This window comes from Ancylobacter koreensis (genome assembly GCF_023016525.1).
Taxonomy (GTDB): Bacteria; Pseudomonadota; Alphaproteobacteria; order Rhizobiales; family Xanthobacteraceae; genus Ancylobacter; species Ancylobacter koreensis.
Window position 1 is genome coordinate 112,952 of sequence record NZ_JALKCG010000007.1, and the last position, 54,218, is coordinate 167,169.

General features: G+C 68.8%; 54 protein-coding genes, 2 pseudogenes and 1 riboswitch (2 of these 57 running past the window's edge). Of the genes and pseudogenes, 24 read left to right on the plus strand and 32 right to left on the minus strand.

All coding sequences use genetic code 11. The annotated features are described in order from the left end of the window. Positions 1–37 carry the end of a cyclic nucleotide-gated ion channel gene (locus MWN33_RS15700; RefSeq protein WP_247201985.1) on the plus strand. The gene continues 1,220 nt to the left of window position 1, outside the view, so only the last 37 of its 1,257 coding nucleotides appear in the window; its start codon lies off the left edge, out of view; the stop codon is at positions 35–37. Positions 38–120: 83 nt separating this feature from the next. On the opposite strand, the gene MWN33_RS15705 is transcribed toward MWN33_RS15700, so the two are convergent. Beyond that, entirely contained in the window at positions 121–1,332 is a 1,212-nt protein-coding gene (locus tag MWN33_RS15705) for an NADP-dependent isocitrate dehydrogenase (protein ID WP_247201986.1), read from the minus strand. Positions 1,333–1,620: 288 nt separating this feature from the next. Here MWN33_RS15705 and MWN33_RS15710 point away from each other — a divergent pair, with 288 nt between their 5' ends. The 6 genes from MWN33_RS15710 (at position 1,621) to MWN33_RS15735 (ending at position 7,025) form a co-directional block, all read left to right on the plus strand. Beyond that, the gene (locus tag MWN33_RS15710; RefSeq protein WP_247201987.1) at positions 1,621–2,466 is read left to right on the plus strand and encodes an RNA methyltransferase; all 846 of its coding nucleotides are present in this window, start codon (positions 1,621–1,623) and stop codon (positions 2,464–2,466) included. Positions 2,467–2,635: 169 nt separating this feature from the next. Then, entirely contained in the window at positions 2,636–3,484 is an 849-nt protein-coding gene (gene murI / locus MWN33_RS15715) for a glutamate racemase (protein WP_247202089.1), read from the plus strand. A gap of 81 nt (positions 3,485–3,565) precedes the next feature. Next, entirely contained in the window at positions 3,566–4,846 is a 1,281-nt protein-coding gene (locus MWN33_RS15720) for a lytic murein transglycosylase (protein ID WP_247201988.1), read from the plus strand. 41 nt (positions 4,847–4,887) lie between these two features. Then, positions 4,888–5,121 carry a hypothetical protein gene (locus MWN33_RS15725; RefSeq protein WP_247201989.1) on the plus strand — a complete coding sequence of 78 codons (234 nt, stop codon included), beginning with the start codon at positions 4,888–4,890 and terminating at the stop codon, positions 5,119–5,121. 190 nt (positions 5,122–5,311) lie between these two features. Next, positions 5,312–5,929: a 30S ribosomal protein S4 gene (rpsD, locus tag MWN33_RS15730; protein ID WP_247201990.1), complete on the plus strand. Its 618-nt coding sequence runs from the start codon at positions 5,312–5,314 to the stop codon at positions 5,927–5,929. Between the two features lie 580 nt (positions 5,930–6,509). Next, a complete protein-coding gene (locus MWN33_RS15735; protein WP_281493816.1) occupies positions 6,510–7,025 on the plus strand; it encodes a class I SAM-dependent methyltransferase in 516 nt (171 codons plus the stop codon). An 87-nt stretch (positions 7,026–7,112) separates the two neighbouring features. On the opposite strand, the gene grxD is transcribed toward MWN33_RS15735, so the two are convergent. From grxD to purC, 6 genes are all read right to left on the minus strand, one after another. Further along, on the minus strand, positions 7,113–7,451 hold the full coding sequence (grxD, locus tag MWN33_RS15740; protein ID WP_247201992.1) for a Grx4 family monothiol glutaredoxin: 339 nt from the start codon (positions 7,449–7,451) through the stop codon (positions 7,113–7,115). 78 nt (positions 7,452–7,529) lie between these two features. Next, on the minus strand, positions 7,530–7,763 hold the full coding sequence (locus MWN33_RS15745; RefSeq protein ID WP_247201993.1) for a BolA family protein: 234 nt from the start codon (positions 7,761–7,763) through the stop codon (positions 7,530–7,532). A gap of 13 nt (positions 7,764–7,776) precedes the next feature. Further along, positions 7,777–9,990, minus strand: coding sequence for a phosphoribosylformylglycinamidine synthase subunit PurL (gene purL, locus MWN33_RS15750; RefSeq protein ID WP_247201994.1), 2,214 nt, complete (start codon positions 9,988–9,990; stop codon positions 7,777–7,779). A gap of 49 nt (positions 9,991–10,039) precedes the next feature. Further along, the gene (purQ, locus tag MWN33_RS15755; RefSeq protein ID WP_247201995.1) at positions 10,040–10,738 is read right to left on the minus strand and encodes a phosphoribosylformylglycinamidine synthase subunit PurQ; all 699 of its coding nucleotides are present in this window, start codon (positions 10,736–10,738) and stop codon (positions 10,040–10,042) included. A 5-nt stretch (positions 10,739–10,743) separates the two neighbouring features. After that, on the minus strand, positions 10,744–10,986 hold the full coding sequence (gene purS, locus MWN33_RS15760; RefSeq protein ID WP_247201996.1) for a phosphoribosylformylglycinamidine synthase subunit PurS: 243 nt from the start codon (positions 10,984–10,986) through the stop codon (positions 10,744–10,746). Positions 10,987–11,132: 146 nt separating this feature from the next. Further along, on the minus strand, positions 11,133–11,939 hold the full coding sequence (gene purC / locus MWN33_RS15765) for a phosphoribosylaminoimidazolesuccinocarboxamide synthase (RefSeq protein ID WP_247201997.1): 807 nt from the start codon (positions 11,937–11,939) through the stop codon (positions 11,133–11,135). Positions 11,940–12,249: 310 nt separating this feature from the next. On the opposite strand from purC, the gene MWN33_RS15770 reads away from it, so the two are divergent. The 3 genes from MWN33_RS15770 to MWN33_RS15790 all read left to right on the plus strand — a co-directional run bounded on the left by MWN33_RS15770 (position 12,250) and on the right by MWN33_RS15790 (position 16,328). Then, positions 12,250–12,573 carry a DUF1476 domain-containing protein gene (locus tag MWN33_RS15770; protein ID WP_247201998.1) on the plus strand — a complete coding sequence of 108 codons (324 nt, stop codon included), beginning with the start codon at positions 12,250–12,252 and terminating at the stop codon, positions 12,571–12,573. A 199-nt stretch (positions 12,574–12,772) separates the two neighbouring features. Next, positions 12,773–15,499 (plus strand): SH3 domain-containing protein, encoded by a 2,727-nt coding sequence (locus MWN33_RS15785; protein WP_281493806.1) that lies wholly within the window; start codon positions 12,773–12,775, stop codon positions 15,497–15,499. A 193-nt stretch (positions 15,500–15,692) separates the two neighbouring features. After that, complete coding sequence (locus MWN33_RS15790) at positions 15,693–16,328, plus strand: SH3 domain-containing protein (protein WP_247201999.1); 636 nt, start codon at positions 15,693–15,695, stop codon at positions 16,326–16,328. Between the two features lie 26 nt (positions 16,329–16,354). On the opposite strand, the gene purB is transcribed toward MWN33_RS15790, so the two are convergent. After that, entirely contained in the window at positions 16,355–17,662 is a 1,308-nt protein-coding gene (gene purB, locus MWN33_RS15795; protein ID WP_247202000.1) for an adenylosuccinate lyase, read from the minus strand. 145 nt (positions 17,663–17,807) lie between these two features. Here purB and MWN33_RS15800 point away from each other — a divergent pair, with 145 nt between their 5' ends. Next, the gene (locus MWN33_RS15800) at positions 17,808–18,419 is read left to right on the plus strand and encodes an RAD23 family protein (protein ID WP_247202001.1); all 612 of its coding nucleotides are present in this window, start codon (positions 17,808–17,810) and stop codon (positions 18,417–18,419) included. Between the two features lie 3 nt (positions 18,420–18,422). Here MWN33_RS15800 and rpe read toward each other — a convergent pair whose 3' ends face one another. Then, positions 18,423–19,109: a ribulose-phosphate 3-epimerase gene (gene rpe, locus MWN33_RS15805; RefSeq protein WP_247202002.1), complete on the minus strand. Its 687-nt coding sequence runs from the start codon at positions 19,107–19,109 to the stop codon at positions 18,423–18,425. A 205-nt stretch (positions 19,110–19,314) separates the two neighbouring features. On the opposite strand from rpe, the gene MWN33_RS15810 reads away from it, so the two are divergent. Further along, on the plus strand, positions 19,315–19,698 hold the full coding sequence (locus MWN33_RS15810) for a hypothetical protein (protein WP_247202003.1): 384 nt from the start codon (positions 19,315–19,317) through the stop codon (positions 19,696–19,698). 328 nt (positions 19,699–20,026) lie between these two features. Here MWN33_RS15810 and MWN33_RS15815 read toward each other — a convergent pair whose 3' ends face one another. The 4 genes from MWN33_RS15815 to MWN33_RS15830 all read right to left on the minus strand — a co-directional run bounded on the left by MWN33_RS15815 (position 20,027) and on the right by MWN33_RS15830 (position 24,195). Continuing rightward, on the minus strand, positions 20,027–20,881 hold the full coding sequence (locus MWN33_RS15815; RefSeq protein ID WP_247202004.1) for a glycine betaine ABC transporter substrate-binding protein: 855 nt from the start codon (positions 20,879–20,881) through the stop codon (positions 20,027–20,029). Between the two features lie 68 nt (positions 20,882–20,949). Continuing rightward, positions 20,950–21,810: an ABC transporter permease gene (locus tag MWN33_RS15820; protein ID WP_247202005.1), complete on the minus strand. Its 861-nt coding sequence runs from the start codon at positions 21,808–21,810 to the stop codon at positions 20,950–20,952. Between the two features lie 11 nt (positions 21,811–21,821). Beyond that, positions 21,822–23,021, minus strand: coding sequence for a quaternary amine ABC transporter ATP-binding protein (locus tag MWN33_RS15825; protein WP_247202006.1), 1,200 nt, complete (start codon positions 23,019–23,021; stop codon positions 21,822–21,824). Positions 23,022–23,190: 169 nt separating this feature from the next. Further along, the gene (locus tag MWN33_RS15830) at positions 23,191–24,195 is read right to left on the minus strand and encodes a P1 family peptidase (RefSeq protein WP_247202007.1); all 1,005 of its coding nucleotides are present in this window, start codon (positions 24,193–24,195) and stop codon (positions 23,191–23,193) included. Positions 24,196–24,309: 114 nt separating this feature from the next. Between MWN33_RS15830 and MWN33_RS15835 the strand changes: the two genes are divergently transcribed. Continuing rightward, positions 24,310–25,041 (plus strand): cytochrome c biogenesis CcdA family protein, encoded by a 732-nt coding sequence (locus MWN33_RS15835; RefSeq protein WP_247202008.1) that lies wholly within the window; start codon positions 24,310–24,312, stop codon positions 25,039–25,041. 202 nt (positions 25,042–25,243) lie between these two features. Here the strand turns inward: MWN33_RS15835 and MWN33_RS15840 are convergent, their stop codons facing one another. The 6 genes from MWN33_RS15840 to MWN33_RS15865 all read right to left on the minus strand — a co-directional run bounded on the left by MWN33_RS15840 (position 25,244) and on the right by MWN33_RS15865 (position 31,055). Further along, positions 25,244–26,344, minus strand: a complete 1,101-nt coding sequence (locus MWN33_RS15840) for a branched-chain amino acid ABC transporter substrate-binding protein (protein WP_247202009.1) — start codon at positions 26,342–26,344, stop codon at positions 25,244–25,246. Positions 26,345–26,472: 128 nt separating this feature from the next. Then, positions 26,473–26,847: a DUF6867 family protein gene (locus tag MWN33_RS15845; protein WP_247202091.1), complete on the minus strand. Its 375-nt coding sequence runs from the start codon at positions 26,845–26,847 to the stop codon at positions 26,473–26,475. Positions 26,848–26,948: 101 nt separating this feature from the next. Then, entirely contained in the window at positions 26,949–27,662 is a 714-nt protein-coding gene (locus MWN33_RS15850; protein ID WP_247202092.1) for an ABC transporter ATP-binding protein, read from the minus strand. Between the two features lie 59 nt (positions 27,663–27,721). Then, positions 27,722–28,681 carry an ABC transporter ATP-binding protein gene (locus MWN33_RS15855; RefSeq protein ID WP_247202010.1) on the minus strand — a complete coding sequence of 320 codons (960 nt, stop codon included), beginning with the start codon at positions 28,679–28,681 and terminating at the stop codon, positions 27,722–27,724. After that, positions 28,681–30,126 carry a high-affinity branched-chain amino acid ABC transporter permease LivM gene (gene livM, locus MWN33_RS15860; protein ID WP_247202011.1) on the minus strand — a complete coding sequence of 482 codons (1,446 nt, stop codon included), beginning with the start codon at positions 30,124–30,126 and terminating at the stop codon, positions 28,681–28,683. The genes MWN33_RS15855 and livM overlap by 1 nt, the downstream gene beginning before the upstream one ends. 11 nt (positions 30,127–30,137) lie before the next feature. Further along, on the minus strand, positions 30,138–31,055 hold the full coding sequence (locus MWN33_RS15865) for a branched-chain amino acid ABC transporter permease (RefSeq protein WP_247202012.1): 918 nt from the start codon (positions 31,053–31,055) through the stop codon (positions 30,138–30,140). A 431-nt stretch (positions 31,056–31,486) separates the two neighbouring features. On the opposite strand from MWN33_RS15865, the gene MWN33_RS15870 reads away from it, so the two are divergent. Next, the gene (locus MWN33_RS15870) at positions 31,487–31,999 is read left to right on the plus strand and encodes a flavin reductase (RefSeq protein WP_247202013.1); all 513 of its coding nucleotides are present in this window, start codon (positions 31,487–31,489) and stop codon (positions 31,997–31,999) included. A 4-nt stretch (positions 32,000–32,003) separates the two neighbouring features. Here the strand turns inward: MWN33_RS15870 and MWN33_RS15875 are convergent, their stop codons facing one another. Both MWN33_RS15875 and MWN33_RS15880 read right to left on the minus strand, forming a co-directional pair. Continuing rightward, positions 32,004–33,191, minus strand: coding sequence for a BaiN/RdsA family NAD(P)/FAD-dependent oxidoreductase (locus MWN33_RS15875; RefSeq protein WP_343313386.1), 1,188 nt, complete (start codon positions 33,189–33,191; stop codon positions 32,004–32,006). Beyond that, on the minus strand, positions 33,188–34,273 hold the full coding sequence (locus MWN33_RS15880; RefSeq protein WP_247202014.1) for a lysine-2,3-aminomutase-like protein: 1,086 nt from the start codon (positions 34,271–34,273) through the stop codon (positions 33,188–33,190). Before MWN33_RS15880 ends, MWN33_RS15875 begins: the two co-directional genes overlap by 4 nt. 89 nt (positions 34,274–34,362) lie before the next feature. Here MWN33_RS15880 and MWN33_RS15885 point away from each other — a divergent pair, with 89 nt between their 5' ends. From MWN33_RS15885 to MWN33_RS15895, 3 genes and pseudogenes are all read left to right on the plus strand, one after another. Next, a complete protein-coding gene (locus MWN33_RS15885; protein WP_247202015.1) occupies positions 34,363–34,680 on the plus strand; it encodes an XdhC family protein in 318 nt (105 codons plus the stop codon). After that, positions 34,680–35,351 (plus strand): annotated as a pseudogene (locus MWN33_RS15890) (XdhC family protein); the annotation flags it as partial. The gene MWN33_RS15885 and the pseudogene MWN33_RS15890, both read left to right, overlap by 1 nt. A 105-nt stretch (positions 35,352–35,456) precedes the next feature. Beyond that, positions 35,457–36,083, plus strand: a pseudogene (locus tag MWN33_RS15895) (nucleotidyltransferase family protein); the annotation flags it as partial. 8 nt (positions 36,084–36,091) lie between these two features. Here MWN33_RS15895 and bcsS read toward each other — a convergent pair. Further along, on the minus strand, positions 36,092–36,859 hold the full coding sequence (gene bcsS / locus MWN33_RS15900) for a cellulose biosynthesis protein BcsS (RefSeq protein ID WP_247202016.1): 768 nt from the start codon (positions 36,857–36,859) through the stop codon (positions 36,092–36,094). Between the two features lie 136 nt (positions 36,860–36,995). Beyond that, positions 36,996–37,451, minus strand: coding sequence for a DUF488 domain-containing protein (locus tag MWN33_RS15905; protein ID WP_247202017.1), 456 nt, complete (start codon positions 37,449–37,451; stop codon positions 36,996–36,998). Between the two features lie 182 nt (positions 37,452–37,633). Here MWN33_RS15905 and MWN33_RS15910 point away from each other — a divergent pair, with 182 nt between their 5' ends. Next, a complete protein-coding gene (locus tag MWN33_RS15910; protein WP_247202018.1) occupies positions 37,634–39,109 on the plus strand; it encodes a helicase HerA domain-containing protein in 1,476 nt (491 codons plus the stop codon). An 86-nt stretch (positions 39,110–39,195) separates the two neighbouring features. On the opposite strand, the gene MWN33_RS15915 is transcribed toward MWN33_RS15910, so the two are convergent. The 3 genes from MWN33_RS15915 to MWN33_RS15925 form a co-directional block, all read right to left on the minus strand. Further along, the gene (locus MWN33_RS15915) at positions 39,196–40,524 is read right to left on the minus strand and encodes a TRAP transporter large permease (protein ID WP_247202019.1); all 1,329 of its coding nucleotides are present in this window, start codon (positions 40,522–40,524) and stop codon (positions 39,196–39,198) included. Next, the gene (locus MWN33_RS15920) at positions 40,524–41,153 is read right to left on the minus strand and encodes a TRAP transporter small permease subunit (protein WP_247202020.1); all 630 of its coding nucleotides are present in this window, start codon (positions 41,151–41,153) and stop codon (positions 40,524–40,526) included. The genes MWN33_RS15915 and MWN33_RS15920 overlap by 1 nt, the downstream gene beginning before the upstream one ends. 181 nt (positions 41,154–41,334) lie before the next feature. Further along, positions 41,335–42,474 carry a TRAP transporter substrate-binding protein gene (locus MWN33_RS15925; protein WP_247202021.1) on the minus strand — a complete coding sequence of 380 codons (1,140 nt, stop codon included), beginning with the start codon at positions 42,472–42,474 and terminating at the stop codon, positions 41,335–41,337. A 367-nt stretch (positions 42,475–42,841) separates the two neighbouring features. Here MWN33_RS15925 and MWN33_RS15930 point away from each other — a divergent pair, with 367 nt between their 5' ends. Next, entirely contained in the window at positions 42,842–45,055 is a 2,214-nt protein-coding gene (locus MWN33_RS15930) for an esterase-like activity of phytase family protein (protein WP_247202022.1), read from the plus strand. A gap of 196 nt (positions 45,056–45,251) precedes the next feature. Here MWN33_RS15930 and MWN33_RS15935 read toward each other — a convergent pair whose 3' ends face one another. Then, entirely contained in the window at positions 45,252–45,872 is a 621-nt protein-coding gene (locus MWN33_RS15935; RefSeq protein ID WP_152302361.1) for a helix-turn-helix domain-containing protein, read from the minus strand. 123 nt (positions 45,873–45,995) lie between these two features. Between MWN33_RS15935 and MWN33_RS15940 the strand changes: the two genes are divergently transcribed. Continuing rightward, the gene (locus tag MWN33_RS15940; protein WP_247202023.1) at positions 45,996–46,985 is read left to right on the plus strand and encodes a threonine ammonia-lyase; all 990 of its coding nucleotides are present in this window, start codon (positions 45,996–45,998) and stop codon (positions 46,983–46,985) included. A 16-nt stretch (positions 46,986–47,001) separates the two neighbouring features. Here the strand turns inward: MWN33_RS15940 and MWN33_RS15945 are convergent, their stop codons facing one another. The 4 genes from MWN33_RS15945 to MWN33_RS15960 all read right to left on the minus strand — a co-directional run bounded on the left by MWN33_RS15945 (position 47,002) and on the right by MWN33_RS15960 (position 50,584). Then, positions 47,002–48,054: a glycosyltransferase family 4 protein gene (locus tag MWN33_RS15945; RefSeq protein WP_281493807.1), complete on the minus strand. Its 1,053-nt coding sequence runs from the start codon at positions 48,052–48,054 to the stop codon at positions 47,002–47,004. Further along, positions 48,054–48,881 carry a UDP-2,3-diacylglucosamine diphosphatase gene (locus tag MWN33_RS15950; RefSeq protein WP_247202096.1) on the minus strand — a complete coding sequence of 276 codons (828 nt, stop codon included), beginning with the start codon at positions 48,879–48,881 and terminating at the stop codon, positions 48,054–48,056. The genes MWN33_RS15945 and MWN33_RS15950 overlap by 1 nt, the downstream gene beginning before the upstream one ends. A gap of 87 nt (positions 48,882–48,968) precedes the next feature. Then, a complete protein-coding gene (locus MWN33_RS15955) occupies positions 48,969–49,571 on the minus strand; it encodes a LysE family translocator (RefSeq protein WP_247202024.1) in 603 nt (200 codons plus the stop codon). Positions 49,572–49,768: 197 nt separating this feature from the next. Next, positions 49,769–50,584, minus strand: coding sequence for a universal stress protein (locus MWN33_RS15960; RefSeq protein ID WP_247202025.1), 816 nt, complete (start codon positions 50,582–50,584; stop codon positions 49,769–49,771). A gap of 224 nt (positions 50,585–50,808) precedes the next feature. Between MWN33_RS15960 and MWN33_RS15965 the strand changes: the two genes are divergently transcribed. The 3 genes from MWN33_RS15965 (at position 50,809) to MWN33_RS15975 (ending at position 53,026) form a co-directional block, all read left to right on the plus strand. After that, on the plus strand, positions 50,809–51,255 hold the full coding sequence (locus MWN33_RS15965; protein WP_247202026.1) for a c-type cytochrome: 447 nt from the start codon (positions 50,809–50,811) through the stop codon (positions 51,253–51,255). 1 nt (position 51,256) lies between these two features. After that, entirely contained in the window at positions 51,257–52,021 is a 765-nt protein-coding gene (locus MWN33_RS15970; protein ID WP_247202027.1) for a cytochrome b/b6 domain-containing protein, read from the plus strand. A gap of 66 nt (positions 52,022–52,087) precedes the next feature. Further along, a complete protein-coding gene (locus MWN33_RS15975) occupies positions 52,088–53,026 on the plus strand; it encodes a DMT family transporter (protein WP_247202028.1) in 939 nt (312 codons plus the stop codon). A 6-nt stretch (positions 53,027–53,032) separates the two neighbouring features. Here the strand turns inward: MWN33_RS15975 and MWN33_RS15980 are convergent, their stop codons facing one another. Then, the gene (locus tag MWN33_RS15980; RefSeq protein WP_247202029.1) at positions 53,033–53,269 is read right to left on the minus strand and encodes an Lrp/AsnC ligand binding domain-containing protein; all 237 of its coding nucleotides are present in this window, start codon (positions 53,267–53,269) and stop codon (positions 53,033–53,035) included. 147 nt (positions 53,270–53,416) lie between these two features. Continuing rightward, a riboswitch (TPP riboswitch) is annotated at positions 53,417–53,543 on the plus strand. Between the two features lie 53 nt (positions 53,544–53,596). Here MWN33_RS15980 and thiD point away from each other — a divergent pair. Next, positions 53,597–54,218, plus strand: partial view of a bifunctional hydroxymethylpyrimidine kinase/phosphomethylpyrimidine kinase gene (gene thiD / locus MWN33_RS15985; protein WP_247202030.1) — the 5' portion only. Its footprint extends 185 nt past the window's final position; only the first 622 of its 807 coding nucleotides appear in the window; it begins with the start codon at positions 53,597–53,599; its stop codon lies off the right edge, out of view.

Here is a 54,218-nt window from a genome sequence, read left to right on the forward strand (position 1 = left end):
CGAGCTTCACGCCGAGGAGGGCTCGCCCCGGTCCTGAGCCGGAGGCCGGCACCGGCCCGGCAGTGTCCCGGGACGCCGTGGCGCCCCGGGATCGTTCTGGCGTTCTTTAGCCGGCGGAGATCAGGCGAGCGCCTTGGAGAGGTTCTCGGAGATCTTGTCGAGGAAGCCGGTGGTGGACAGCCACTTCTGGTCGGCGCCGACCAGCAGGGCGAGGTCCTTGGTCATGTAGCCGCTCTCCACCGTGTCGACGCACACCTTCTCCAGCGTGGCGGCAAATGCGGCGAGGTCGGCGTTGTCGTCCAGCTTGGCGCGATGGGCGAGGCCGCGCGACCAGGCGAAGATCGAGGCGATGGAGTTGGTCGAGGTCTCCTTGCCCTTCTGGTGCTCGCGGTAGTGGCGCGTCACCGTGCCGTGGGCCGCCTCGGCCTCGACAGTCTGCCCGTCCGGCGTCATCAGCACCGAGGTCATCAGGCCGAGCGAGCCGAAGCCCTGCGCCACGATGTCGGACTGCACGTCGCCGTCATAGTTCTTGCAGGCCCAGACATAGCCGCCCGACCACTTGAGCGCCGAGGCGACCATGTCGTCGATCAGACGGTGCTCATAGGTGATCTTGCGCTTGTCGAACTCGGCCTTGAACTCGGCGTCGAACACCTCCTGGAAGATGTCCTTGAAGCGCCCGTCATAGGCCTTGAGGATGGTGTTCTTGGTCGAGAGATAGACCGGGTAGTTGCGCGCCAGGCCGTAGTTGAGCGAGGCGCGGGCGAATTCCTTGATCGACTCGTCGAGATTGTACATCGCCATGGCGACGCCGGCCCCGGGGGCCTTGTAGACCTCGTGCTCGATCACCGCCCCGTCCTCGCCGACGAACTTGATCGACAGCGTGCCCTTGCCGGGGAACAGGAAATCGGTGGCGCGATACTGGTCGCCGAAGGCGTGGCGGCCGACGATGATCGGCTGGGTCCAGCCCGGCACGAGGCGCGGCACGTTCTTGCAGATGATCGGCTCGCGGAAGATCACGCCGCCGAGGATGTTGCGGATGGTGCCGTTGGGCGAGCGCCACATCTTCTTCAGGCCGAACTCCTGAACGCGGCCTTCGTCCGGGGTAATGGTGGCGCACTTCACGCCGACGCCCACGCGCTTGATCGCATTGGCCGCGTCGATGGTGACCTGGTCGCCGGTCGCGTCACGGTTCTCGACGCCGAGGTCGTAATACTCCAGCGGCACATCGAGATAGGGGTGGATCAGCTTGTCCTTGATGTACTGCCAGATGATCCGGGTCATCTCGTCGCCGTCGAGCTCGACGACCGGATTCGCCACCTTGATCTTCGCCATGAAAATTCACCTCGCACGGAAATTGTCGGAGGGGTCGCGGCGCATGTCCGCGCGGGCAGACGCCGGATGCGCGGGTGATACCGCGCCGGGCACCTCAGGGAAAGCAGTTACCGGGCCAATTTCGGCGGAAAGGACCCGCTACGGCGCCTTCTCCACCCAAGCTTTTTTGGCATTTGGTATGCGGTATGGCGATCGCGCCTCAAGGTCCGGCGGCGGGACGCTTCGCAAGCGCGGCGCGCGCGGCTATATCAGCGCCCTTGCGCGACCTACCGAGAGCGAGGAAAGCCCATGTCCGGCGCCGGCACCGACAGCACCAAGGCATGGCCGGAAGGCGGACCGGTGGTCATTCTCGTCGAACCGCAGCTCGGCGAGAATATCGGCTCGGCCGTGCGCGCAATGGGCAATTTCGGCCTGTCGCGGCTGCGCCTTGTCAATCCGCGCGAGGGCTGGCCGAACCCCAAGGCGGTGACCTTCGCCTCCGGCGCCGACCGCATATTGGAGACTGCCGAGGTCTTTCCGGACCTGCGCGCGGCGCTGGCGGGAATCAACTTCGTCGCCGCCGCGACGGCGCGCGAGCGCGGCATGCAGAAATCCGTGCTCGGCGCGGACGCCGTGGCGGCGGAGACGGCCGGCCGCATCGCCGGCGGCGAAGACGTGGCGCTGGTGTTCGGCCGCGAGCGGACGGGGCTCTATACGGAAGAGGTCTCGCTCGCCGACGTGATCCTCACCCTGCCGGTGAACCCGGCCTTTGCCTCGCTCAACCTCGCCATGGCGGTCGCGGTCGTCGGCTATGAATGGTTCAAGCTGGCCTCGAACGGCGCGCTGCCGTTCCAGCAGCCCGACCGCTACCCGATCGCCGACAAGGCGGACCTGCTCGCCTTCTTCGACCATGTGGAACGCGAGCTCGACGAGGCGCTGTTCTTCCGCTCGCCGGAGAAGAAGCCGGTGACGATCCGCAATATCCGCAACATCTTCCACCGCGTCGGGCTGACCCGGCAGGACATCGCCACGCTGCATGGCATGGTCACGGCGCTGGTGGAAGGGCGCGGCACCCGCGAGGCGCGCACCGCCGCCCGGCTCGCCGGCGGGAAGAAGCCGCTGGCCGGCCCGGAAAGTTCGGAACCGACGGACTGATCGCATCTGGAGGAGAGAAGGGGCGTTCCGCAACGTTCCGTTCACCAGGATGCGCCACAATGATGCCCGGGATGGAGGACATCAGATGCGTATCGAGGCTTCTCCCGCTGCCGGCGTGACCGGCGCGCACGGCGTCTCGCCTCTCGCTTCGCCAACGGGGCTTTCCGCCGTGTCGTCGCTGCCGATCCGATCCGCACCCGCGGCGCTGCGCGCGCCGACCATCATCGTGTTCGATTCCGGGCTGGGCGGCCTCTCGGTGTTCCGCGAGCTCGCCCGCACGCGGCCCGACGCGCGCTTCGTATATGCCGCCGACGACGCCGGCTTTCCCTATGGACCGCGCGGCGAGGCCGACCTTATGGCGCGGGTGAGTGCGGTGATGGACGCGCTCATCGGCCGGCTGGCGCCCGATGCCGTCGTCATCGCCTGCAACACCGCCTCCACGTTGGTGCTGCCGGCGCTGAGGGCGCGTTACGCCATTCCCTTTGTCGGCACGGTGCCGGCGATCAAGCCGGCCTGCGAGGGCTCGCTCACCAAGCAGGTCAGCGTGCTGGCGACGCCCGGCACGGTGAAGCGCGACTACACGCAGGCGCTGATCCGCGATTTCGCCGGAGACTGCCGGGTGACGCTGGTCGGCAGCACCGGGCTCGCCCGGCTCGCCGAGGAGGCCATGGCGGGCGCGGAGGTGGCGGACGAGGCGTTCGCCGCCGAGATCGCGCCGGCCTTCATCCGCGAGGCGCGCGCCCGCACCGACACGGTGGTGCTCGCCTGCACGCATTATCCGCTCGTGCTCGACCGGCTGCAGAAGGTGGCGCCCTGGCCGGTGCGCTGGGTCGATCCGGCCCCGGCGATCGCGCGCCGGCTGTCCTCGCTGCTCGGCCCGGTCGCCTTCGCCGCGAGCCCGTCGCCGCTGCGCCTGTTCTCGACCGGCGCGCCGCTCGACGCGGCGCTGGTGGAGCGCATCGCCGGCCGGCGTGCACGGGCCGGCGAACTGGTGCCGCTGGTGCCCGCGCCGGTCTGACGGCTTTCGCTGCCGCATCCCGATACGCCTTGCCAGCGCCGCGATCCCTGCCCAGCATGCCGGAACGGCAGGAGAAGTGATGTGAGCGACGATTCCCTCCACGGCGCGGCGTTCCCGGTTCGTCCGGGTCTGGCGGCCACGCGGCGCGGCTTCCTCGCGGGCGCCGGCGCGAGCCTGCTGGCCGGCGCGCTGGGAACGGGGCGCGCCGTCGCGCAGAGCACGCGCCAGCCCTTCGACGCCTGGCTCGACGAGTTCCGGGCCCGCGCCCGTGCCCGCGGCATCTCCGATTCCGTCTATGACCGGGTAACGGCGGGACTGAAGCCGGACACCTCGGTCTATGCCAAGGACGGCGCGCAGCCGGAATTCCGCGAGCAGCTCTGGCAATATCTCAACCGGCGCATCTCGGAATGGCGGCTGAATACCGGCCGCGCTGCGGCCAAGCAGAACGCCGCGCTGCTGAAGCGGCTGGAGAAGGATTACGGCGTCGCGCCCGACGTGCTGCTAGGGCTATGGGGCATGGAGAGCGCGTTCGGCGAGCTTGTCACCGATCCCGACCACATGAAGCCGGTGTTTCCCTCTTTGGCGGCGCTCGCCTGGGGCGAGCCGCGTCGCCGCACATACTGGGAGACCGAGTTCCTCAACGGCCTTGCCGTGGTCCAGCGCGGCTGGGGCGAGCCGGACGAGATGCTCGGCTCCTGGGCCGGCGCCATGGGTCATACGCAGTGGATGCCGGAAGTCTGGCTCAATCTCGGCGTCGATTACGACGGCGACGGCCATCCCTCGCCCTACAGCGTCGCCGACGCGCTGGCCGGCTCCTCGCGCTACCTGATCCAGCGCGGCAAGTACCAGCGCGGCCTGCCCTGGGGCTTCGAGGTGACGATGGAGGGCGTGCCCGACAAATATGCCGATGCCCGCGCCTGGCGCGCCGTGGAGGACTGGGGCAAGCTCGGCATCAAGCCGGCGGGCGGCGGCAGGTTCGCGCTGCCCAAGGCGAAGGCGCGGCTCTGGGCGCCGGTTGGCACGGACGGGCCGTGCTTCCTGCTGACACAGAACTTCTATGCGGTGCGCAGCTACAACCCCTCCATGAACTACGCGCTCGCCGTCTGCCATCTCGGCGACCGGGTTCTCGGCGGCGAGGATTTCGTTACGCCCTTCCCGGGCGGCGAGCGGGCGCTGACGCTGGCGGAGATCCAGGAGGTGCAGAAGCGGCTGACGCGCGCGGGATTCGACACCGGCGGCGTCGACGGGCGGGTCGGAAACATGACGATGCGCGCGGTGGCCGGCTTCCAGCGCCGGATGGGTGTGGAGCCGGACGGCTATGCCGGCCTCGACGTGCTGGCAGCGTTGCGTCAGGGGCGGTGAAACATATGGCGCCGGCCCATGCGTCGACCTATATTTGAGCCATGGGCGCCATTCCGTTCGACACGCTGAAGCTCGCGCGAACGCTGCGCGAAAAGGCTCACTTCACCGCCGAGCAGGCGGAGGGAGTGGCTGACGCGTTGGCGGACGCCTTTCAGGACCGTGTTGCGACCAAGGACGATCTCGCCCTGCTTGAGCAGAGGCTGACGATCAAGATCGGCGGCATGCTGGTCGTCGCGGTAGGTGTTCTGACGGCCCTTCTCAAGCTGATCGGCTGACCGCCGCCCTTGACCTTCAGCCCTTTTTCTCCTAACACCCGCCCACTCGCGGGGCTGGCAACGGCCCCGCTTGGTGTTTCACGCACCCGTGGGTCGGTCCGGCGCGTTCGGAAAGACCCTGTCGGCCCCTGCAAGGGGACAGAGGAGGGGGCGCGATCCAAACCGCAACGATATGCGAGAGGACCAGCGCATGAGCAAGCGCGTTTCGGCCAAGCACAAGCTTGACCGCCGTATGGGCGAGAACATCTGGGGCCGCCCGAAGAGCCCCATCAACAAGCGTGAATACGGCCCCGGCCAGCATGGCCAGCGCCGCAAGGGCAAGCTCTCCGACTTTGGCGTGCAGCTGCGCGCCAAGCAGAAGCTCAAGGGCTATTACGGCTCGATCGGCGAGAAGCAGTTCTACGCCGTCTATGTCGAAGCCTCGCGCCTCAAGGGCGACACCGGCGCCAACCTGATCGGCCTGCTCGAGCGCCGTCTCGACGCGGTCGTCTACCGCGCCAAGTTCGTCCCCACCGTGTTCGCCGCCCGCCAGTTCGTGAGCCACGGCCACGTCAAGGTGAACGGCCGCCGCGTCAACATCCCGTCCTACCAGGTGAAGGTCGGCGATGTGGTCGAGGTGAAGGACGCTTCCAAGCAGCTCGCTCTGGTGATCGAGGCCGCCGCCTCGGGCGAGCGCGACGTGCCGGACTATCTCGAGGTCGACGCCCACAAGCTGACCGCGAAGCTGGCCCGCGTGCCCGAGCTCAACGAGGTGCCCTATCCGGTCGTGATGGAGCCGAACCTCGTGGTCGAGTATTATTCGCGCTGATCTCTCGGGGGTCCCTGCGATCCCCGGAAACGCCGATACGGAAAGCCGCCCGCGAGGGCGGCTTTTTGTTGAGCGCGGGCGGCATTCCCAAGGCTTGCGAATGTCATAGAAGGACGGCTGGACAGGGATCCGATCACTCTCCGATCCGCGCGAACTTCCCGCTATTGAACCTAGTGAGAGCGGCCTGCATGCCGGCGACATTATTGTAACCGTCGTCGGGAATCGGATAACCACGCGACGATTGCGGTCGACCTCACGCATTCGACGATGAGGTCGACCGTTCGTATTCTTTATGTCGGAGGTGCGGCATCAGCTCGTTTGAGCTGTTGCCATGTCAGCGATCGCAGATATAGCATTGCACCTTCTGGTGGTGGGGTGATGCATGATCAATTCACGGGTAAAGTCAAGAATAATAAAAACTATCTTATCTATCAATATATTTGGCTCAGATCATGAGTGTCCTATTTGTAAATGGACAGGGTTCCAATTTTATCCGCTGCGCCATCCAAGAGTGGGGCACTATAACGCTATTTGTCCACGCTGCCACTCTAACGAGCGGGCCCGTTTCGCTTTTGTCACTATGCAAAATCGGCTGAAAGGCACAGAATCCGTCCTGCACTTTGCGCCCGAAAAGTCGCTTACTGGATGGCTGAGGAGCAGGGTGGCGAATTATATCAGCTGCGATCTCAATCCCGGTGTCGCCGATCAGGTCGTCGATATTCAGGACATCCCGTTCCCCGATAAATCCTTCGATATTATCTGGTGCTCGCATGTGCTGGAGCATGTTCCCGACGACCGGAAAGCCATGCGCGAAATACACAGAGTTCTCCGCGACGGTGGGACCGCTTTGATACAAATTCCTGTCTGGCACGAGGTGACAGATGAGGACCCGTCAATAATTGACAAACAGGAGCGTATTCGGCGCTTCTATCAGGCCGACCATGTGCGCCTCTACGGGGACGATGTCGATATACGCCTTAAAGAAGCAGGGTTTTCTGTACGAACTGTTCGGCCTCATCATTTCGAGCCTGAAATAGTATTCAGAAATCAAATCGCCCAGCCGGGCAATTACGAAATATTCCTGTGCACCAAATGACCAAACGTGATCGGTAGCCTGCCATTTGCCAACAAGAAAAAGCCGCCCCGGAGGGCGGCTTCAAGCGTTCGGCAGTGAGTACGGTGTTCAGGCGGTCGCGCGGCCGGCGACGACGACGCCCTGCTCTTCGAGCAGCGTCTGCAGCTCGCCCGACTGGTACATCTCGCGCACGATGTCGCAGCCGCCGACGAACTCGCCCTTCACGAAGACCTGCGGGATGGTCGGCCAGTTGGTGTATTCCTTGATGCCCTGACGGATCTCGTCGGAATCGAGGACATTGATGCCCTTATAGTCGACGCCCAGCAGCCCCATTATATGCGCCACCTGGCCGGAGAAGCCGCACATGGGGAATTGCGGGGTTCCCTTCATGAAGACGACGACGTCGTTGCTCTTCACCTGGCTGTCGATGAAATCGTGGATGCTCATGGCCTGGCCTTTCGCCCTTGCGGGCCTCGCGAGAGGTGGTAGCGGCGCCTCGTCACCGGGTTTCGGGACGGGCCGCTTTCAGTCGGGTACATTGGTCTGAAGAGCGAGGGCGTGCAATATGCCGCCCATCTGGCCCTTCAGCGCCGCATAGACCATCTGGTGCTGCTGCACGCGGCTCTTGCCGCGGAAGCTGGCCGAGATGACGGTCGCGGCATAGTGGTTGCCGTCGCCGGCGAGGTCGCGGATGTCGACCGTCGCGTCGGGCAGCCCCTCCTTGATCAGCCGTTCGATTTCGGCTGCTTCCATCGCCATAGACGGTGCTCCCTCACATCAGGCCCGCGCCCATATAGATGGGCAGCCAGGCCTCGTGCCGCTCGCGCAGCGCGTCCACTACAATTGGGCGCTCGCCCGGGATATTCAATCGGTCGCCGCCCGTCGTGCCGAGCTTGGCGAGGGTGACGCCCGCCGTCTCCGCCCGGCGCAGCACCAGCGCCTTGGAGCCGCTCTCGACGGTGACGACGTAGCGCGCCTGATCCTCGCCGAACCAGAAGCCGTAGGGGTTGATCTCGGCCGGCGGGGCTATGAGGTTGGCGCCGATGCCCGAGGCCAGCGCCATTTCCGTCAGAGCCACCAGCAGGCCGCCGTCGGAGACGTCGTGCACGGCGGTGACGAGGCTGTCGGCGATCAGCGCCCGCACGAAGTCGCCGTTCCGGCGCTCCAGCGCGAGGTCGACCGGCGGCGGCGCGCCGTCCTCGCGGTCGAGGATCTCGGAGAGGAAGGCGGACTGGCCGAGCCAGCCGGTGGTGGCGCCGATGACGAAGATGATCTCGCCGCTGTCCTTGAAGTCCAGCGTCGCCATCTTCTCCACGTCGTCGAGCACGCCGACGCCGCCGATGGTCGGGGTGGGCAGGATGCCGCGCCCGTTGGTCTCGTTGTAGAGGCTGACATTGCCGGAGACGACCGGGAAATCCAGTTCCTTGGCGGCGGCGGCGATGCCGCGCAGGCAGCCCACGAGCTGGCCCATGATCTCCGGCTTCTCGGGATTGCCGAAGTTCAGATTGTCGGTCAGCGCCAGCGGCGTGGCGCCGACGGCGGTGATGTTGCGCCAGGCTTCCGCCACCGCCTGCTTGCCGCCCTCGAACGGGTCCGCCTCGCAATAGCGCGGAGTGACGTCGCAGGACATGGCGAGGCCCTTGGGGCCGTCCTCGACGCGCACCACGGCGGCGTCGCCGCCCGGCCGCTGCACGGTGTTGTTGAGGATCAGGTGGTCGTACTGCTCCCAAATCCAGCGCTTGGAGGCGAAGTCCGGCGAGCCGACGAGACGCTCCAGCGCGCCGGGAATGGTGGCGCTGATGTCGAGCGCGGCGGGGTCGATGCGCTGCTGCTTGGGCGTTTCCACCCACGGGCGGTCATAGAGCGGGGCCTCGTCGCCGAGTTCCTTGATCGGCAGGTCGGCCTTCACCTCGCCCTTGTGCTTCACCACGAAGCGCAAATCGTCCGTGGTGTGGCCGACGATGGCGAAATCGAGCCCCCATTTGCGGAAGATGGCCTCGGCCTGCTCTTCCTTGCCCGGCGCGATGACCATGAGCATGCGCTCCTGGCTCTCGGAGAGCATCATCTCATAGGCGCTCATGCCGGCCTCGCGGCAGGGCACGTTGTCGAGGTCGAGCTCGATGCCGAGGTCGCCCTTCGCGCCCATCTCTACCGCCGAGCAGGTAAGCCCCGCCGCGCCCATGTCCTGGATCGCGACGACGCAGCCCGCTTCCATGATTTCGAGGCAGGCTTCCAGCAGCAGCTTCTCGGCGAAGGGGTCGCCGACCTGCACGGTCGGGCGCTTCTCCTCCGCGCCCTCGCCGAACTCGGCGGAGGCCATGGTGGCGCCGTGGATGCCGTCGCGGCCGGTCTTGGAGCCGAGATAGACCACGGGCAGGCCGACGCCGGTCGCCTTGGCGTAGAAGATCTTGTCGGCGTCGGCGAGGCCGACGGCCATGGCGTTGACAAGGCAGTTGCCGTCATAGCGCGTGTGGAAGCCGACGAGGCCGCCCACCGTCGGCACGCCGAAGGAGTTGCCGTAGGAGCCGATGCCGCCCACCACGCCGGCCACCAGATGGCGGGTGCGCGGGTGCTTGGGGTCGCCGAAGCGCAGCGCGTTCAGCGCCGCGATGGGGCGCGCGCCCATGGTGAACACGTCGCGCAGGATGCCGCCCACGCCCGTCGCCGCGCCCTGGTGGGGCTCGATATAGGAGGGGTGGTTGTGGCTCTCCATCTTGAAGACGGCGGCCTTGCCGTCGCCGATGTCGATGACGCCGGCATTCTCGCCCGGCCCCTGGATCACCCACGGCGCCGTGGTCGGCAGGCCGCGCAGATGCAGGCGCGAGGACTTGTACGAGCAGTGCTCGTTCCACATGGCGGAGAAGATGCCGAGCTCGGTGAAGCTCGGCTCGCGGCCGATGAGCTTCAGGATGCGCTCGTACTCGTCTGGCTTCAGGCCGTGTTCGGCGACGAGCTCGGGGGTGATCTTCGGTTCGGCGGAGGTCATGCGCAGGCCGTCATTCCGTTTCGCGGTCGGGCAGGGCGGGGAGGGCGGATCACGCCTTCTCCAGCGCTCCGACGAGGCTCTCGAACAAGGCGCGTCCGTCGGTGGGGCCGACGAGCGGGTCGACATGGTTCTCGGGGTGCGGCATCAGGCCGAGCACGTTGAGCTTCTCGGAGACGATGCCGGCGATGGAGTTGGCGGCGCCGTTGAGCACCTGCGCGTCGTCGCGGCGCCCGTCCGGCAGCACGTAGCGGAACACCACGCGGCCCTCGTCTTCGAGCCGCTTCAGCGTGTCGGCGTCGGCGGTGTAGTTGCCCTCGCCATGCGCGACGGGGTAGCGCACGACGGCGCCCTTGGCGTAGCGGCGGGTGAAAGGCGTGTCGTTGCGCTCGACCTTCAGCAGCGCCTCGCGGCAGATGAAGCGCAGGCGCGCGTTGCGCACCAGCACGCCGGGCAGCAGGCCGCTCTCGCACAGGATCTGGAAGCCGTTGCAGATGCCGAGCACGAGGCCGCCGCGCGCGGCATGCTCGCGCACCGCGTCCATGATGGCGGCGCGGGCGGCGATGGCGCCGCAGCGCAGATAGTCGCCATAGGAGAAGCCGCCGGGCAGCACCACGAGGTCGGTGCCGGCAGGCAGGGCGGTGTCGGCGTGCCACACCAGAGCGGGCTTCACGCCGCTGACGATCTGCAGCGCGCGCGCGACGTCGCCCTCGCGGTTGGAGCCGGGAAAGACGATGACGGCAGATTTCATGGTGATCAGCCCACGAACTCGATGCGGTAGGTTTCGATCACCGTATTGGCGAGCAGCTTCTCGCAGGCGTCCTTGAGCGTCGCTTCGGCCTTGGCCGGGTCGACGGTGTCGAGCTCGACGTCGAACACCTTGCCCTGGCGCACGCTTGCCACGCCGGGAACGCCGAGCGAGCGCAGGGCGCCCTCGATGGCCTTGCCCTGCGGATCGAGCACGGCGGATTTCAGGGTGACAAGGACGCGCGCCTTCATGGAAACACTCTCGGGGACGTTCTAGCGGGGCTGAAACGGGAGCTCGGCAAATAGAAACGGGGGCTTTGCGGCCCCCGCCTATCATCTGGCCGCGAACGGCTCAATGCCCGAATGCGGAATGGCTGACCCGAGGGCCGCGCATCCCCTTACTTCTCGGGTTCGGACTTGACCAGAACCGGGCCGCCGGCCTGACGCTCGTTCTCGGACATGATGCCGAGACGGCGCGCCACTTCGGAATAGGCCTCGACCAGCCCGCCCATGTCGCGGCGGAAGCGGTCCTTGTCGAGCTTGTCGTTCGACTTGATGTCCCACAGCCGGCACGAGTCCGGGCTGATCTCGTCGGCGACGACGATGCGCATCATGTCGTTTTCCCAGAGACGGCCGCATTCCATCTTGAAGTCCACAAGACGAATGCCGACGCCGAGGAAGAGGCCGGACAGGAAGTCGTTGACGCGGATCGCCAGAGCGATGATGTCGTCGATTTCCTGCGTGGTGGCCCAGCCGAACGCCGTGATGTGCTCTTCCGAGACCATCGGGTCGTTGAGCGCGTCGTTCTTGTAGTAGAACTCGATAATGGAGCGGGGAAGCTGCGTGCCTTCCTCGATGCCCAGGCGCGTCGACAGCGAGCCGGCGGCGACGTTGCGCACCACCACTTCAAGCGGGATGATCTCGACCTCGCGGATGAGCTGCTCGCGCATGTTCAGCCGCTTGATGAAATGGGTGGGAACGCCGATGTCGTTCAGCTTCTGGAAGATGTATTCCGAGATGCGGTTGTTCAGCACGCCCTTGCCGTCGATGACGTCGTGCTTCTTGTTGTTGAAGGCGGTGGCATCGTCCTTGAAGTGCTGAATCAGCGTGCCGGGCTCAGGGCCTTCATAGAGGACCTTCGCCTTACCTTCATAAATGCGGCGGCGGCGGCTCATGGGTGGGTACCGTCGGTTGAGGAAGTCCATCGGGGTGCCGGGGCTCCGGTTACGGGTTCTCGGCTGGGGCGCCGCTTATGCGCCATCCGGTCGCGCTCTGTCGATTCGTTTCGCGGCACCGGCGCCCTCCCCCGGACACTAGCCCATCGGGGGGGCGGATACAAACGCCGGCCCGCGCAGGGGCCCTGCGTTCCGCGCGGGCCCATGTGTCAACGGAACGCCCGCGGGGGCATGAGCGTCACATTGACGTAGGGGCGGGGCGCAGCGTCGACGGGCGTTGATTTGGGGGCGGGGGCGCGATAATCAAGCCCGCCATTACCCATACACAGGGCGAGCAAGCATGAGCACGTTCGACAACCGCGAAGACGCGTTCGAGGCCAAGTACGCCCACGATCAGAAGCTGCGCTTCAAGGCCCTTGCCCGCCGCAACCGGGCGCTGGGCCTGTGGGCGGCCGAGAAGCTGGGCCTGACCGGCGAGGAAGCGACGGCCTATTCCGTCTCGATCATCGAGGCCGACCTCGAAGAGGCGGGCGACGAGGACGTCTACCGCAAGCTGAAGGCCGATTTCGACGCCAAGGGCGTCGACGTCTCCGAGCACCGCATCCGCCGCACCATGGAAGAGCTGCTGGCCGACGCCATCGAGACGCTGAAGAACGAAGGCTGATCCGGCGCCCGGCACGGCCGGCGCCCGCGCCTTCCCATGCAGCCGGAAGCGGACGAATCAACGCTTCCGGCGCTGTGCATGAAGGTTGCATCTTGGCAACCATCTTTCCCGCATTTTATTGCGACGACACCGCTTTCGCGGCATCCCTGATGCTGGCCGCCGCCGTCCGCCCCGGACGGTGTGGGCCGGGGAGAAGCCGATGCGGTTCACGACGTCCCTCGCGCTGGCCTCGTGCCTGAGCGCCGCCGGCGCGCTCGGCGCCGCCGCGGCACCGGCGCTCACGACGGCGAGCGCGAACGTGCGTGGCGGGCCGGGCACCAATTTCCCGAGCCTCGGTACCCTGATGGCGGGTTCGCCCGTCGATGTGGTGGGCTGCTCCAACGGCTGGTGCCAGACCCAGTACGGCTACATCGCCGCCTCGCTGCTGGCGCAGGGCATGGCCGGAACGGCGGCGCCGACGTCTCCCGCTGTTTCCGGCGGCCCGGCCGCCGCGCCGGCTCCATCCATGCCTGCCGGTCCGGCCTCGGTCGCCGGCGCCGCCGCGCTCGGCTACGGCGTCGCTCCAGGTACTCCCGCAGCGCCCGCGCCGGCCCCGCGCGCTGCTCCCGTCGTTTCCGCCGCGCCTGCCCGCCCGGCCGCGCCCGTGCAGGCGCAGCCCCATGTCTATGCGCCGACGGTCGCGCACGCGCCGGTCGAGGCGACGCATCCCGGCACCGACACCACCATGGCCGGCCCGCGCACCACCATCGGCATCGCCAATGTGCGCTCCGGGCCCGGCGTCGAATACGACGTCACCAAGACGCTGCCGGACTTCACCAAGGTGGAGGTCTCCGGCTGCGCCAATAGCTGGTGCCAGACCAACGAAGGCTACATCAGCATCTATTCGCTCTCGCGCGGGCCGGTGCAGCAGGTGCTGAGTGCGGCGGCGCAGCCGCGCATTCCCGGCTCGCAGACCCGCGACTCGCTGAACGCAAACGCCTTCGGGCAGGGCGCAGCCTATGGCGCGCCGGGTTATCCGGCAGCGGGCACGCTGGCGACCGCACCGGCACCGCGCGGCCTCGCGCCGGCCGGCTACGCCGCCGGTGCCGGGGCCCCGGCCTCGACGCGCTCGACCGCGAATGTGCGCTCCGGGCCGGGCACCTCCTACCAGGTGCTGGGCACGCTGCCGGTCGGCTCGCCGGTGCAGGTCGTGTCCTGCGCCGGGAACTGGTGCCAGACGCAATATGGCTATGTCGCCGCCTCGCTGATCGCGCAGGGCGGCGCGGTGGCCTACAGCCCGGCGTCAACCTATCGAGCACCGGCACCCGTCTACGCGCCGCCGGTCGCTTCCGCGCCGGTTGCCGCCGTGCCGGTGCAAGCGCAGCCGCATGTCTATTCCCCGACAGTGCCGGCGGGTGCGGTCACGCACGCGCCTGCCGAAGCCGTGCATCCCGGCACCGACACCTCCATGGCCGGGCCGCGCACCACCATCGGCGTCGCCAATGTGCGTTCCGGACCCGGCGTCGAATACGACGTCACCAAGACGCTGCCGGACTTCACCAAGGTGGAGGTCTCCGGCTGCGCGAACAGCTGGTGCCAGACCAACGAGGGCTACATCAGCATCTACCTGCTCTCGCGCGGGCCGGTGCAGCAGGTTCTGAGCGCGGCGGCGCAGCCGCGTGTCCCCGGCTCGCAGACCCGCGACTCGCTGAGCTGGAACGCCGCCGGGCAGGTTGCCCCCGGCTATGGCGGCGCGACCTCCGGTTATCCCGCCGCGACGCCGGGTCTGCCGACACCGGCCTATCCCGCCGCCGCGCGGGCCTATGCGCCCTCGACGACGGTCGGCACCTATGCGGCCGCCGGCACGGCGACGACCACGGCGTCGGTGAATGTGCGCTCCGGCCCCGGGACGGGCTACGACGCGCTGGGCACGCTGCCGGCCGGCTCGCCGGTCGAGATCGTCTCGTGCACCGGCAGCTGGTGCCAGACGCAGTACGGCTTCGTCAGCGTGCGCCATATCGATCAGGCCGCCGGGCTCGCAAGCGCGGCGCCGGCTCCCTCGCGGCGGACCCGCGTCACCGTGCCGGCGGCCCGCCCCTATCCGGTCGGCACCAGCATCGGCACGGTGCCGATCTCGCCCGCGCAGGCGCCGCGCTATCTCGGCGCGCCGGGCATGGGTTCCTCCGCCGCTCCCGTTCAGGCCGGCGGGCTGGCGGAGGCCGGGCTCTCCGGGCAGGGCCTCGCTGGGCAGGGCGTTCCGGCCGGCAGCGCGGTCGCCGCGACGACGGTGAATGTGCGCGGCGGTCCGGGCACCGGGTACGAGGTGCTCGGCACGCTGGCGGCCGGTACGCGGGTTCAGCTCGCCGGCTGCGAGGGTGGCTGGTGCCAGACACAATACGGCTATGTGAGCGCCCGGCTGCTCGACAGTGCGGCGGGCGCCGCCGCTTACGCGCCCGCCGCGGACCCTGCCGCCGCGGGTGCCTATGCCGGGGAGGTCGCGGCGGCCGATTACGATCCCGCGCTCTACCCGCAGGGCGACTATCTGACGGCCGCCAGCCTGCCGGTCGAGGACACGCTTTCCGGCATCGGCAGCAACTGGGGCGGCTACGGGCGCGGCACGGGCTGGACCAACTGGCGCACGAGCTGGGGTCCCGGCTATTGGGGCCCGGCGCTCTACGGGCGCAACTCCACGTCCAACTGGGGGGCGCGCACCAGCTATTGGGGCGGGCGCACCAGCTACTGGAACGTCCATCCCGGCTACCCCACGCGCGAATTCGTCGGTGACCGGCGCGGCAACACCTACTGGTCGAAGCGCGGCGAGGGGCGCCTGCCGCAGGCCTCCGCCTTCTATTACGGCCTCGGTCCGCGCTGGCAGGGACCTTATGCCGAGGGGCCGGAATTCAACGGCCGGCCGGTGGTCTGGCGGCCGCGCAGCGGGGTGTGGTGACGGGTACGGGCACGCAGTCGTGTCTGGCGTCTCCCGATAGGTAATGCAACCAATTCCGCCGGAGTCGATTGCTATCGACGATGGAGCGATCGACAGGCCGGCGCACCGCTGGCCGGAGAGGCGCCAACAGGACCTTCGGGTCGAACGTCCGTGCCGGTGACGTGACGCGGCACGCACATCGAGGGAGGATGTGATGAAATTCTTGAAGTCCCTCACTCTGGCGGCGGGCCTGCTTCTCGCCGGCGCGACGGTGAACGCGGCCTCGGCGGCCGTTGTCACCGGCAATGTGAATGTCCGCAGCGGACCGGGTACCGGCTACCGCGTCATCGGCTCGCTGCCGGCCGGCGCGCGGGTCGATGTCGGGGGCTGCAGCGGCAACTGGTGCCGCGTCGGCGGCGGCTGGGTCAGCGCCAGCTTTCTGGCGGGCGGCGGCACCTCGGTGGTGGTGAACCCCAATAATTACGCGGACGACGTTGCGGTCGGCGTCGGCGCCTTCGCGCTCGGTGCGGCGGTCGGCTCGGCCTGGGGCCCCGGTTGGGGCGGCGGCGGCTGGTACGGCCCCGGCTGGGGCGGCGGCTGGTATGGTCCGGGCTGGCGTCCGCGCCCCGTCTGGGGTGGGCCGGGCTGGGGCCCGCGTCCCGGCTGGGGACGTCCCGGCTGGGGTCCGCGTCCGGGTTGGGGGCGTCCGGGCTGGGGCCCGCGCCCCGGCTGGCGCGGTCCCGGCTGGCGCGGCGGTCCGCGCTTCGTGGGGCGTCCCGGCTTCGTGGGCCGTCCCGGTTTCGGGCGTCCTGTCATGTGGCGCGGCGGCGGCGGTTTCCGCCGCTTCTGACGCACCGTTTGCGGTGAGGCCGGAGCTCAGCTCCGGCCGAATACCCGCTTGAAGATCGTGTCGACGTGCTTGAGGTGGTAGCCGAGGTCGAACTTCTCGGCGATCTCCTCAGGCGTCAGATACTGGCGGACTTCGGCGTCATTGGTCAGCAGGGTCTGGAACTCGCCCTCGCCGCGCCAGACGGGCATGGCGTTGCGCTGCACGAGGCGATAGGCGTCCTCGCGGCTGGCGCCCTTCTGGGTGAGGGCAAGCAGCACGCGCTGCGAATGCACGAGGCCGCCGAGGCGGTCGAGATTGCGCTGCATGTTCTCTGGGTAAACGACGAGCTTCTCGATGACGCCGGCGAGCCGGTTCAGCGCGAAGTCGAGCGTCACCGTTGCGTCCGGCCCGATTCCGCGCTCCACCGAGGAGTGCGAGATGTCGCGCTCGTGCCACAGCGCCACGTTCTCAAGCGCCGGCGTGACCATGCCGCGCACGAGGCGGGCGAGGCCGGTGACGTTCTCGGTGAGCACCGGGTTGCGCTTGTGCGGCATGGCGGAGGAGCCCTTCTGGCCGGCGGAGAAGAACTCCTCGGCCTCCAGAACCTCGGTGCGCTGGAGGTGGCGGATCTCCACCGCGACGCGCTCCATGGACGAGGCGACGACGCCGAGCGCGGCGAAGTACGCCGCGTGGCGGTCGCGCGGAATGACCTGCGTCGACACCGGCTCGACCTTCAGCCCGAGCTTTTCCGCGACATATTCCTCCACGCGCGGGTCGATCTGCGCGAAGGTGCCGACCGCACCCGAAATGGCGCAGGTCGCCACTTCCTCACGCGCGGCCACCAGCCGGGCGCGGTTGCGCTGGAACTCGGCATACGCCTGCGCCAGCTTCAGCCCGAAGGTGGTGGGTTCGGCGTGGATGCCGTGCGAACGGCCGATCGTCGGGGTGAACTTGTGCTCGAAGGCGCGGGCTTCCAGCGCGGCGAGCAGGCGGTCGACATCCTTGATGAGAATGTCGGCGGCGCGCACGAGCTGGACGGAAAGGCAGGTATCCAGCACGTCCGAGGAGGTCATGCCCTGATGGACGAAGCGTGCCTCCGGGCCGACGATCTCGGCGAGATGGGTCAGGAAGGCGATGACGTCGTGCTTGGTGACGGCCTCGATCTCGTCGATGCGCTCGACGTCGAAGGTCGCGTCCTTCGCCATCTCCCAGATCTTCGCGGCGGCTTCCTTCGGCACCACGCCGAGCTCGGCCAGCGCGTCGGTGGCGTGCGCCTCGATCTCGAACCAGATGCGGAAGCGGGTCTGCGGCTCCCAGATGGCAGCCATTTCGGGGCGGGTATAGCGCGGGATCACGGGCGTCACCTTTGCACGGAAGCGTTTGCCCTGCGCTCTATCAGGCATGCGGCGGAGTCGCAAACGCCCGCCGCAGGTGTCTCTGGACGAAGGCGCAATTAAAAGTAGTATCTACTCTCACTGGTTGTATTTCGTAGGGGCGGATATGGCTGATGACAACGACGTTGCGGCACCGGCGCCCGCCGGGACCGGCACTTCCGCGACGCCGGCTTCGGCGACGGGCGCCACGGGGCCGGCCGACGCGCCGGCTGAGGCAGGAGGCGCGGCGACTTCCCAGCCGGCCGAGCCGGCTTCGCCGGACCCTTCGCCAACCAGCGCGGAAATCATGTCGCGCATCGCGCGCGACGCGGAAGAGGGGGCTGGCGGTCGTTCGGCGGACCGGATGGCCGACAGGCTCATCGACGACCTTTCGGCCGATCCGAAACTGGCCGGGAATCTCGAGCGATCCCCCGAACTGGTGCGCGAATTCGCCGATGTCGCCAAGCTCACCGCCGATGCGGCGATCCTTCGTCAGTACGACCTCGAGATCATCAAGAGCAACGGGAAGCTCTACCTCACCGTGGTCGTGTGCGTGGGTGCGTCGCTCCTGATCGTGGTCGTGTCGATCTTCGTCATCGCGGTGGTCCAGCTCGCCATGATGGGTCCGACCCTGACGGGCACCATCACCATCGCGGTGCCGGACGGGCTGATCGCGCTGGGATCGGCGGCCATCGGCGCGCTGGCGGGGCTCCTGACGCCGCTGACAGGGCGGCGCTGACGCTCAGACCAACTCGCCGCGCGCCCGCAGCGCCGCGTTGCGGATGGCGCTCACATTGCCCTCATAGGCATCGGCCCCACCCTTGAACACGGCGGAGCCGGCGACGAGCGCATTGGCGCCGGCCTCGATGCAGGCCGCCGCCGTGTCGCGGGTCACGCCGCCGTCGATCTCGATGTCGATCGGGCGCTCGCCGATCATCGCCGAGAGCCGGCGCACCTTGTCGAGCACGGAGGGAAGGAAGGCCTGTCCGCCGAAGCCGGGGTTCACCGTCATCACGATGACGAGGTCGATGACGTCGAGCACCTGCTCCACCACGTCGGGCGGGGTGGCCGGGTTGATGGCGACGCCCGCCTTCTTGCCCAGCGCGCGGATCGCCTGAAGGGAGCGGTGCAGATGCGGGCCGGCCTCGGCATGCACGGTGATGTGGTCGGCGCCGGCCTTGGCGAAGGCTTCCAGATAGGGATCGGCTGGCTCGATCATCAGATGCACGTCGAAGGGCTTGGCGCAGAGCGGGCGGATCGCCTTCACCACGTCGGGGCCGAAGGAGATGTTGGGCACGAAATGCCCGTCCATCACGTCGATATGGATCCAGTCTGCCCCCGCCGCGTCGACCGCGCGCACCTCCTCGCCGAAGCGCGCGAAATCGCAGGCGAGGATGGACGGGGAGATGATCAGCGGACGGTCGGTCATGGCGGAGCTCCGGCATTTTGCGGGGGCGTAGCACCATGGGGTCGGTGCGGCAATGGCGCGTCGCGGGGGAGGAGACGCGTTGCGGTGGCGTTCCGGCGCCCTTGCGGAACTTCCGTATTGTCCGGGCAGGCGAAAAGGCCAAGCATATGGGCGTCGAATCTGTCCGCGCGCGAGGCGCGGAACGCGGCGATGTGGAGAACGTCTCATGATGAAAAAGAGCATGCTCGCCGCGCTGGCGATGCTGTCGACCGTCGGTGTCGTCGGTTCCGTGCAGGAGGCAAGTGCGTGGCGCGCGGCCGGCTGCGGTGGACGCGGCTGCGGCGTTGCCTGGGGCGGCGGCTGGCGCAGCCCGGGCCACTATTACGGTCCCGGCCGCTATTACGGCCCGGTGCCGCGCGGCGGCGGCGTGGTGGTGGTCAATCCGCGCCCGTACTGGTCGCCGGGTGGCGCCGTGGCTGCAGGGGCGGCGCTCGGCTTCCTCACCGGCGTGGCGGCGGCCAATCTCGCCGGCCCTCCGCCGCAGCCGAACTATTGCTGGTTCTACACCAACCCGCAGCGCACGCAGGGCTTCTGGGAGCCGTGCCCCTGATCTCGTCCCTGATCGGGGCCGGGTAACAAGAAAAAGGCGGCCGGACCGATCCGGCCGCCGAAGTGGAGGCAACGCCGGGAGGCGGCGATGCCGCTCCCGGTGGTTCAGGAGGGCGGGCCGGAGAGCCCATCCTCTCCATCGGCCCGCGGGCGGGACGATTCAGGGGGCCGAACGCCGTGCGGACGTTCGGGCCGGAAGAGATTTCAGGGGTGCACCGGGCCGTGCGGGAGGAGATGAACGGCCGGGCAAGCGTCGCGTGAGCGGGGCCGCCCGGCCTTTCTTCGATCACCCTGAGCCTGCTCACTTGGACCGGATCACTTGAACCGGTTCACTTGGACCATGCGTCGACCTTGTCCTTGTTGGCGGCGACCCAGGCCTTGGCGGTGGCGGCCGGGTCGGCGCCGGGCTTGTTGTTCTCGACCATCACCTTCTGCTCGTCGTCCAGCGAGAGCTTGAAGCCGTCGAGGATCTTGTAGGCCTCGGGGGCCTCGTCCTTCAGCTTGGTCGAGACCACGGTGTTGACGGTCTCCTCGCCGCCGAACACGCCCTTGGGGTCGGCAAGGTACTTGAGGTCCCACTCGGCGAACATCCAGTGCGGCGTCCAGGTGGTGATGACGATCGGCTCCTTCTTGGCGTAGGCGTCCTTCAGAGCCGCGACCATGGTGGCGTCCGAGCCCTCGATCAGTTTCACCGGCAGGTCGTATTCCTTGATCGCCTTTTCGGAGGCCTTCATCAGGCCCGCGCCGGGGTCGATGCCGATCACCTTGCCGCCGAACTTCGACGGATCCTTCTTGATGTCCTCGATGGAGGCGATGTCGACATAGGTCGGCACGGCCCAGCCGATCTTGGCGCCGGTGACGTTCGGGCCGAGATCGACCACCTTGTCCTTGAGCTTGGCGTAGTAGGCCGCGTGGGTGGCCGGCAGCCAGGCCGCGACCATGGCGTCGGCCTCGCCGGTGGCGACCGCCTGCCACATCGCCGCGCCGGAGAGCGGCACGATCTTGACCTTGTAGCCCTTTTCCTCCAGCGCGGTCTTGACGACGTTGGTCGCCACGACGGCGTCCGACCATTCGACGTAGGCGATGGTGAGGTCCTTCTTCTCCGCCTGGGCGGCGCCGGCGGCGAGGCCGAGGGCGGCGGCGGCAAAGGCCGCGCTTTTCACGAAACGTCCGAGAAACGACATGTCAGGGCTCCGATTGGAAGGGGTTGGGGGCGGAAGTCGTTGGGGCTGCTTCCGTTTGATGGGGGTTGTCAGCCGCGCTCGATCTGCCGGTCGCGGCGGATATGGCGGGCGATGTGCTGGGTGATGCGGTCGAGGATGACGGCGAGCACGACGATGGCGATGCCGGCCTGGAAGCCCTGGCCCGCCTCCAGCCGCTGGATCGCCTTCCACACCTCGCCGCCGAGCCCGCCGGCGCCGATCATGGCGGCGATCACCACCATGGAGAGCGCCAGCATGATGGTCTGGTTGATGCCGGCCATGATGGTGGGGATGGCGAGGGGAAGCTGAACCTTGAACAGCTTCTGCCAGCGGCTGGAGCCGAAGGCGTCGGCCGCCTCCACCAGCTCTGCCGGCGTCTGCATGATGCCGAGCGCGGTCAGCCGGATGGTGGGCGGCATGGCGAAGACGATGGTGGCGAAGCAGGCCGACACCGCGCCGAGCCCGAAGAAAGGGATGGCCGGGATCAGGTACACGAAGCTCGGCATGGTCTGCATCATGTCGAGCGCCGGCGCCACCACGCGCCAGAACCGCTTGCTGAGCGCCGCCGTCACGCCGATGGGAATGCCGATGGCGAGCGCGAACAGGGTGGACACCAGCACCAGCACAAGCGACTGCAGCGTCGCCCGCCACAGTTCGAGGTTCCACAGGAAGGCGAAGCCGATCACCGTGGCGAGGGCGATGCGCGCCGTTGTGAGCCGCCAGACCAGCAGGCCGAAGGCGGCGATCACCAGCCAGGGCGGCAGGCCGACGAGGAAGTCGGTCGTGCCCTCGATGCCGGCGCCAACGACCGCGCTGACCGCGCGGGTGACGCCGGAAAAGTGCTCGGTCGCCCAGTCGAGGGCGACATCGCACCACTCGGCGAGCGGGATGCGGGGTATCTCAAACGCCATGCCCGTCTCCCTCAGTGCGCGGTGTCGGCGCGGCGGCGCGCCAGCGCGGCCACCAGATCGGCATTGGCGATGACGCCGCGCAGCAGGCGCTCGGCATCGATCACGGCGATCTCGCCGCGCCCGCCGGCGAGCTTGGCGACGGTTTCGTTGAGCGTTGCCGAGGTCGGCACGCAGGCCTCGCGGTCGCTCAGCAGCAGGCGCAACTCGGTCTCGCCGGCGCGCCTCAGCGTGTCCGCGTCGACCGTGCCCTGGAAGCGCCCCTCATGGCAGACGACCGTCATGACAGGCTCGCCGGTCTGGACGAGGCTCGCCAGCGCCTCGGCGGCGGTGCTCTGCCAGGGTTTGACGGCCGCCGGCGCGCGCATGGCGTCGCCGGCGGTGACGACGCCGAGCACGTCGATATGCTCGACGAAGCGGCGCACATAGTCGTCGGCCGGGTTGGCGAGGAAATCGGCGGCGGTGCCTTCCTGCACCACGCGCCCGTCCTTCATCAGCACGATGCGTCCGCCGAGCGCGATGGCCTCGTCGAGGTCGTGGCTTACGAAGACGATGGTCTTCTTCAGCCGCTTCTGCAGCGCGACGAGCTCCTGCTGCATGTCGCGCCGGATCAGCGGGTCGAGCGCGCTGAAGGCCTCGTCCATCAGGAGCACGTCGGGATTGAGCGCCAGCGCACGGGCGAGGCCGGCGCGCTGCTGCATGCCGCCGGAAAGCTGGGAGGGATAATGCTGGTCCCAGCCTTTCAGGCCGACCGTCTCGATAGCCGCCAGCGCCCGCTCGCGCCGCGCCTCGGCGGCGACGCCCTGCACTTCGAGCCCGTACTCGACATTGCGCAGGATCGTGCGGTGGGGGAACAGCGCGAATTGCTGGAACACCATGCCGAAGCGCGTGCGGCGGAACTCCATCAGCGCCCGCTCATCGAGCGCGGTGACGTCGGTGTCGTCGACGAAGACGGTGCCCGAGGTCGGCTCGATCAGCCGGTTGATGCAGCGCAGGCAGGTCGACTTGCCCGAGCCGGACAGGCCCATGACGACGAGAATCTCGCCCTCGCCGACATCGAAGCTCACATCGTGCAGGCCGATGACGGCACCGGTCTGCTTTTGCACCTCTGCGCGGTTCTGCCCGGCCGCCAGCAGCGGCAGCGCCGCCCCGGCCTTGTCGCCGAAGATCTTGGTGAGGCCCCGGACCCGGATGCGTGGCTTTGCTTCGCTCATGCGCTCCCCTCTTATTGAGGCGAGTGTCGGGCGCATGGCTGCCATGCCGATTGGACGGATGCGACAATGGGGGCTGCAAAGACGACAGCAGGGTGACAGGGCACCTCCGCAGTTGCGTCCGGCTCAACAGGGCCGTTGCGTCGGGCGCAATAAAGCCGCTCCCGGCCGGTCAGCCGCCGCTCCAGCGGTCGCGCCACGCGGGGAGCGTGCCGGGCTGGGGCAGGGCGGTGGCCTCATAGATGGCGCGGGCGCAGGCGCGGGCGAGCGCGCGCACCACCGCATCGCCGATCAGCGCGAGGTCGAAGATCGGGTCGGCGAGCGGACGCCGGCCGGTGGCGGCGGCGAAGATGGTGTCGCCATCGAGCGGGCTGTGCACCGGCCAGATGGCGTGGGCGTAGCCGTCATGCGCCATCACCGCGAGCCGCTTGCATTGGGCCTTGGTCAGCGCCGCGTCGGTAGCGACGATGGCGATGGTGGTGTTGGCGCCCGGCGGCAGTCCCTTCAGCAATGGCCGCTCCGGCAGCGGCGGCAGGGGGTAGGGCAGGCCGAGGCCGCCGAACTCACCGTTCCGCTCGAAGGGGGCTGCCCGGAAATGCGGCCCGCCGTTGAGATTGACCGTGCCGCAGGCGTTCACCGCCACCAGCGCGCCGACCGTGTGGCCGCTTGGCGCCACCGCCGAGGCCGAGCCGAGGCCGCCCTTGAAGTCGACCGTCGTCGCGCCCGTGCCGGCACCAGCCGTGCCGAGCGCGAAGTCGAGGCCGCCCTCCCACGCGGCCTGCGCCGCCCGGTAGCCAAGCTCGCGATAGGGCGAGAAGCGGCCCCACGCCTTGTCGCCGCCATTGATGAGGTCGAACAGCACCGCACCGGGGACGATGGGCACCCGCGCATCGCCGACGGGAAAGCCGAGACCCCGCTCGGCCAGCGCCGCCATGACACCCCCCGCCGCGTCGAGCCCGAACGCCGAGCCGCCCGACAGGGTGAGCGCGTGGATAGCCCCGACCGTCTCGTCCGGCGCCAGCAGGTCGGTCTCCCGCGTGCCGGGCCCGCCGCCGCGCACATCGACCGAGGCGACGGTCGGTTCGTCGAAGATGACCGTGGTGACGCCCGAGGCGAGGTCGAGGTCGGTGGCGTTGCCAACCTTCAGGCCGGCGACGTCGGTGATCAGGTTACGCATTCACGTCCTCGTCTTTCGCGCATCACATCACGGGGAGGGCCAAGACACCGCATTGCGCCGGCGGGTGCGGCGGTGCAATGGGAAGCTCCCGGGAACGGCAGGGTTGCGCATTTCATGGCTGACGTCACTCTTCCGGCCGCCTTCGCGGCCGGCATCGCCAGCTTCGCCTCGCCCTGCGTGCTGCCGCTGGTGCCGCCCTATCTCTGCTACCTCGCGGGAACCAGCCTCGACCAGATCACCCACAAGGCGCCGACCGACGTCGCCGCGTGGCGCACGCTGGGGGCGGCGGGGCTGTTCGTGGCCGGCTTCTCCACCGTCTTCGTCGCGCTCGGGGCCGGCGCCTCGGTGGCGGGCGGCTATCTCAGGCTTTATTCGCAGGAACTCGCCATCGTCGCCGGTGTCGCGATCCTGCTGATGGGGCTGCATTTCCTCGGCATATTGCGCCTCGGCTGGCTCACCCGGAGCAAGCGCGTGCATGTCGACGCGCCGTCGACGCTGGCGGGGGCCTATGTGATGGGCCTCGCCTTCGCCTTCGGCTGGACTCCCTGCATCGGCCCGGTGCTGGCGGCGATCCTGGCGGTGGCGGCCAGCGAACAGACGCTGACGCGCGGTGCCGGCCTGCTCGCCACCTATTCCGCCGGTCTCGGTGTGCCCTTCCTCCTCGTGGCGGCGATGGCCCGCCCGGCGCTCGGCCTGCTCGGCCATGCCCGGCGCTACCTGCCCGTCGTCGAGAAGGTGATGGGCGGCCTGCTGGTGCTGACCGGCATCGGCTTCCTCTCCGGCTGGATGGCCGAGGTCAGCTTCTGGCTGCTGGAGACCTTCCCGGCACTGTCCGCCATCGGCTGAGCCTCGCGGCTGGCGGCCGCGTGCCTGCGGCCCGGCCGGCTGCAACATGGCAGCCTCTACGAGGAACCGCCGCCGCCGGGGCGCCCGGCGGCGAGGGGCAATCGGTACGCATGCGGCAAAACAAAACCCGCCGGATCGCTCCGGCGGGTTTCGTGTCGTGTCGGGAGTGCGGGGCGCTGCGGGAGCGCCCCGACCTGCCGGATCAGAGCTCGGTGTAGCCGCCGTCCTTCCAGACGTAGACGACGTAGTCGAGATTGGTGCGGTCACCCTTCTTGTCGAAGGTGAGCGTGCCGAGCACGGTGTTGAACTTGGCGCCCGAGTGCACGTATTCGGCCACCTTCTTGGGGTCGAGCGACTTGGTGGCGTCGGCAGCCTGCTGGATCACCTGGCCGGCGGCGTAGGAGTAGAGCACGTAGCCTTCCGGATCGATGCCCTTCTTCTTGAACTCCTCGACAACCTTGGCAGCCGCCGGGTTGTTGCGCGGATCGGGACCGAAGGTCATGAGGGTGCCAGCGGCGCCCGGACCGGCGATGGTCCAGTATTCCTTGTCGGTGATGCCGTCGCCCGAGAACAGGACGGTCGACAGGCCCTGGTCGCGCATCTGGCGGACGAGCAGGCCGGCTTCGGTGTGCAGGCCACCGTAGTACAGCACGTCGACGTTCGCGGCCTTCAGCTTCGAGACGAGAGCGGAGTAGTCCTTCTCGCCCGGGTTGATGCCCTCATAGACGACCTCGGTGACGCCGCCGGCGTTGAGGCCCTTCTTCGTCTCATCGGCCAGACCCTTACCGTAGGGGGTCTTGTCGTGGACGATGGCGATCTTCTTGCCCGTGAGGTTCTTCAGGATGTACTCGGAGGCGACGGCGCCCTGCTGGTCGTCGCGGCCGCAGGTGCGGAACACGTTCGACAGGCCGCGCTCGGTCAGCTTCGGGTTGGTCGAGGCCGGCGAAATCGCCAGCACGCCGCCTTCGGCATACTGCTCGGAGGCCGGGATCGACACGCCCGAGTTGAAGTGGCCGATCACGAACTTCACGCCGTCGGCGATGAACTTGTTCGCCACCGAGACGCCCTGCTCGGGCTTGGAGGCGTCGTCGCCGACGACGATCTCGATCTTCTGGCCCTGGAGGCCGCCGGCCGCATTCACGTCGGCCGCCCACTGCTCGGCACCGTTCTTGAGCTGGGCGCCGAAGGTGGCATTGGCGCCGGTCATCGGACCGCCGACGCCGACCTTTACCTGCGCCGATGCCGGGGCGGCCAGGGCCGCCATGGCGCCGAGCGCGATGCCGGCAAACAGAAGCTTCTTCATGAACTTCTCTCCTACTGCTGGAAGGATGGTATTCGCGGCCTGATCGGCGCGGCGGCTGTCGCCCCGTGCCGGTATCATGCCTTTTTCCGTGCTCTTGTCGACGAGCAAGCGAAACATGGTGAAGGGGCTCACGCGGTTCCGTCGGGCGCCCGGCCGGCCGTATCCTCCGACCAGCCGAAGGTGCCGGACTGGCGGTAGATCCAACCATAGCGTGCGGACATCTGCCTGGCACGCTCGGCCCGGAAGCCCAGCGTCGCCAGCGCGACCAGGAAAGCGGTGTCGGTCAGGAAGTAGTGCAGCGAGAGCAGCGTGCCCTCGAACAGCGCGAAGTGGAAGAAGCGCACCACGCAGCCCAGCAGGATCGCGTAGAGCACCGCCTGCCGGTAGGTGCGCCAGGTTCCGGCGATGGAGCGCCCGGTGAGCCAGGCGGCGCCGCCGCCGAGGACGATGGTGACGAGGATGAAGTCGCTGCGTGACACCTCGACGACGAGCCACGGCGCCAGCACCGCCGAGACGATGACCGCCGCGACGATGAGGGCCGGCAGCACCACCGCGAGGCTGAGGGAGCTGCCCTGCGAGACCAGGGTTCCGCTGTGCCGGGCCATCAGTGCGCCCCTCCTTCGAGATAGGCGGCGCGCACTTCCGGCCGCTCCAGCAGTTCGCGGCCTTCGCCGGAAAGGGTGACGAGGCCGTTCACCAGCACATAGCCGCGATGGGCGAGCTTGAGCGCGTGGAAGGCGTTCTGCTCGACCAGGAACACGGTGAGCCCTTCCGTGCGGTTGAGCTCGCGGATGGCGTCGAATATCTGCCGCACGATCAGCGGGGCGAGCCCGAGCGAGGGCTCGTCCAGCATCAGCAGGCGCGGCCGGCTCATCAGCGCGCGGCCGATGGCGAGCATCTGCTGCTCGCCGCCCGACAGCGTGCCGCCGCGCTGGTTGATGCGCTCCTTGAGGCGCGGAAACAGGGTGAAGACCTTCAGGAGGTCCTCGTCGAAATGGCTGAAGCCGTCGACCGAGGCGCCCATCTGCAGGTTTTCGAACACGGTCATGCGCGGGAAGATGCGCCGCCCCTCGGGGGACTGGGCGATCTTGAGCTGCGCGATCTCGTGGGTCGGCACCTTGGTGATGTCGCGGCCCTCATAGACGATCGAGCCTTCGCGCGGGCGCGGCTGGCCGAAGATCGTCATCATCAGGGTCGACTTGCCGGCGCCGTTGGAGCCGATCAGCGTGACGATCTCGCCCTTGTAGACGTCCACGTCGACGCCCTTCAGGGCCATGATGTTGCCGTAGAAGGTCTTGACGCCGCGCACCGACAGCATGGGCGCATCCGTGCGGACGGGGGCCCCGACAGCCGGCGGGGCGGCGGTGAGGGTATCGCTCACGAGCTGGCTCCCGTCGCTTCCTCGGAATGGATCTCGGCCTCGACCTCTTCGACAGCGTCCTCGTCGACGCCGAGATAGGCGGCGATCACGCGCGGGTCGCTCTTCACCGCCTCGGGAGTGCCGTCGGAAATCTTGGTGCCGTAGTCCAGCACGACCACGTGGTCGGAAATCTCCATCACGACGCTCATGTCGTGCTCGATCAGCAGGATCGAGGTGCCATGCTCGGCGCGGATGGAGCGTAGCAGCGTGTTGAGCTCCAGGCTCTCGCGCGGGTTGAGGCCGGCGGCGGGCTCGTCGAGGCAGAGCAGGATCGGGTCCGAGCACATGGCGCGGGCGATCTCCAGCCGGCGCTGCGCGCCATAGGGCAGGTCTCCGGCCGGGTCGTCAGCGCGGTCCATCAGGCTCACCTTGTCGAGCCAGTACTTCGCCTTCTCGACCGCCGCCCGCTGCGCCCCGGCCCAGCCCGGCAGGCCGAACAGGCCCTTGAGCGAATAGCCGGAGGCGGCCATCAGCGCGTTGTGCTGCGCCACCATCAGGTTTTCCAGCACGGTCATGCCGGTGAACAGGCGGATGTTCTGGAAGGTGCGCGCCACCTTGGCCTCGCCGGAGACGCGGTGGTCGGGCATGCGCTCCAGCAGGAACACGCCGGCCTCCCTGCCCACCAGCGAGCGCTCGCCGATACGCGTGACTTCGGCCACTTCGTCCGGCGTCGGCGCGCGGCCGTGGCCGAGCACGAGCCGGCCTTCGCTCGGCTTGTAGAAGCCGGTGATGCAGTTGAAGACCGTGGTCTTGCCGGCGCCGTTGGGGCCGATGAGCGCGGTGATGTCGCCGCGCCCGACCTTGAAGGAGAGGTCGTTCACCGCGATCAGGCCGCCGAAGCGCATGAACAGGTGTTCGACCGACAGGATGGGGTCGGCGTCCCAGCGGTGGGCGCCGCTTGCGGATGAGGTCGCCATCAGCCGTGGCCCTCCTTCACGAGATCGCCGGATACCGATTTGCGCTCCTTGAGGAAGATCGTCGGATCGCGGGTCGAGACGAGGCCGCGCGGCTTCCACACCATGATGGCCACCATGGCGAAGCCGAAGATCAGCATGCGGTAGAGGCTGGGATCGAAGTCATTGCCGAAGAGCTGGGTGAGGAAGCCGAGATTGCGCAGCATCTCCATGCCGCCCATCATCACCGCCGCCGCCACCGCGACGCCGATCTGCGAGCCCATGCCGCCCAGCACGACGATGGCGAGGATCATCGCCGAGACGTCGAAGGTGAAGCTTTCCGGGCTCACGAAGCCGGCGCGCACCGCGAAGAAGCAGCCGGCGAAGCCGCCGAACATGGCGCCGGTGGCGAAGGCGGAGAGCTTGGTCGTGGTGGTGTTGATGCCGAGCGAGCGGCAGGCGATCTCATCCTCGCGCAGCGCTTCCCAGGCGCGGCCGACCGGCAGGCGGCGCAGCCGAACCGTGGCGAAGGCGGTGATCAGCGCCAGCACCAGGATGACGAAGTAGAGGAAGACGATGCGGTGCATCGGGTTGAATTCGAGCCCGAACAGCGCCGCGAAGCCGTTCTCGCTGGCATTGAAGGGAATGCCGAAGAAGGTCGCGCGCGGGATCGAGGCGATGCCGGCGCCGCCACCGGTGAAGTCGACCCAGTTGATCAGCACGAGGCGGATGATCTCGCCGAAGGCCAGCGTCACGATGGCGAGATAGTCGCCACGCAGGCGCAGCACCGGGAAGCCGAGGATCATGCCCCAGACGCCGGCGAACAGTCCCGCCATCGGCAGGCAGATCCAGAACGCCCAGTTCGCCCAGAAGGTCTCGCCCAGAAGCCCGGCGAAGAACTCATTCACCGGGGTGGAGGTGGCCAGCAGCGCGTAGGTGTAGGCGCCCACCGCGTAGAAGGCGACGTAGCCGAGGTCGAGCAGGCCGGCGAGGCCGACCACGATGTTCAGGCCCCAGCCCAGCATCACATAGGTGAGGATGAGGATGCCGAGGTCGATGAGGTAGCGGCTCTCGTTCCAGCCACCCATCGCGTAGAAGGAAATGAACGGGAACGCCGCCGCGAAGGCCAGCAGGGCGGGCTTCACGCCCGGCCCGACAGTGGCGCCGAGGCGGTCGAACACGCTCGGCCCGCTGCGGGTCTTGGGTACGCGGTTGGGCGACCAGACGGTGAGGTTCAGCAGCAGCCGGCCGGCGAAGATGATGCCGACCATGACGGCGAGCAGGCCGGGCCGGTAGCCGAGGCCCAGCGCACCGTCGATGATGATGGTCTGGAAGCCGATGAGCGGTCCCAGCAGGCCGATCGCGATCAGGCCGGTGATCAGCGCGTCCTTGAAGGCGTGGGCGAAGAGCGAGCCGGCATCGCCGGCCTTGGCCGCGGCGGGGGCGGTTTCGGCGGTCTGGACAGCCATGATGCGCGACCTCAGACCTTCTCAACCTCAGGCCGCCCCAGCAGGCCCTGCGGCATGAAGATGAGCGTGATGGCGAGGATGGAGAACGCCGCCACGTCCTTGTATTCGATGGAGAAATAGGCCGACCAGAAGGTCTCGATGAGCCCGATCAGCAGCCCGCCGAGCACCGCGCCGGGCAGCGAGCCGATGCCTCCGAGCACTGCAGCGGTGAACGCCTTCACGCCGGGCACGAAGCCGTCGGCGAAGTTCGCGACGCCGTAATACATCAGGTACATCACGCCGGCGACGGCGGCGAGCGCGGCGCCGATGACGAAGGTCAGCGAGATGGTGTGGTCGACATTGATGCCGAGCAGCGCGGCCATCTTGCGGTCCTGCTCGCAGGCGCGCTGGGCGCGGCCGAGCGAGGTCTTCTGGACGAGATACCAGAAGCCGGCCAGCAGCACGGCGGTGGCGACCATGATGATGACCTGCTTCCACGCCAGCGTGACCTGGTAGGAGCCCGAATCCATCAGCACGATCACGTCGGTGATCATGGGCGGCACCGGCTTGTTGCGCGGGCCCTGCGTGACCTGGACGAAATTGGCGAGGAAGATCGACATGCCGATCGCCGAGATCATCGGCGCGAGGCGGAAGGAGCCGCGCAGCGGCCGGTAGGCGACACGTTCGATCGCCCAGTTCACCAGCGAGGTGAAGAACATCGCCACCACCAGCACGATGGCCAGCGCCAGGAAGATGGAGGTGATGCCGATCACCGTGGTGAGTAGCAGGAAGCAGATCAGCGCGATGAAGGCGGAGACCATGAACACGTCGCCATGGGCGAAGTTCACCATGCCGATGATGCCGAACACCATTGTGTAGCCGATGGCGATCAGCCCGTAGATCGAGCCGAGCGTCAGCCCGTTGATGAGCTGCTGAACGAAAATTTCCATATTGGTTTCCGGCTCCCCTCAGCCGTTTCTGCGGAAGGCGCCTGCCCAGGCTTTTGCATAAATTCTGATCGTGCCCGTAGCGTATGCGCCCCTGACTCTTAGCGTGCACCGCGCTCCGATACAATTCGATCGAAAGACGAAATGCAATCGATCGAAAGAGGTGATACAGAGGTAATTAAACACCTAATTTTCAAAGTTCGTTGCGACTCAAGCGCTTATTGCGGCGCTTCCGCGTCACCGACGTGTCTGGAAGGTTCATCTTTCCGTCACTCTTCCGCCATGGCGGGGTCACGAAAGCCGGGCGCTTTCCAAAATCGCGTCCGGGGAGTTATGCACATCGGGTTCTGCCGGCCGCGCCGGGCCGGAACGATGTGCACAACGGACGCTGCGCGGGGCCAATACCGGCGGCGGCGAAGGAAGGCGGGAGCGGTTTGGACGAGACGCGGAACCACGGCGGGCAGCCCCATGTCGAAGCCGGTCTCTATCGCGAGGCGATGAGCCGGCTGGTGGCGGCGGTGCATGTCATCACCACGCGCGGCGAGGGCGGCCGGGCCGGCTTCACCGCGACGGCGGTCGCCTCCGTCTCGGACAGCCCGCCAACGCTGCTGGTCTGCCTTAACCGGCGCGTCAGCTCGGCCGCCGCGTTCCGGCAGGCCGGCCGCTTCGCGGTGAACATGCTTGCCGCAAGCCAGCAGGAAATGGCGGAAATCTTCGGCGGGCGCGGGGCGCTCAACGGCGAGCAGCGTTTCGCTGCCGGCCATTGGCGCGAGGGCGCGCTCGGCGTGCCGTGCCTTGTCGGGGCCGTCGCGGTGTTCGAATGCGCCATGGTGGAAGCGCGCACCATCGCCACCCATGACGTGCTCGTCGGCCGTGTCGAGGCGGTGGCGCTCGGGCCGGAGGGGACGAAGCTCGCTTATGTGGATCGCGGATTCCGCGCAGTGTGAACGCTCAGGCCGTCTGGCCGGCGACCCAGCCGGATGACCACGCCCATTGGAAATTATAGCCGCCCAGCCAGCCGGTTACGTCCACTACCTCGCCGATGAAATAGAGCCCCGGCACCTCGCGCGCCTGCATGGTCCGCGAATCGAGCCCTTCGGTGTCGACGCCGCCCAGCGTGACCTCGGCGGTGCGGTAGCCCTCCGATCCCGCCGGCTTCACCCGCCAGTCGTTCACCGCCTCGTCCAGCCGGCGCAGCGCCTTGTCGGAGAGGTCGGCGAGATTGCCGGTGCCCGCTTCGCCCTCGACGACGAACTGGGCCAGGCGCTTGGGAAGAAAGGCGGAAAGCGCCGTGGCCGGCGACTGGCGCCCGTTCGATGCGCGGGCCTCGCGCAGCCGTGCGAACAGGTCGACGCCCGGGGCGAGCGACAGGGCGATCTCCTCGCCCTCGCGCCAGTAGGACGAAATCTGCAGGATCGCCGGCCCGGACAGGCCGCGATGGGTGAAAAGAAGCCCTTCCTCAAAGGCGGTCTTGCCGTGGCGGACCCTTGCCTGCACGGAGACTCCGGTGAGCGGTGTGAGACGCCCAAGGAGCCCCGGCTCAAGGGTCAGGGGCACAAGGCCGGCGCGGGTCGGCCGCAGCTTCAGGCCGAAGCGCTCGGCGATCTCGTAGCCGAGGCCGGTGGCGCCCATTTTCGGGATCGACTTGCCGCCGGAGGCGACGACGAGCGAACGGCAGGCCAGCGCCCCGCCGGTCGTGTCGACGCGTAAGCCGTCGGTGCCGCGCTCGATGCCCTCGATGGAGGTGGACAGGCGCAGCTCGCCGCCGGCCTCGCGCAGATCGTCGGTCAGCATCGTCACGATCTGCCGCGCTGAGCCGTCGCAGAAGAGCTGGCCGAGCGTCTTATCGTGCCAGGCGATCCCGCGCGCATCGACGCGGCGGATGAAGTCCTGCGGCGTGTAGCGGCGCAGCGCCGAGATGGCGTAGCCGGGATTGGAGGAGAGGAAGTTCTTCGGGCCGGTGTCGCGATTGGTGAAGTTGCAGCGGCCGCCGCCGGAAATGCGGATCTTCTCGCCCGGCGCGTTCGCATGGTCGATCACCACGACGCGGCGCCCGCGCCGGCCGGCCTCGATGGCGCACATCAGCCCGGCCGCGCCGGCGCCGATGACCACGACATCGACATCGATGAGCCGGCTCACAGCGCCTCCTGATAGGCGTGCACGCCGCCGCAGTAATCGGTGATGCGCCAGCCTTCCGGTGCCGGTTCCAGATAGGTGGGGCCGACCGGCACCTTGCCGTGGCCGCCGGGTATGTCGAGCACATAGGTCGGCAAAGCGAGGCCGGAGACCCGCCCGCGCAGGGCGCGCATCAGTTCCTGCCCACGCGTAACGGACAGCCGGAAATGCGCCGTGCCCGGCGCGAGGTCGGGATGATGCAGGTAATAGGGTTTCACCCGGCATTCGACGAGGGCGCGAAAAAGGGCGGCGAGCGTGCCCGCATCGTCATTCACGCCCGCGAGCAGAACGCTCTGGCCGACCAGCGCGAGGCCGGCATCGGCAAGCCGGGCGAGTGCCGCGCGGGCCTCTTGACCCAGCTCGCTCGCATGGTTGGCGTGGATGGCGACATAGGTGGTCACGATGGGCGCCCGCAGTGCCTCGACCAGAGCCGGCGTTACCCGCTCGGGCGCGGCGACCGGCACGCGGGTGTGGAAGCGCACGATCTTCACATGGCTGATGGCGGCGAGGCGGGCCATGAGGTCGGCCAGCCGGCGCGGCGCGATCATGAAGGGATCGCCGCCCGTCACCACCACCTCCCAGATCTCCGGCCGGCCGGCGATATAGGCGAGCGCGGCGTCGAGCGCGTCCTCGGACAGGCTGGTCTCGGCGCCGGGGCCGACCATTTCGCGGCGGAAGCAGAAACGGCAATAGACGGCACATACGCCGACCAGCTTCAGCAGCACCCGGTCGGGATAGCGGTGCACGATGCCCGGCACCGGGCTGTGCGCCGCGTCGCCGATGGGATCGCCCAGCTCCTGCGGATGCGTCTCCAGCTCGCGCGCGTCCGGCACGAACTGGCGGGCGATGGGGTCGGCGGCCTCATTGCGGTCGATCAGACCGGCGATGGTCGGCGTCACCGCCACGGCATAGCGGGCGCCGACGCGGTCGAGGTCGTCGCGTGCCGCGTCGGCCGGCAGCAGGCCGGCGTCGGCGAGGTCGTCGATCCCGCGCAGCGTGCGCGCCAGAAGTCCGGTGAGGGGGAGAGAGGCGAGGGGGCGGTTCATGCGCGGCTTTGTGATGGTTTCCGCCCCGCTCGGCAAGGCGCGCGCCGGCCGGCGCGCTATAGTCGCGTGGAAATGACCGGGAGACGGCGATGCAGCGCGAGGATGTATTGGCGGCGGCGGCCGAATGGCGGCGAGCGGGGCGCGGGGTGGCGCTGGCGACGGTGGTCGCCACCTGGGGCTCCGCGCCGCGTCCGGTGGGCAGCCATCTCGCCATCGACGGGGAGGGCAATTTCCTCGGCTCGATCTCGGGCGGCTGCGTGGAGGGCGCGGTGGTCGCCGAGGCGGCCGAGGTGATCGCCGGCGGCGGCGCGCGGGTGCTCGAATTCGGCGTCGCCGACGAGACCGCCTGGCAGGTCGGGCTCTCCTGCGGCGGGCACATCGCGGTCTATGTCGAGAGGGTCGACTGATGGAGCTCGCCCTTCTCGACGCGATGAATGCCGAGCGCGCGGCGCGCCGCGCCTGCGTGCTGGTCACAGTGCTGGCGGATGGCCGGCAGCGTCTGGTGCGGGCGGGCGAGGTCGCTGCCGACCCGCTGGCGGAACCGCTCGGCGAAGCGCTGCGCACCGGCCGCAGCGGGCTGGTCGAGGTGGCGGGCGAGAAGCTGTTCCTCACCGTGGAGGTGCCGCCGCCGCGCCTCGTCATCACCGGCGCCGTGCACATCTCGCAGGCGCTGGCGCCGATGGCGACGCTGGCGGGGTTGGACGTGACCATTATCGATCCGCGCACCGCCTTCGCCACGCCCGAGCGCTTTCCCGGCGTCGACCTGCGTGCCGAGTGGCCGGAAGACGCGTTGCTGCGGCTCGGCCTCGATCCCTTCACGGCCGTCGCCGCGCTCTCGCACGAGGCGCGGATCGACGATTCGGCGCTGGTGGCCGCGCTCAAGGCGGGCTGCTTCTATGTGGGCGCGCTGGGCTCGCGGCGCACCCATGCGGCGCGGCTGGAGCGGCTGGCCGGGCGGGGCGTGCCGCCCGAGGCGCGGGCGAGCCTGCGCGCGCCTATCGGCCTCGACATCGGCGCGGCGAACCCGGCGGAGATCGCCGTCTCCGTGCTGGCGCAGGTGATCGCCGCGCTGCGCCGGATGCCGCTCGGGCAGGGCAAGGAGGACGGCGCGCCGGGGGTGGCGAAGCCGGGCAAGGCGAAGACCGATGCCGCGCCCGCTGGCCGCGCCGCCGCCGTGGTGCTGGCGGCCGGCCTCGGCTCGCGCATGCCGGAGGCGCATAAGCTCACCGCGCCGCTCGGCGGCGTGCCGCTGGTGCGCCGGGCGGTGGAGGCGGCGCTGGCCTCGACGGCGCGGCCCGTCGTCGTGGTCACGGGCCATGAGGCGGACGGCGTGCGCGCGGCACTCGGCGGGCTCGACGTGGTGTTCGCGCATAATCCCGACTTCGCGGCGGGGCTCTCCACCTCGCTGCGCGCCGGCATACTGGCGCTGCCGGAGCAGGTGGACCGGGCGGTGGTGATGCTGGGCGACATGCCGGCCATCGAGGGCGCGTTGGTCGACCGGCTGGCGGGCGCCATCGACACCGAGCGCCTCATCGCCGTGCCGGTGGCGCAGGGAAAGCGGGGCAATCCGGTCGCCTGGTCGCGGCGGCTGTTTCCCGCGCTGACCGCGCTGGCGGGAGATGTCGGGGCGCGCGCGATCATCGCGGCCAATGCCGGCCTCGTGGCCGAGGTCGCGTGCGAGGACGAGGCGATCTTCCTCGATGTCGACACGCGCGACGAGCTGGAGGCGCTGGCGCTGCACGAGCTTGCCGAACATGCCGATGTGGATGCAGACGCGGCGCTGGAGGCCATGAGGGCCGAGGATGCCTGAGCGGTCCCTCAGAACGGCATGAAGATCGACAGCGTGCCATAGGCGCCGTCGTCGCTGTCGCTGCTCCAGCGCCAGCCGCCGGCGGCGCGCAGCTCGTAGCGTTCGAGCGGCAGGGCGAGCACGCCGCCGACGCGCGCGCTCTCGTCCAGCCAGTCGGTGGAAAGGCTGGCCTCGACGCCGAGGTCGAGCCAGTCGAGCACCCGCCAGCCGGCGCCCGCGCGGGCATTCACCGTGCCGTCGGCGGTGGAGCCGGAGACGGCGGCGGTGAGGGTGCGGCGCGCGTCGACGCGGTAGAACCATTCGGCGGTGAATTTGGCGCCGAACTGCGTGCCCTGGTCGCGGTTGCCGGGGTCGGCGTACTGCAGCCGGTTGTCGACCACGTTGACGCCGGCATAGAGCGCCAGCGCATGGGCGCCGCGCAGGAACTGCCAGCCGGCCAGCACCTCGCCCTCCAGCTTCTCGCCGGTGTTCCAGCCGCCGGGCACCGCCTGGGTGCGGTAGTCGTAGGTGCCCCCGCCCATCTGGCCGCGCAGGCGAAACCCCTCGCGGTCCATCGGGCCGAAGGGCGCCCATGCCATGCCGCCCCAGCCATAGGAGCTGTCGCGGGCAACATCGACGCCGGAGAAGAAATACAACCTGCCCTTGAGCGCGGACGGCAGCAGCTCTTCCGCCCCGGCCTCGGGGCAGAGCGCGGCCAGCAGGGCGGCGACGAGCGGATGCGCAAAGGGAAGCGCAGGCAGCACGCGCGCGCGGGCATGCACGGGCGAAAGGTGCATCGCCGCGCTCGCGAGATGGGGAGGGCTAAGGGTTGTGCAACCCATCCGAGCACTTCGCCCGGGTGGCCTCAATCAACCGGGAAGTGTTCGCCTCGCGGCCTGCAATCACCGGCATGCCGCATTTTGTCGCAGGGCCTCAGACCGGCGGGGCCGCGAGATGGGCGACCTCGACGCCGACCCGCTCGCAGATAAGTTCGGCGATCATCTGGCGGTGGCAATGCTCGGGGTGGCGCTCGAAGCACAGCAGGCACACGCGCCGGCCCGTCGCGACCAGCGAGGCCAGTTCGTCGAGCTGTTCCTGCGCGGCCGGGGTGGCGAGATGGGCGTCGTAGATGCGGCGCAGGCCCGCATAGTCGCCGCTGCGCGCCGCCTGCCGGCCTTCCGCCGGCGTGCCGAGGCCGCGCAGGTGCAGATAGTCGATCTCGCGCTCGCGCAGCCCGGCGGCGAGGATGTTCTTGGAGAAGCCGGCCCGGCGCGAGGCGGCGACCGCGCGCACGTCGACCAGCAGGCCGACGCCCGCCCCTTCCAGCGTGTCGAGCACGGCGGAGGAGGAGACCTGTTCGTAGCCGATGGTGAAGAGCGGAGCCGACATGGCGTCCGGTTTCGCACAGGCGGGCGGCGGCGTCGAGCGCGCTCTTTCCCTGCGCTCGCGCGTGCCCAATGCTCCGCGACCCTTGCCCCGCTGGGCCGAATCTGTGGAGTTCTGCGGTCAAGCCCCTGAAGCGTTCGCGCGCGCGTGCTAGGCCGGGGCTTAACATCGGGATCGCAGGCAGGATGAAGATCGGTATCGAGCTTGGGAGCAGCAATGCCGGCCAGCCGGTGAGGCTCGATCTGGAGGAGCTTCTCTCCACGCGCCTGCTGGTGCAGGGCAATTCCGGCTCCGGCAAGTCGCATCTGCTGCGTCGGCTGCTGGAGCAGAGCGCCGGCCATGTGCAGCAGGCGATCATCGACCCGGAAGGCGATTTCGTCGGCCTCGCCGAGCGCTTCGGCCATGTGGTGATCGACGCCGAGCGCACCGCCGGCGAGATCGGGCGCATCGCCGCCCGCATCCGCCGCCACCGCGCCTCGGTGGTGTTCAACCTCGAAGGCCTCGACGCCGACGCGCAGATGCGCTCCGCCGCCGCCTTCCTGAACGGGCTGTTCGACGCCGAACGGGAGCACTGGTTCCCCATGCTGGTGGTGGTCGACGAGGCGCAGCTCTTCGCGCCCTCGGGCGCCGGCGAGATTTCCGACGAGGCGCGCCGCGTCTCGCTCTCGGCGATGACCAACCTCATGTGCCGCGGCCGCAAGCGCGGCCTCGCCGGCGTCATCGCCACCCAGCGCCTCGCCAAGCTGGCCAAGAACGTGGCGGCCGAGGCCTCGAACTTCCTCATGGGCCGCACCTTCCTCGACATCGACATGGCGCGCGCCGCCGACCTGCTCGGCATGGAAAAGCGGCAGGCCGAGAGTTTTCGCGATCTCAACACCGGATCGTTCGTGGCGCTCGGGCCGGCCCTGTCGCGCCGGCCGCTGCCGGTGAAGATCGGCCATGTCGAGACCGCCAGCCGCAACGGCCGCCCGGCGCTGATGCCGCCGCCGGAGCTCGGCTCGGCGCAGATACAGGACCTGATCTTCGACGACCTGGCCACCGAGCCGCTGCCTGCCCCGCCGCCGCGCGCGGCGGTGCCGGCGACCGAGGAACTGCTGGAGACCATCGAGGACACGCCGGCCCCCGCGCCGGTGCCGGTCGATCCCGAGGCCGCCGCCGCCTTCGACGCCGAGCGCGAGGCGCTGGTGGAGGAGATCGTGCGCCAGTTCGTCGCCGATCCGGAGGCGCCGTTCCGCTCGGCCGCCGCGCTCTATCCCGATTTCCTCGTGCATTGCCGGGTGCGCCGCATCGGCTCCAAGGTGCCCGACCTCGCCGACTTCACCCGCCGCCTCGCCATCGCCCGCGCCGGGCTGGAGGCGCGCACCGGCGACGCGGGCTGGCAGCGCGCGGTGGATCAGGCCGCAGGCCTGCCGGAGGAGATGCAGGGCGTGTTCCTGCTGCTCGCCCGCGCCGGCATGGACGGGGCGCCGTCGCCGGCCGACGAGGCGCTGGCGCGCGCCTATGGCAGCCGCTCGCCCTCGCGCGGGCGCTGGCTGCTGACCTATATGGAGGAGCGCGGCCATCTCGTCTGCGAGGCGGATTTCCGCGGCCGCCGCGTGGTGCGCTTCCCCGCCCTCGGCTGGAAGACGGCGCCGGGCGACCCGAAGGCGCTCACCGCCTGAGGCGGACGCCCCCTTTCCGTACTGCCGTCCAAATGAAAACGGGCCCGTCGCCGGGCCCGTTTCCTTTTCATGCGCATCCGCGCGGCTCAGCCCCCATAGAGGTAATTGGGCAGCCAGAGCGCGAAGTTCGGGAAGGTGTAGAGCAGCACCATCGCGAAGACGACGATGAAGATGAACGGCATGACGCCCGAGAAGATCTCGTCGATCGACACGTGCTTGGGTGCCACGCCCTTTAGGTAGAAGGGCGCCATCGCCACCGGCGGGGACAGGAACGAGGTCTGCAGGTTGAGCGCCACCAGCACGCCGAAGAAGATCGGGTCGATGCCGAAATGGTCGAGCAGCGGCAGGAAGATCGGCAGGAAGATCACGATGATCTCCGTCCATTCCAGCGGCCAGCCCAGCACGAAGATGATCACCTGGGTCAGGATCAGGAAGCCGATCGGCCCGAGATCCAGCCCCATGATGAACTCTTCCACCACGCGCTGGCCGCCGAGCAGGGCGAACACGGCGGAGAACACCGCCGAGCCCACGAACAGCCAGCAGACCATGGCCGAGGCGCGCGCCGTCAGGAACACCGAGTCCTTCAGCTTCTCGATGCTGAAGGTGCGGTAGGCGAGCGCCAGCAGGATCGCGCCGAGCGCACCGACCGCCGCCGCCTCGGAGGGCGTAGCAAGGCCGAGGATGATGCAGCCCAGCACGGTGACGATCAGCAGGACGAGTGGGAAGAACGAGGTCAGCAGCGCCCAGATGATCGTCATCACTGGCACGTTGCGCTCCGCCTCGGGCAGCTTGGGTGCCAGCGACGGATTGATCATCACGCGAATGACCACATAGAGCATGTACATGCCCGCCAGCGTGATGCCGGGAATGAAGGCGGCGGCGTAGAGCTTGACCACCGAAACGCCGGCCGTGGCGCCGTAGAGGATGAGCATGACGCTCGGCGGGATGAGGATGCCGAGGCAGCCGCCCGCGCAGACGACGCCCGAGGCGATACGGGTGTCGTAGCCGGCGCGCAGCATGGCCGGGAAGGCCAGCAGGCCCATCAGCGTGACCACCGCGCCGACGATGCCGGTGGCGGTGGCGAACAGCGCACAGGTGATCAGCGTGGCCACCGCCAGCGAGCCGGGAATCCACCCGGCGGCGAGCTGGATGGCGCGGAACAGCCGGTCGAGGATGTTCGCCCGCTCGATCACGTAGCCCATGAACAGGAACAGCGGGATCGAGATGAGCACGTCGTTCGCCATCACCGAATAGGTGCGCTGGACGAAGAGCTGGAAGACGCCGTCCCCGATCGCGAGGTAGCCGAAGCCCACGCCCAGCGCCATCAGCGTGAAGGCGATGGGGAAGCCGAGCATCAGCAGGATCAGGAACAGCACCAGCATCAGAATGCCGAGTGCAGGATCGGACAGGAACATCACAGCGACCCCCGCGTCGTGCCTTCACGCTCGGCGGCGTTGGCGGCTTGTTCTTCCAGTGCCGCCTTGGCGGCGGCCTCGTCGAGAATGACCTTCTCCAATTCCTCCACGTCGTGCAGGCGCTGGGGCCAGTCGCCGTCGCGGATGCAGATCCAGCAGCGCACGACTTCCACGATTCCCTGGAACAGCATCATCACGCCGACGAAGGGAATGATGGCCTTGAACGGCCAGATGACGGGGCCCTCGGGGCTGAAGGAGGAGTGCTCGTTCAGCAGGTAGGAGAGGTAGAAATAGCCCCAGCCGGAATAGATCAGCGCGAGGATGCCGGGGAAATAGAAGAGGAAGTAAAGGACCAGGTCGCTCTTGGCCTGCGTGCGCGGCGACCACTTCCGGTAGATGAAGTCGCCTCGCACATGGCCGTTGCGCGACAGCGTGTAGGCGCCTGCCATCATGAACAGGGCCCCGTAGAGCATGAGGCTGACGTCATAGGCCCAGGTGGTGGGGTCTCGCAGGACGTAGCGGCGGAACACCTCGTAGCATATCGCCGCCATGAGGATGACGATGCACCAGGCGAACAGCTTGCCGATGAAGGCGTTCACCCGGTCAACGCCGAGAAGGATGGATTGCATGGGGAGGGGCCTCGGATAGTTGAGCCTCGTACGGCCACGGTCTCAGGCGACGGCGATGCGTCCGGCGGCGCGCAACGGCCCGCTGGAGACCGGGGGAAGGCGAGCCGGCCGGGCGCCAGAGCACTGCCGATACCAAAAGCCCCTCTCCGTCGCCGGAGAGGGGCGGGACGCGAACCGCGGATCAGGCCGTCTTGAAGAAGTGGTCGTAAGCGAACTTGGAATCCGGCTCGTATTCGAGGCGGAAGCCGACGATGCGCTTGGCCCATTCCTTCTGGCTGTCCACCACCTTCTTGAAGACCGGGTCGGCCGAGAGGTTGGCGATCACCACGTCCCAGGCCTTGAGCTGGGCTTCCAGCACCGCCTTGGGGGTGGGAAGAACCTTGACGCCGCGCGCCTTGATGGCCGCGAGGTCCTTCGAGTAGCGGTCCTGCGCCTTCCACATCATGGTGGAGGAGGTGGCGTCGGAGGCGCCCTTCAGGATCTCCTGAACGTCGGCCGGCAGGCTCTGGAACTTGGTCTTGTTGAACAGGATCTCGAAGCATTCGAGCGCCTGATGGTAGCTGCCGAGCATGTAGACCTTGGCGACGTCGGGGAAGCCGAGCACGAGGTCCGAGGACGGGTTGTTGAACTCGGCGCCGTCGAGCAGGCCACGGTCGATGGCCGGCACGATCTCGCCGCCCGGAACGATGGTGACCGCCGCGCCGAACTCCTTGAAGAGGTCCGCGCCGAGGCCGACGGTGCGGTACTTCATGCCCTTCATGTCGGCGGCGGAGGTGATCTCCTTCTTGAACCAGCCGAGCGGCTGGCCGGGCATCGGGCCCGTCAGCATGCCGACGACGTTCAGCTTCAGCGTGTTCTGAACGAGGTCGTCATAGAGCTCCTGGCCGCCGCCGTAGCGGACCCAGCCGAGCAGCTCGTCGGCGTCCCAGCCGAAGGCCGGCGCGGTGCCGAACAGCGAGAACGCCTTGTTCTTGCCGTACCAGTAGGCCGCCACGCCGTGGCCGCCGTCGAGCACGCCCGAGGATACCGCGTCCAGCATCTGGAAGGCGGGAACCACCGAGCCGGCCGGCAGGATTTCCAGTTCGACGCGCCCGCCGGTCATGGCGTTGACGCGCTTCACATAGTCGCCGGCGAACTCGTGGAAGATGTCCTTGTTCGGCCAGGTCGACTGGAATTTCAGCTTGATGGGCGCCTGCGCGTGCACGGCGGGAGCGGCGACGGTGGCGCCGGCTGCGGCCGCCGCAGCGGTGGCGATGAAGCGGCGGCGGCTGGTACGGACGTCGTGACGCGCGTCCGTGGTCTTCCCTGACGTATCGGTCATGGGTTGTTCCTCCTGTGGCGTTTCCGGTGCGGGTCGTGCCCGCCGGGCGGCGATTGAGCGCCTTGTCCCGATGACGCAAGGAGAGACTGACGAAACGGCAAGCGCAAGTCCTAATTCGCAACTTTACCGCTAAACGTGATCGACCAAAGTCGCATTCGCCAACATTTCTGCCGCTTTGCGGGGGTGCACTGGCAAAAATTTCTGACCGGAAGCGCGGGTCGGACAGCGGCTCCCCGGCGGTCCGGTTCCCCATACCGGCGCCGGGAGTTCCGCGCGCGCCGCGTGATTTCGTCATCGCCCTGTCATTTGCCCGGCATTGAAAGGCGTCAGCGCGGGCATCCGCCCGCACACTGACGGGGATTTTTCCATGCGCGCGATTCTTCTCGCCGGCGTGTCGGCGGCCGTGCTTGCCCTTGCCGGCGTCGGCGGCCCGGCCCTGGCGGCCGACGCTCCCTTCAACCGCATCGGCACGTTCAACGTGATCGACAACCTGCCGGCCGGTGCCGATCCGGCGAAGTCGACGGCGGCCGAGATCATCACCTTCACCGAGGACGGCAACACGCTGATCTACAGCGACAGCCCCGGCAAGCGCATCGGCTTCATCGACATCACCGACCCGGCGGCGCCCAAGGCGGCGGGCATCGTCGCCCTCGACGGCGAGCCCACCACGACGGTCGTGATCGGCTCCAAGGCCTATGTCGGCGTCAATACCTCCGAATCGAAGTCCAATCCGTCGGGCCATCTGGCCGTCGTCGACCTCGCGACCCGCAAGGTTGAGGACAAGGTGGACCTCGGCGGCCAGCCGGATTCGATCACCAAGAGCCCGGATGGCAGCTACCTCGCCATCGCCATCGAGAACGAACGCGACGAAGAGGTGAATGACGGCGCCATCCCGCAGATGCCGGCCGGCAACCTCACCTATTTCGAGGTGAAGAACGGTCGCGTGGTGGACGAGTCCAAGAAGGTCGTCGACCTCACCGGCCTCGCCGCCGTCGCGCCCGAGGACCCGGAGCCGGAATATCTCGACATCAACTCCCGCAACGAGGCCGTCGTCACGCTGCAGGAGAACAACCACATCGTGGTGGTGGACCTGCCGACCGGCAAGGTGACGGCGCATTTCTCCGCCGGCACGGTGGATCTCGACCACATCGACACCAAGAAGGACGGCGTGATCGACCTGTCGGGCTCGGCCAAGGGTGTCGCCCGGGAGCCGGACACCGTGCAGTGGATCGACGACGAGCGCTTCGTGATCGCCAATGAAGGCGACTGGAAGGGCGGCACGCGTGGCTTCTCCATCTTCGACAAGACCGGCAAGCTGGTGTTCGAGAGCGGCGCGGCGCCCGAGCATCTCGCGGTGCGGCTCGGCCACTATCCCGAGAAGCGCAACAAGAAGGGCATCGAGATGGAGGGCGCGGAAGTCGCGACCTTCGGCGAGGACCGCCTGATCTTCGTGGCGTCCGAGCGCGGCTCGCTGGTCTTCGTGTATCGCGACAAGGGTCCCGGCGCGGCGCCGGAATTCCTGCAGGTTCTGCCGGGCGGCGTCGGCCCCGAGGGCCTGATCGCCCTGCCCAAGCGCGAGCTGTTCGTCACCGCCGCCGAGACCGATCTGCGCGAGGACGGCGGCATCGGCTCGGTCGTCACGCTCTACCAGCGCCAGCCCGGCGCCAAGCCGGCCTATCCGACCATCGTCTCCGCCGACGGCCCGGACGGGCTGCCGATCTGGTGGTCGGCCCTGTCGGGCTTCGCCGCCGATCCCAAGCAGCCGGGCACGCTCTATGCCGTGACCGACAGCGCCTATGCGCAGGCCCGCATCCTCACCGTCGACGCGACCGCCACCCCGGCGAAGATCGTCGCCGCCAAGGTGCTGACCAAGGGCGGCGAGCCGGCCAAGGGCCTCGACCTCGAAGGCATCGCGGTGCGCCCCGAGGGCGGCTTCTGGGCGGTCTCCGAGGGCAATCCCGAGAAGAAGGAAAAGGCGACGCAGAACCTTCTGCTGCGTGTCGACGCCGACGGCGCGGTGGCCGAAGAGATCGCTCTCCCCGAGGCGCTGGCCGCTCAGGCCACCCGCTTCGGCTTCGAGGGCGTCGCCGTGATCGGCTCCGGCGCCGAGGAGACCGCCTGGATCGCCGTGCAGCGCGAGTGGAAGGACGATCCCAAGGGCTTCGCCAAGCTGATCGCCTACAAGCCGGCGACCAAGAGCTGGGGCTATGTGCGCTACCCGCTCGCCAAGATCGAAAAGGGCTGGGTCGGCCTCTCCGAGCTCACCCCGTACAAGGACGGCCTCATCGCCATCGAGCGCGACAACCTCGTCGGCCCCGAGGCCAAGCTGAAGAAGCTGACTTTCGTCTCGCTCAAGGACGTGACGCCGGCCCCGCTCGGCAGCGAGGCCGCCCCGCCGGTGCTCGCCAAGACCGAGGTGAAGGACCTGCTGCCGCTGCTGCAGGCGCCGCACGGCTACGTGCTCGACAAGGTGGAGAGCTTCGCCATCGACGCCGCCGGCAATGCCTTCATCGTCACCGACAATGACGGCGTGGACGGCTCGAACGGCGAGACGCAGTTCATCCCGCTCGGCAAGCTCTGAGGCGGGAATGGAGTAAGGACGGCCGGTACGAACGATCGGCCGTCATCCCCGGCCTTGAGCCGGGGATCCACGACTTCCCGGGCCGGTTGTCTCGTGGATGCCCGGGTCAAGCCCGGGCATGACGTCGACGGGCTGGGAACGGGTATTCGGACGGGCGCCTTCAGGCGCCCGTTTTCGTTTCGGAGGCTGTCCGGCGTCAATCCAGCACGGCGGCCTTGAGCAGGCAGACCATGGTGGCGTGGGCCGGCTCGGTGCCGAGGTTGCGGATGACGTGGCGGCGGTCGCAGCGGTAGCGCAGCGTTTCGCCGGCGCGGGCGGTCTCGAACGCGTCGCCGCACTCGACCTGCAACTCGCCCGACAGCACCGACAGGCACTCGACCGAGCCGCGCTGGTGGCCGTCCGAGACCAGCTCGCCGCCCGGCTCGGCGGCGAAGTCGAACCATTGCAGCCATTCCACCGTCTTGATCCAGCCGGTGATGGTGAGCCGGCACTTGCCGTCCTCCGACAGCAGGATCGGCGTGTCGGCGCGGGTGAGGTGCTCGACGAAGGGCTCGTCGTCGGTCGCCGCCATGAAGCGGTCGATGGACATGTCGAGCGCCTGCGAAAGCCGCCAGACCGTGGCGAGCGTCGGGTTGGTCTCGTTGCGCTCGATCTGGCTGATGATCGACTTGGCGACGCCGGACTGCTCGGACAGCTCGGAGAGCGAGAGGTTGTAGGCCTTGCGCAGCCGCTGGATGGTGCGGCCGAGCTGGCCGGTGATGGCCTGCGCGCCGGCATCCATGTCGCTCCGATCGAAACTGCGCGTGCGGCCCGACATGCGGTCTCCTGTCTGTCCCTGTCCGTCCCGTATCTAGGTGGCGCGCGTCCGGCGACGCAAGCGCCGTCCGCTGCACCTGCGAAATCTGATGCGGGACCGGCGCGGCCGGACTAAGCTCGCGCCATGATGCAGAGCAACGCACTCCCCACCATCGACGACGTGGTCTCGGCCGCCGAGAGGCTGGCCGGCGTCGCCGTCCGCACCCCGCTGATCAGCTCGTCGCGCCTCGACGAGATCACCGGCGGGCGCGTCTTCCTCAAGCCCGAGCCCTTGCAGCGCACGGGCTCCTTCAAGTTCCGCGGCGCCTATAACCGAATCTCGCGCATTCCGGCGGACCAGCGGGCCGGCGGCGTGGTCGCCTGCTCCTCCGGCAACCATGCGCAGGGCGTGGCGGCGGCGGCGAGCCTGATGGGCATGCGCTCGGTCATCGTGATGCCGAAGGACGCGCCCGAGATGAAGCGCGCCCGCACTATCGCCTTCGGCGGCGAGGTGGTGCAGTACGATCGCGAGCGCGACGACCGTGACGCCATCGCCGGTGCCATCGCGGCCGAGCGCGGGGCGGTGTTCGTGCCGCCCTATGACGATTTCCACATCATCGCCGGGCAGGGGACAGTGGGGCTGGAGATCGCCGAGGACCTCGCCGCGCGCGGGCTGGCGCCGGACGTGGTGGTGGCCAACGCCTCCGGCGGCGGGCTCGTCTCCGGCATCGCGCTGGCGGTGAAGGACCGCTTCCCCGAGGCGCGGGTGATGACGGCCGAGCCGGCCGGTTTCGACGACCATGCGCGCTCCTTCCGCTCCGGCGGGCGCGAGCGCAACAACCGCGCTTCGGGCTCGATCTGCGACGCGCTGCTGGCGGCGACGCCGGGCCGGCTGACCTTCGAGATTTCCTCGCGCATCGTCGGCGAGGGGGTCTCCGCCACCGACGAGGAAGTCGCGCGGGCGGTGGCCTTCGCCTTTGAGGAGCTGAAGATCGTGGTCGAGCCGGGCGGGGCGGTGGCGCTCGCCGCGGTGCTGGCCGGCAGGCTTGATCTCACGGGCAAGGTGGCCGCCATCGTGCTGTCGGGCGGCAATGTCGACGGCTCGACCTTCGCCCGCTGCCTCGCTGCCGCCTGAGCGGTGCACCCGGCCGTCAGCCCGCGAGAGCGGCGGCCCGGCCGGCGCGGGCATGCGCCGTCTCGATATTGTGCAGGAACTGCTCGGTGCAGGCGCGCCAGGAAAAGCGCTGGGCGAAGGCGCGTGCCGCTGCCCGATCGATGTCGAGCGCGGCCAGTGCCGACCGGCGCAGATCCTCGCCGAGCACGCCGACCGGGATTTCCGCCTCGCCGATCACGTCCTTCGGGCCGGTGGCGGGATAGGCGGCGACCGGCAGGCCGCTGGCAAGCGCTTCCAGCAGCACGATGCCGAAGGTGTCGGTGAGGCTCGGGAAGACGAAGACGTCGGCCGAAGCATAGATGCGCGCGAGCGCCTCGCCTTCGTTGAGGCCGAGGAAGTGCACGTCCGGATGGCGGGCCTGCAATTCGGCACGCGCCGGGCCGTCGCCGACCACGACCTTGCTGCCGGGCAGGTCGAGGTCGAGGAAGGCGGAGATGTTCTTCTCCACCGCCACGCGGCCGACCGACAGGAAGATCGGGCGCGGCAGGGCGGCGACGCGCGGGTCCATCTCCTCAACCGCGCGCGGGCGGAACAGCGCGGCGTCGACGCCGCGCGACCAGCGCATGATGTTGTTGAAGCCGCGCCCGCGCAGCTCGGCCTCCAGCGTCGGGGTCGAGACCATGATGCCGGCGCCGGAATTGTGGAAGCGGCGCAGGAAGGCATAGGACAGCCGCTGCGGCACCGGGGCGCGGGCCGCCAGATATTCCGGGAAGCGGGTGTGGTAGGACGTTGTGAAGCTCTGCCCCCGGCGCAGGCACACGCGGCGCGCCATCAGCCCGATGGGGCCTTCGGTGGCGATGTGCACGAAGTCGGCGCCGATCTCGTCCATGCGGCGGGCGATCCGGCCGGGCGTGGCGAGGGCGAGGCGGATCTCCGGATAGGTCGGCATCGGCACGGTGCGGAAATCGCCGGGGGTGAGGAAGTCGATCCGCACACCGAGCTCCGCCGCCTCGCGCGCCGTGTTCTGCAGCGAGCGCACGACGCCGTTGACCTGCGGCAGCCAGGCGTCCGTCGCGACGAGAATGTGCATCAGGCGGCGACCTTCGGGCTTTCGAGCAGCAGCGGCGCGTTCACTTGCGCCCGTGTGTGGCGGGCCCAGTCGATCAGCTCGAAGCGCCCGTCGGGATGTTCGACGATCGCCGTGCAGCTTTCCACCCAGTCGCCGCAGTTAAGATACTGGACGCCGAAGCTGCCGTGAATGACGGCGTGGTGGATATGGCCGCAGACCACGCCATCCACCTTGTGGCGGCGCGCCTCGGTAGCGACGGCCTCCTCGAAGCGGCCGATGAAGTTGACCGCGTTCTTGACCTTCAGCTTGGCCCATTGGCTCAGAGACCAATAGGGAAAGCCGAGCTTGCGCCGTATCCAGTTGAGGTAGGTGTTGAGGCCGAGTGCAGCGGTGTAGGCGCCGTCGCCGAGGAAGGCGAGCCATTTGGCGTGGCGCACGACGACGTCGAACACGTCGCCGTGGATGACGAGGTAGCGCTTGCCGTCGGCGGCCTCGTGGATCGCCGTCTCGACCACCTCGATGCCGCCGAAATGGCTGCCGTAATAGTCGCGGAGGAATTCATCGTGGTTCCCCGGCAGGTAGACGATGCGCGCGCCCTTGCGGCCCTTGCGCAGGAGTTTCTGCACCACGTCGTTATGGGCCTGCGGCCAGTACCAGCCGGAGCGCAGCCGCCAGCCGTCCACGATGTCGCCGACGAGGTAGATGGTGTCGGCCTCGTGGTAGCGCAGGAAATCGAGCAGGAGATCGGCTTGGCAGCCCTTCGTGCCGAGATGGACGTCGGAGAGGAACAGGCTGCGGTACCGGCGCGCCTCGGGTGCGTCGTTCACCTCGGAAGCCTCTTCGGTCATGCCCGCGAACAGGCGTGTCGTTGCGTTCATGCGGGCAGATAAGCCCGAGTCGCATCACGTTTTTATGACGATGCTGCAGTGCAGCGTTCACATGAACAGCATCAGCACGCTGGCGGCGACGAGCGCGGCCATGACGAGATTCACAATGCGCTGCTGGCGCGGGGTGGAAAGCAGCCGGGCGAGCAGGGCGCCGAAGCCGGCCCACAGGCTCAGGCTCGGCAGCGTCACAAGGCCGGAGACGAGCGCGATCACCAGCACCTCAGCGAACAGGTTGTCGCCGTCCACCGTGGTGAAGGCCGGCACGATGGAGAGCGCGATGGTCCACGCCTTGGGGTTCACCCACTGGAACAGCGCCGACTGAAGCAGCGTCATCGGCTTCTCCATCGCCGTGCCGCCGCCCGGCCCGCCGGCATTGGCGATCTTCCAGGCGAGGTAGAGCAGATAGGCCGACCCGACGATCTTCAACGTCTGGTGCATGTAGGGGATCGCCATGAACAGCGTGCCGAGCCCCATGCCGACCGCCATGACCATGACGGCGAAGCCGACGGTGACGCCCCAGATCTGCGGCAGGGTGCGGCGGAAGCCGAAGGCGGCGCCGGAGCCCGCCGAAATCATGTTGTTCGGCCCGGGGGTGAGGGCGCCCGCGAGGGCGAACAGGAACAGCGGCAGCAATTGCGAGGCGAGCGGCACGGCGGGCTCCGGTTCACGCCTGCGCGCACGATCCGATGCCGCGCCGGCCGCCGAGAGCTAGGCGCCAGCCTGCCGCCTTGCAACCGTCAATCGCCGAATGCGTGGGGGCATTCCGCGCCAAACGCGACGATGCCGCCGGCCCGGCCGGGCGCGGCGGCATCGTTCTCGGACAGGCGCGCTGTGCGGGGGGGGGGCGCTCAGTGCGCGACGAGCAGCGCCGCCGGCGGATCGACCAGCAGAGAGGCGGTGACGCCGCCCAGCACCATTTCGGCAAGGCGCGAACGGCTGTAGACGCCCATCACCAGAATGTCGGCGCCGAATTTCTGCACCTCGTTGGCGATGGTGACGCCGGCCGCGCCGTCTTTGGCGTGGTGATGGCGGGCATTGACGCCGTGGCTGTTCAGCCAGGCGACAAGGCGGGCGCCGGACGCGGTGGCGGCCGGATCGCCTTCCTCCACCGTGAGCACTTCCACCTCGTCGGCGGTGGCGAGCAGGGGCAGGGCGAAGCGCACCGCGTGGCCGGCCTCGCGCGAGGGTTTCCACGCCACCAGCGCGCGGCCGATGCGGGCAGGCACCGGCTTGCCGGTCGGCACGACGGCAACCGGACCGTTGCAGGCGAGGGCGAGATGCTCGGGGAGGGTGGCGGCGAGCTGGTCGTCGACCGTGCCGTAGGGGGTCTCGCTGACCACGGTGACATCGGCGAAGGTGACTTCGTCACGCAGCGCCGAGGTGACTTCGCCGTCAACGACCGTCCATGTCCCGGCGACGCCGGCGGCCGCGAGGGCCTGCTCGAACTTCGCCTTGAAGGCGGGCTCCTTCTCCTTCGCCTCATGCACCAGCTCGTTGACATAGATGGAGAGGGCGCGGCCCACGCGCGGCACGCCGGCGGGATAGAGCGTGTAGAGCGCCTTGACGGCCGCGCCGGTCTGGCGGGCGAGCGCCACGGCGAAAGCCAGCCGGTCATCGAAGCCGGAATCGGGGGCGGCGTGCAGCAGGACGGTGCGGATGGACATGGCGCTTCTCTCCGTGGGTGGGGCTTATCCATGACCTAAGGTCAAAGACGGCGCCTGAGAATGCGGGAAAGCACGAACCGCGAAACCCATTAGACGGGGAACATTCCGGCCGCCGCCTTCACGAGCGCGCGAACGCGACCTCCGGCCGATTGTCATCGCACCTCCCACCAATAAGGTGGCCCTCGCATGTGCTGCGTCGCAGCACGCACAGTTGGGAGCATTGCATGTCACGTCGCCTGACGATTGCCGCCGCAGTCGCCATGATCTCCGCCGTCGCCGCCACTGCGGTCGTCGCCCAGACCGATGTCGTGAAGGAGCGGCAGACGCTGCTGAAGGAGTTCGGCAGCGCGACCCGTCCGGTCGCCGGCATGCTGCGTGGGCAGGCGCCCTTCGACCTCGCGACAGTTCAGGCGGCGCTCGACACCTATGCGAAGAACGCCAAGGTGCTGCCCACCCTGTTCCCCGAAGGCTCCGGCCCCGGCCCGAACACCGAGGCGCTGCCCGCCGTCTGGCAGAAGAAGGCGGAATTCGACGCGCTGTTCGGCAAGCTGGCCTCCGACGCCACCGCCGCGCGCGCGGCGATCACCGACGAGGCCAGCTTCAAGGCCAATTTCCCCGGCGTGGTGCGCAATTGCGGCACCTGCCACGACACGTTCCGCCAGAAGAAGTGACGTGAGCGCGGGACCGCAATCGCCGGTGCCGGCCGCGTCGCCGGCGCGGGAGGGGGCAGGGGAGGTGCTTGCGGGGCAGGTCCTTGCAAGGGAGGTTTTCGCGTGGGACCTGCCGACGCGCCTCGCCAAATGGACGCTGGCCGCGCTGGTGGGGCTCGCCTTCGCCAGCCGCTACTATGGCGATGCCGGCCTCGTCTGGCACCAGTGGAACGGGCTCGCCATCCTCGTTGTGCTGGTGTTCCGCGTGCTTTGGGGCTTCGTCGGCGGCTCTACGGCGCGCTTCGCGGGCTTCCTGCGCGGGCCGGGTGCCCTGCTGGCCTATGCGAACGCGCTGCTGCGCGGCCGGCCGCAGCATTTCCTCGGCCACAGCCCGCCCGGCGGCTGGATGGTGATGGCGCTGCTCCTCGTGGTCGGCGCGCAGGCGCTGTCCGGGCTGTTCACCACCGACGACATCGCGGTCTACGCGCCGCTGACCGGAGTGGTGAGCGACGAGGCCATGGGCCGCGCCTCGGCGTGGCACCAGTGGCTTTACCCCTGGCTGCTGGCGCTGATCGGGCTGCATGTGGCGGCGAACCTCCTCCACTCCCTGCTCGGGCCGGACAACCTGATCCGCGCCATGATCGTCGGGCACAAGCCGGCGGGCGCGTTTCTCGACCGCGCGCCGGCGACGCCGGGTGCCATCTGGCGGGCCGTCCTCTGCCTTGCGGTCGCCATCGCCGCCGTGTTCGGCGGCATCGCGCTGGCGGGCGGGCATCCCTTTCCCTGAGGCGGGGAGGAGACGCCGGAAATATCGTTTCCCGACCGGCTTGCCGGCCGGTCGGGAAAGTGCTCCATGGCGCCCATTATGAACGCGCTCAAGGGCATCGCGCTGCAGGTCGGCGCGACGTTCCTCTTCACCATCATGTCGGCCATGGTCCGCATCGTCTCGGAGCGCATTCCGACCGGCGAGATCGTCTTCTCGCGCTCCTTCTTCGCCCTGTTCCCGCTGCTGGCGCTGCTCGCCTGGCGCGGCGAGGTGAGCGCGGCGGTGCGCACCGCCCATCCGGTCGGGCACATCGTGCGCGGCACGGTCGGCGTGATGGCGATGAGCCTCGGCTTCTCGGCGCTGGCGCGCATTCCGCTCGCCGACGCCACCGCCATCGGCTTCACCGCGCCGCTGCTCACCGTGGTGTTCGCGGCGGTGCTGCTGCGCGAGCGCGTGCAGGCCTATCGCTGGGCAGCGGTGTGCGTGGGCCTTGCCGGCGTGGTGATCATGCTGTGGCCGCACATGTCGGGCGCCTTCGACAGTGCCGACCATGTGGTGGGCGCCGCCTGCGCGCTGATCGGCGCCGGCTTCACCGCCGGGGCGATGATCCAGGTGCGCCGGCTGACGCAGACCGAATCGACGCCGGCCATCGTGTTCTATTTCCAGGCGCTGGCGGCGGTCGCCGGGCTTGCCACCGCCGGCTGGGGCTGGGTGCTGCCGGGGCCGGGCGACGCGGTGCTGCTGGTGTCGATGGGGCTGGTCGGCGGGGTGGGGCAGATCCTGCTGACCGAGAGCTACCGCTACGCGCCGGCCTCCGTGGTGGCGCCCTTCGCCTATTCGGCGATGCTGTGGTCGCTGCTGCTCGGCTTCATCCTGTTCGCCGAGATACCGCCGCTGCTGGTGGTGCTGGGCGCGTCCGTCGTGATTGGCGCCGGGCTCTTCGTCATCTGGCGCGAGCGGCAGCTCGGCATCGAGCGCAACCGCGCGGACGCGGCGGCGACGCCTCCCGCCGGGCCGACCGCCTGAGCGGCCTCAGAACGCCTTGAAGGTGATGAGCGTGCGGGTGTCGAGGATGCCCGGGAAGAGCTGCACCTTCTCATTGACGAAATGGCCGATGTCGGTGCCATCCGGCACATAGAACTTCACCAGCAGGTCGAACTCGCCGGCGGTGGAATAGATCTCCGAGGCGATCTCCGCATCGGCGATGGCGTTCGCCACCTCGTAGGAGCGGCCGAGGTGACATTTGATCTGCATGAAGAAGGGGACCATCGCGGCTTTCCGGCTTGGGAGCGGGAGGCCGATAAGGAACAGAACGCCGGCCCGCGCGCAACCCCGCCGACCGCCGGCCGCGCACCCGCCATCCGCGACCTTCGCGTCCTGCTTGCGCCGGCCGGCGGCTTCGCCTATCTCGCCATGACGATCTCGTTGGGGTGCCCGCACGGGCTGAGAGGCGAGGCGCGGCCGTTCGTATAGGGTCGCGGCGTTGCCAACCCACGAACCTGATCCGGGTCATGCCGGCGGAGGGAACGGGTCCGTGCGCCGGCAGGAGAACCTGCGGCGACGACGCTCCCCGACCGCGCGGCGAGAGAGGTGCAGATGAGCGGTTCCACACCGATCGCCGTGACGATCGCCGGCTCGGATTCGGGCGGCGGCGCGGGCATACAGGCCGACCTCAAGACCTTCTCGGCGCTCGGCGTCTACGGCGCCAGCGTGATCACCGCGCTCACCGCGCAGAACACGCTCGGCGTCACCGGCATCCACGACGTGCCGCCGGACTTCATCGCCGCGCAGATCGACGCCGTTCTGTCCGACCTCGACGTCGACGCGATCAAGATCGGCATGCTCTCGCGACCCGAGGCCATCGAGGTCGTGGCGGCGGGGCTGGAGCGGCACGGGCAGTCCACCATCGTGCTCGACCCGGTGATGATCGCCGCTTCCGGCGACCGGCTGCTGGTGCCGGAGGCCATCGAGACGCTGCGCGCGCGCCTGCTGCCGCGCGCCCTGCTGATCACGCCGAACCTGCCCGAGGCGGCGGCGCTGCTCGACGAGGCGCCGGCCGCCACGCTGGAGGAGGTGCGCGGGCAGGCCGAGCGTCTGCTCGCCTTCGGCCCGCGCGCGGTGCTGATCAAGGGCGGGCACGGCGAGGGACCGCAGAGCACCGACGTGCTGCTGGACTCCAAGGGCTTCTTCGAACTGAGCGCGGCGCGCGTCGCCACGC

What these genes read in the sequence shown, in the direction of transcription:
- MWN33_RS15745 (WP_247201993.1), bottom strand. Translation starts at nt 7,763, where the DNA reads ATGGCGATGGAAGCAGCCGAAATCGAACGGCTGATCAAGGAGGGGCTG.
- MWN33_RS15825 (WP_247202006.1), bottom strand. Translation starts at nt 23,021, where the DNA reads ATGAGCGAAGCAAAGCCACGCATCCGGGTCCGGGGCCTCACCAAGATC.
- MWN33_RS15855 (WP_247202010.1), bottom strand. Translation starts at nt 28,681, where the DNA reads ATGGCGACCTCATCCGCAAGCGGCGCCCACCGCTGGGACGCCGACCCC.
- MWN33_RS15945 (WP_281493807.1), bottom strand. Translation starts at nt 48,054, where the DNA reads ATGCACATTCTCGTCGCGACGGACGCCTGGCTGCCGCAGGTCAACGGC.
- MWN33_RS15950 (WP_247202096.1), bottom strand. Translation starts at nt 48,881, where the DNA reads ATGACCGAAGAGGCTTCCGAGGTGAACGACGCACCCGAGGCGCGCCGG.
- MWN33_RS15830 (WP_247202007.1), bottom strand. Translation starts at nt 24,195, where the DNA reads ATGCGTAACCTGATCACCGACGTCGCCGGCCTGAAGGTTGGCAACGCC.
- MWN33_RS15770 (WP_247201998.1), top strand. Translation starts at nt 12,250, where the DNA reads ATGAGCACGTTCGACAACCGCGAAGACGCGTTCGAGGCCAAGTACGCC.
- bcsS (WP_247202016.1), bottom strand. Translation starts at nt 36,859, where the DNA reads ATGCACCTTTCGCCCGTGCATGCCCGCGCGCGCGTGCTGCCTGCGCTT.
- MWN33_RS15965 (WP_247202026.1), top strand. Translation starts at nt 50,809, where the DNA reads ATGTCACGTCGCCTGACGATTGCCGCCGCAGTCGCCATGATCTCCGCC.
- MWN33_RS15975 (WP_247202028.1), top strand. Translation starts at nt 52,088, where the DNA reads ATGGCGCCCATTATGAACGCGCTCAAGGGCATCGCGCTGCAGGTCGGC.
- MWN33_RS15725 (WP_247201989.1), top strand. Translation starts at nt 4,888, where the DNA reads ATGGGCGCCATTCCGTTCGACACGCTGAAGCTCGCGCGAACGCTGCGC.
- MWN33_RS15820 (WP_247202005.1), bottom strand. Translation starts at nt 21,810, where the DNA reads ATGGCGTTTGAGATACCCCGCATCCCGCTCGCCGAGTGGTGCGATGTC.
- purQ (WP_247201995.1), bottom strand. Translation starts at nt 10,738, where the DNA reads ATGAAATCTGCCGTCATCGTCTTTCCCGGCTCCAACCGCGAGGGCGAC.
- MWN33_RS15710 (WP_247201987.1), top strand. Translation starts at nt 1,621, where the DNA reads ATGTCCGGCGCCGGCACCGACAGCACCAAGGCATGGCCGGAAGGCGGA.
- MWN33_RS15785 (WP_281493806.1), top strand. Translation starts at nt 12,773, where the DNA reads ATGCGGTTCACGACGTCCCTCGCGCTGGCCTCGTGCCTGAGCGCCGCC.
- rpsD (WP_247201990.1), top strand. Translation starts at nt 5,312, where the DNA reads ATGAGCAAGCGCGTTTCGGCCAAGCACAAGCTTGACCGCCGTATGGGC.
- MWN33_RS15910 (WP_247202018.1), top strand. Translation starts at nt 37,634, where the DNA reads ATGAAGATCGGTATCGAGCTTGGGAGCAGCAATGCCGGCCAGCCGGTG.
- grxD (WP_247201992.1), bottom strand. Translation starts at nt 7,451, where the DNA reads ATGAGCATCCACGATTTCATCGACAGCCAGGTGAAGAGCAACGACGTC.
- MWN33_RS15850 (WP_247202092.1), bottom strand. Translation starts at nt 27,662, where the DNA reads ATGCTGTCGGTGCGCGGCGTCAAGACCTTCTACGGCAACATCATGGCC.
- MWN33_RS15935 (WP_152302361.1), bottom strand. Translation starts at nt 45,872, where the DNA reads ATGTCGGGCCGCACGCGCAGTTTCGATCGGAGCGACATGGATGCCGGC.
- livM (WP_247202011.1), bottom strand. Translation starts at nt 30,126, where the DNA reads ATGGCTGTCCAGACCGCCGAAACCGCCCCCGCCGCGGCCAAGGCCGGC.
- purL (WP_247201994.1), bottom strand. Translation starts at nt 9,990, where the DNA reads ATGACCTCCGCCGAACCGAAGATCACCCCCGAGCTCGTCGCCGAACAC.
- MWN33_RS15885 (WP_247202015.1), top strand. Translation starts at nt 34,363, where the DNA reads ATGCAGCGCGAGGATGTATTGGCGGCGGCGGCCGAATGGCGGCGAGCG.
- MWN33_RS15915 (WP_247202019.1), bottom strand. Translation starts at nt 40,524, where the DNA reads ATGTTCCTGTCCGATCCTGCACTCGGCATTCTGATGCTGGTGCTGTTC.
- MWN33_RS15960 (WP_247202025.1), bottom strand. Translation starts at nt 50,584, where the DNA reads ATGTCCATCCGCACCGTCCTGCTGCACGCCGCCCCCGATTCCGGCTTC.
- MWN33_RS15815 (WP_247202004.1), bottom strand. Translation starts at nt 20,881, where the DNA reads ATGTCGTTTCTCGGACGTTTCGTGAAAAGCGCGGCCTTTGCCGCCGCC.
- MWN33_RS15810 (WP_247202003.1), top strand. Translation starts at nt 19,315, where the DNA reads ATGATGAAAAAGAGCATGCTCGCCGCGCTGGCGATGCTGTCGACCGTC.
- MWN33_RS15800 (WP_247202001.1), top strand. Translation starts at nt 17,808, where the DNA reads ATGGCTGATGACAACGACGTTGCGGCACCGGCGCCCGCCGGGACCGGC.
- MWN33_RS15790 (WP_247201999.1), top strand. Translation starts at nt 15,693, where the DNA reads ATGAAATTCTTGAAGTCCCTCACTCTGGCGGCGGGCCTGCTTCTCGCC.
- MWN33_RS15705 (WP_247201986.1), bottom strand. Translation starts at nt 1,332, where the DNA reads ATGGCGAAGATCAAGGTGGCGAATCCGGTCGTCGAGCTCGACGGCGAC.
- MWN33_RS15865 (WP_247202012.1), bottom strand. Translation starts at nt 31,055, where the DNA reads ATGGAAATTTTCGTTCAGCAGCTCATCAACGGGCTGACGCTCGGCTCG.
- MWN33_RS15925 (WP_247202021.1), bottom strand. Translation starts at nt 42,474, where the DNA reads ATGACCGATACGTCAGGGAAGACCACGGACGCGCGTCACGACGTCCGT.
- MWN33_RS15980 (WP_247202029.1), bottom strand. Translation starts at nt 53,269, where the DNA reads ATGGTCCCCTTCTTCATGCAGATCAAATGTCACCTCGGCCGCTCCTAC.
- purC (WP_247201997.1), bottom strand. Translation starts at nt 11,939, where the DNA reads ATGGACTTCCTCAACCGACGGTACCCACCCATGAGCCGCCGCCGCCGC.
- MWN33_RS15735 (WP_281493816.1), top strand. Translation starts at nt 6,510, where the DNA reads ATGCAAAATCGGCTGAAAGGCACAGAATCCGTCCTGCACTTTGCGCCC.
- MWN33_RS15930 (WP_247202022.1), top strand. Translation starts at nt 42,842, where the DNA reads ATGCGCGCGATTCTTCTCGCCGGCGTGTCGGCGGCCGTGCTTGCCCTT.
- MWN33_RS15835 (WP_247202008.1), top strand. Translation starts at nt 24,310, where the DNA reads ATGGCTGACGTCACTCTTCCGGCCGCCTTCGCGGCCGGCATCGCCAGC.
- MWN33_RS15905 (WP_247202017.1), bottom strand. Translation starts at nt 37,451, where the DNA reads ATGTCGGCTCCGCTCTTCACCATCGGCTACGAACAGGTCTCCTCCTCC.
- purS (WP_247201996.1), bottom strand. Translation starts at nt 10,986, where the DNA reads ATGAAGGCGCGCGTCCTTGTCACCCTGAAATCCGCCGTGCTCGATCCG.
- MWN33_RS15920 (WP_247202020.1), bottom strand. Translation starts at nt 41,153, where the DNA reads ATGCAATCCATCCTTCTCGGCGTTGACCGGGTGAACGCCTTCATCGGC.
- rpe (WP_247202002.1), bottom strand. Translation starts at nt 19,109, where the DNA reads ATGACCGACCGTCCGCTGATCATCTCCCCGTCCATCCTCGCCTGCGAT.
- MWN33_RS15940 (WP_247202023.1), top strand. Translation starts at nt 45,996, where the DNA reads ATGATGCAGAGCAACGCACTCCCCACCATCGACGACGTGGTCTCGGCC.
- MWN33_RS15880 (WP_247202014.1), bottom strand. Translation starts at nt 34,273, where the DNA reads ATGAACCGCCCCCTCGCCTCTCTCCCCCTCACCGGACTTCTGGCGCGC.
- MWN33_RS15840 (WP_247202009.1), bottom strand. Translation starts at nt 26,344, where the DNA reads ATGAAGAAGCTTCTGTTTGCCGGCATCGCGCTCGGCGCCATGGCGGCC.